This window comes from Virgibacillus carmonensis, from assembly GCF_057836705.1.
In genome coordinates, this window is record NZ_JBYQFJ010000004.1 from 1 (window position 1) to 57,671 (window position 57,671).

At 35.5% G+C, this 57,671-nt stretch carries 57 protein-coding genes, 1 rRNA gene and 1 other annotated feature; of the genes, 43 read left to right on the forward strand and 15 right to left on the reverse strand.

The features are described 5' to 3' along the window. The first annotated feature begins 85 nt into the window (after positions 1–85). Positions 86–201, forward strand: a 5S ribosomal RNA gene (gene rrf, locus AC3G7N_RS03985). A 336-nt stretch (positions 202–537) separates the two neighbouring features. Here the strand turns inward: rrf and AC3G7N_RS03990 are convergent. Together AC3G7N_RS03990 and AC3G7N_RS03995 are read right to left on the reverse strand one after the other, a co-directional pair. Then, the gene (locus AC3G7N_RS03990; protein WP_489420855.1) at positions 538–735 is read right to left on the reverse strand and encodes a hypothetical protein; all 198 of its coding nucleotides are present in this window, start codon (positions 733–735) and stop codon (positions 538–540) included. Positions 736–831: 96 nt separating this feature from the next. Beyond that, positions 832–2,097: a BaiN/RdsA family NAD(P)/FAD-dependent oxidoreductase gene (locus tag AC3G7N_RS03995; RefSeq protein WP_489420856.1), complete on the reverse strand. Its 1,266-nt coding sequence runs from the start codon at positions 2,095–2,097 to the stop codon at positions 832–834. Positions 2,098–2,275: 178 nt separating this feature from the next. On the opposite strand from AC3G7N_RS03995, the gene AC3G7N_RS04000 reads away from it, so the two are divergent. Together AC3G7N_RS04000 and AC3G7N_RS04005 are read left to right on the forward strand one after the other, a co-directional pair. Continuing rightward, entirely contained in the window at positions 2,276–3,907 is a 1,632-nt protein-coding gene (locus AC3G7N_RS04000) for a putative polysaccharide biosynthesis protein (protein ID WP_489420857.1), read from the forward strand. 14 nt (positions 3,908–3,921) lie between these two features. Next, positions 3,922–4,638 (forward strand): pseudouridine synthase, encoded by a 717-nt coding sequence (locus AC3G7N_RS04005; RefSeq protein WP_489420858.1) that lies wholly within the window; start codon positions 3,922–3,924, stop codon positions 4,636–4,638. Between the two features lie 29 nt (positions 4,639–4,667). On the opposite strand, the gene AC3G7N_RS04010 is transcribed toward AC3G7N_RS04005, so the two are convergent. Further along, the gene (locus tag AC3G7N_RS04010) at positions 4,668–4,883 is read right to left on the reverse strand and encodes a DeoR family transcriptional regulator (RefSeq protein ID WP_489420859.1); all 216 of its coding nucleotides are present in this window, start codon (positions 4,881–4,883) and stop codon (positions 4,668–4,670) included. Between the two features lie 168 nt (positions 4,884–5,051). Here AC3G7N_RS04010 and thpR point away from each other — a divergent pair, with 168 nt between their 5' ends. The 3 genes from thpR to AC3G7N_RS04025 all read left to right on the forward strand — a co-directional run bounded on the left by thpR (position 5,052) and on the right by AC3G7N_RS04025 (position 7,490). Continuing rightward, positions 5,052–5,621 carry an RNA 2',3'-cyclic phosphodiesterase gene (thpR, locus tag AC3G7N_RS04015; RefSeq protein ID WP_489420860.1) on the forward strand — a complete coding sequence of 190 codons (570 nt, stop codon included), beginning with the start codon at positions 5,052–5,054 and terminating at the stop codon, positions 5,619–5,621. Next, complete coding sequence (locus AC3G7N_RS04020; RefSeq protein ID WP_489420861.1) at positions 5,614–6,537, forward strand: NERD domain-containing protein; 924 nt, start codon at positions 5,614–5,616, stop codon at positions 6,535–6,537. The genes thpR and AC3G7N_RS04020 overlap by 8 nt, the downstream gene beginning before the upstream one ends. A 131-nt stretch (positions 6,538–6,668) precedes the next feature. Next, a complete protein-coding gene (locus tag AC3G7N_RS04025; RefSeq protein ID WP_489420862.1) occupies positions 6,669–7,490 on the forward strand; it encodes a phosphotransferase family protein in 822 nt (273 codons plus the stop codon). Here the strand turns inward: AC3G7N_RS04025 and AC3G7N_RS04030 are convergent. Continuing rightward, entirely contained in the window at positions 7,476–7,760 is a 285-nt protein-coding gene (locus AC3G7N_RS04030) for a YtzH-like family protein (protein WP_489420863.1), read from the reverse strand. The two genes, AC3G7N_RS04025 and AC3G7N_RS04030, sit on opposite strands and share 15 nt — an antisense overlap. 112 nt (positions 7,761–7,872) lie before the next feature. Between AC3G7N_RS04030 and trmB the strand changes: the two genes are divergently transcribed. From trmB to AC3G7N_RS04045, 3 genes are read left to right on the forward strand one after another with little or no spacing between them, the layout of a single operon-like run. Further along, the gene (gene trmB / locus AC3G7N_RS04035) at positions 7,873–8,511 is read left to right on the forward strand and encodes a tRNA (guanosine(46)-N7)-methyltransferase TrmB (RefSeq protein WP_489420864.1); all 639 of its coding nucleotides are present in this window, start codon (positions 7,873–7,875) and stop codon (positions 8,509–8,511) included. A gap of 15 nt (positions 8,512–8,526) precedes the next feature. Continuing rightward, the gene (locus AC3G7N_RS04040; RefSeq protein WP_489420865.1) at positions 8,527–8,922 is read left to right on the forward strand and encodes a DoxX family protein; all 396 of its coding nucleotides are present in this window, start codon (positions 8,527–8,529) and stop codon (positions 8,920–8,922) included. Between the two features lie 53 nt (positions 8,923–8,975). Next, on the forward strand, positions 8,976–9,833 hold the full coding sequence (locus AC3G7N_RS04045) for a YtnP family quorum-quenching lactonase (RefSeq protein ID WP_489420866.1): 858 nt from the start codon (positions 8,976–8,978) through the stop codon (positions 9,831–9,833). 211 nt (positions 9,834–10,044) lie between these two features. Here the strand turns inward: AC3G7N_RS04045 and ku are convergent, their stop codons facing one another. Beyond that, positions 10,045–10,890, reverse strand: coding sequence for a non-homologous end joining protein Ku (gene ku, locus AC3G7N_RS04050; protein ID WP_489420867.1), 846 nt, complete (start codon positions 10,888–10,890; stop codon positions 10,045–10,047). 106 nt (positions 10,891–10,996) lie between these two features. Between ku and AC3G7N_RS04055 the strand changes: the two genes are divergently transcribed. Next, a complete protein-coding gene (locus AC3G7N_RS04055; protein ID WP_489420868.1) occupies positions 10,997–12,814 on the forward strand; it encodes a DNA ligase D in 1,818 nt (605 codons plus the stop codon). Between the two features lie 42 nt (positions 12,815–12,856). Here AC3G7N_RS04055 and AC3G7N_RS04060 read toward each other — a convergent pair whose 3' ends face one another. After that, a complete protein-coding gene (locus AC3G7N_RS04060) occupies positions 12,857–13,171 on the reverse strand; it encodes a PepSY domain-containing protein (RefSeq protein WP_089531805.1) in 315 nt (104 codons plus the stop codon). Positions 13,172–13,353: 182 nt separating this feature from the next. Here AC3G7N_RS04060 and AC3G7N_RS04065 point away from each other — a divergent pair, with 182 nt between their 5' ends. Continuing rightward, the gene (locus tag AC3G7N_RS04065; RefSeq protein WP_489420869.1) at positions 13,354–14,421 is read left to right on the forward strand and encodes a M42 family metallopeptidase; all 1,068 of its coding nucleotides are present in this window, start codon (positions 13,354–13,356) and stop codon (positions 14,419–14,421) included. A 64-nt stretch (positions 14,422–14,485) separates the two neighbouring features. Then, positions 14,486–15,010, forward strand: coding sequence for a DUF84 family protein (locus AC3G7N_RS04070; RefSeq protein WP_489420870.1), 525 nt, complete (start codon positions 14,486–14,488; stop codon positions 15,008–15,010). Positions 15,011–15,499: 489 nt separating this feature from the next. On the opposite strand, the gene AC3G7N_RS04075 is transcribed toward AC3G7N_RS04070, so the two are convergent. Beyond that, entirely contained in the window at positions 15,500–15,940 is a 441-nt protein-coding gene (locus tag AC3G7N_RS04075) for a YtoQ family protein (protein ID WP_489420871.1), read from the reverse strand. A 204-nt stretch (positions 15,941–16,144) separates the two neighbouring features. On the opposite strand from AC3G7N_RS04075, the gene AC3G7N_RS04080 reads away from it, so the two are divergent. The 8 genes from AC3G7N_RS04080 to AC3G7N_RS04115 all read left to right on the forward strand — a co-directional run bounded on the left by AC3G7N_RS04080 (position 16,145) and on the right by AC3G7N_RS04115 (position 24,016). Further along, positions 16,145–16,462 (forward strand): thioredoxin family protein, encoded by a 318-nt coding sequence (locus AC3G7N_RS04080; protein WP_489421077.1) that lies wholly within the window; start codon positions 16,145–16,147, stop codon positions 16,460–16,462. Positions 16,463–16,483: 21 nt separating this feature from the next. After that, on the forward strand, positions 16,484–17,290 hold the full coding sequence (locus AC3G7N_RS04085; protein WP_489420872.1) for a DUF1444 domain-containing protein: 807 nt from the start codon (positions 16,484–16,486) through the stop codon (positions 17,288–17,290). Positions 17,291–17,305: 15 nt separating this feature from the next. After that, positions 17,306–17,908 (forward strand): YtpR family tRNA-binding protein, encoded by a 603-nt coding sequence (ytpR, locus tag AC3G7N_RS04090; protein ID WP_489421078.1) that lies wholly within the window; start codon positions 17,306–17,308, stop codon positions 17,906–17,908. A gap of 104 nt (positions 17,909–18,012) precedes the next feature. Then, a complete protein-coding gene (locus AC3G7N_RS04095) occupies positions 18,013–20,250 on the forward strand; it encodes a DNA translocase FtsK (RefSeq protein ID WP_489421079.1) in 2,238 nt (745 codons plus the stop codon). A 109-nt stretch (positions 20,251–20,359) separates the two neighbouring features. After that, the gene (locus AC3G7N_RS04100) at positions 20,360–21,466 is read left to right on the forward strand and encodes a nicotinate phosphoribosyltransferase (protein ID WP_489420873.1); all 1,107 of its coding nucleotides are present in this window, start codon (positions 20,360–20,362) and stop codon (positions 21,464–21,466) included. 138 nt (positions 21,467–21,604) lie between these two features. Next, positions 21,605–22,933, forward strand: coding sequence for a UDP-N-acetylmuramate--L-alanine ligase (gene murC, locus AC3G7N_RS04105; protein WP_489420874.1), 1,329 nt, complete (start codon positions 21,605–21,607; stop codon positions 22,931–22,933). A gap of 223 nt (positions 22,934–23,156) precedes the next feature. Beyond that, complete coding sequence (locus AC3G7N_RS04110; protein ID WP_489420875.1) at positions 23,157–23,564, forward strand: DUF948 domain-containing protein; 408 nt, start codon at positions 23,157–23,159, stop codon at positions 23,562–23,564. A gap of 20 nt (positions 23,565–23,584) precedes the next feature. Next, on the forward strand, positions 23,585–24,016 hold the full coding sequence (locus tag AC3G7N_RS04115) for a YtxH domain-containing protein (RefSeq protein WP_489420876.1): 432 nt from the start codon (positions 23,585–23,587) through the stop codon (positions 24,014–24,016). A gap of 19 nt (positions 24,017–24,035) precedes the next feature. On the opposite strand, the gene AC3G7N_RS04120 is transcribed toward AC3G7N_RS04115, so the two are convergent. Next, positions 24,036–26,183: a cell division protein FtsA gene (locus AC3G7N_RS04120; protein ID WP_489420877.1), complete on the reverse strand. Its 2,148-nt coding sequence runs from the start codon at positions 26,181–26,183 to the stop codon at positions 24,036–24,038. A 268-nt stretch (positions 26,184–26,451) separates the two neighbouring features. Between AC3G7N_RS04120 and ccpA the strand changes: the two genes are divergently transcribed. The 3 genes from ccpA (at position 26,452) to motS (ending at position 29,103) form a co-directional block, all read left to right on the forward strand. Next, positions 26,452–27,447 carry a catabolite control protein A gene (gene ccpA / locus AC3G7N_RS04125; RefSeq protein WP_489420878.1) on the forward strand — a complete coding sequence of 332 codons (996 nt, stop codon included), beginning with the start codon at positions 26,452–26,454 and terminating at the stop codon, positions 27,445–27,447. A gap of 62 nt (positions 27,448–27,509) precedes the next feature. Next, entirely contained in the window at positions 27,510–28,334 is an 825-nt protein-coding gene (motP, locus tag AC3G7N_RS04130; protein ID WP_489420879.1) for a flagellar motor protein MotP, read from the forward strand. Then, positions 28,324–29,103: a flagellar motor protein MotS gene (gene motS, locus AC3G7N_RS04135; protein ID WP_489420880.1), complete on the forward strand. Its 780-nt coding sequence runs from the start codon at positions 28,324–28,326 to the stop codon at positions 29,101–29,103. The genes motP and motS overlap by 11 nt, the downstream gene beginning before the upstream one ends. A 29-nt stretch (positions 29,104–29,132) precedes the next feature. Here motS and AC3G7N_RS04140 read toward each other — a convergent pair whose 3' ends face one another. The 4 genes from AC3G7N_RS04140 to AC3G7N_RS04155 all read right to left on the reverse strand — a co-directional run bounded on the left by AC3G7N_RS04140 (position 29,133) and on the right by AC3G7N_RS04155 (position 34,874). After that, positions 29,133–30,293: an acetoin utilization protein AcuC gene (locus AC3G7N_RS04140; protein ID WP_489420881.1), complete on the reverse strand. Its 1,161-nt coding sequence runs from the start codon at positions 30,291–30,293 to the stop codon at positions 29,133–29,135. Next, complete coding sequence (locus tag AC3G7N_RS04145) at positions 30,290–30,940, reverse strand: acetoin utilization AcuB family protein (protein ID WP_489420882.1); 651 nt, start codon at positions 30,938–30,940, stop codon at positions 30,290–30,292. Before AC3G7N_RS04145 ends, AC3G7N_RS04140 begins: the two co-directional genes overlap by 4 nt. Then, entirely contained in the window at positions 30,941–31,594 is a 654-nt protein-coding gene (locus AC3G7N_RS04150) for a GNAT family N-acetyltransferase (protein WP_489420883.1), read from the reverse strand. Between the two features lie 262 nt (positions 31,595–31,856). Then, positions 31,857–34,874 (reverse strand): transglycosylase domain-containing protein, encoded by a 3,018-nt coding sequence (locus AC3G7N_RS04155; protein ID WP_489420884.1) that lies wholly within the window; start codon positions 34,872–34,874, stop codon positions 31,857–31,859. A gap of 212 nt (positions 34,875–35,086) precedes the next feature. Beyond that, positions 35,087–35,290: a binding site (T-box leader), on the forward strand. Positions 35,291–35,353: 63 nt separating this feature from the next. On the opposite strand from AC3G7N_RS04155, the gene tyrS reads away from it, so the two are divergent. After that, positions 35,354–36,625, forward strand: a complete 1,272-nt coding sequence (gene tyrS, locus AC3G7N_RS04160; protein ID WP_489420885.1) for a tyrosine--tRNA ligase — start codon at positions 35,354–35,356, stop codon at positions 36,623–36,625. 420 nt (positions 36,626–37,045) lie between these two features. Here tyrS and rpsD read toward each other — a convergent pair whose 3' ends face one another. Continuing rightward, positions 37,046–37,648, reverse strand: coding sequence for a 30S ribosomal protein S4 (gene rpsD, locus AC3G7N_RS04165; RefSeq protein WP_489420886.1), 603 nt, complete (start codon positions 37,646–37,648; stop codon positions 37,046–37,048). A 374-nt stretch (positions 37,649–38,022) separates the two neighbouring features. On the opposite strand from rpsD, the gene AC3G7N_RS04170 reads away from it, so the two are divergent. Beyond that, complete coding sequence (locus AC3G7N_RS04170) at positions 38,023–39,909, forward strand: sensor domain-containing diguanylate cyclase (RefSeq protein WP_489420887.1); 1,887 nt, start codon at positions 38,023–38,025, stop codon at positions 39,907–39,909. 50 nt (positions 39,910–39,959) lie between these two features. Here AC3G7N_RS04170 and AC3G7N_RS04175 read toward each other — a convergent pair whose 3' ends face one another. After that, positions 39,960–40,442, reverse strand: coding sequence for a GAF domain-containing protein (locus AC3G7N_RS04175; RefSeq protein ID WP_489420888.1), 483 nt, complete (start codon positions 40,440–40,442; stop codon positions 39,960–39,962). Between the two features lie 116 nt (positions 40,443–40,558). Between AC3G7N_RS04175 and refZ the strand changes: the two genes are divergently transcribed. From refZ to AC3G7N_RS04210, 7 genes are all read left to right on the forward strand, one after another. Beyond that, the gene (gene refZ, locus AC3G7N_RS04180) at positions 40,559–41,185 is read left to right on the forward strand and encodes a forespore capture DNA-binding protein RefZ (protein ID WP_489420889.1); all 627 of its coding nucleotides are present in this window, start codon (positions 40,559–40,561) and stop codon (positions 41,183–41,185) included. A 275-nt stretch (positions 41,186–41,460) separates the two neighbouring features. Further along, a complete protein-coding gene (gene ezrA / locus AC3G7N_RS04185; protein WP_489420890.1) occupies positions 41,461–43,152 on the forward strand; it encodes a septation ring formation regulator EzrA in 1,692 nt (563 codons plus the stop codon). A 1-nt stretch (position 43,153) separates the two neighbouring features. After that, complete coding sequence (locus AC3G7N_RS04190) at positions 43,154–43,438, forward strand: hypothetical protein (RefSeq protein ID WP_489420891.1); 285 nt, start codon at positions 43,154–43,156, stop codon at positions 43,436–43,438. A 103-nt stretch (positions 43,439–43,541) separates the two neighbouring features. Next, positions 43,542–44,681, forward strand: a complete 1,140-nt coding sequence (locus tag AC3G7N_RS04195) for a cysteine desulfurase family protein (protein WP_489420892.1) — start codon at positions 43,542–43,544, stop codon at positions 44,679–44,681. A gap of 6 nt (positions 44,682–44,687) precedes the next feature. Continuing rightward, the gene (gene thiI / locus AC3G7N_RS04200; protein WP_489420893.1) at positions 44,688–45,887 is read left to right on the forward strand and encodes a tRNA uracil 4-sulfurtransferase ThiI; all 1,200 of its coding nucleotides are present in this window, start codon (positions 44,688–44,690) and stop codon (positions 45,885–45,887) included. A gap of 88 nt (positions 45,888–45,975) precedes the next feature. Further along, the gene (locus AC3G7N_RS04205; RefSeq protein WP_489420894.1) at positions 45,976–46,170 is read left to right on the forward strand and encodes an alpha/beta-type small acid-soluble spore protein; all 195 of its coding nucleotides are present in this window, start codon (positions 45,976–45,978) and stop codon (positions 46,168–46,170) included. A 145-nt stretch (positions 46,171–46,315) separates the two neighbouring features. Then, positions 46,316–47,917, forward strand: coding sequence for an amidohydrolase (locus tag AC3G7N_RS04210; protein ID WP_489420895.1), 1,602 nt, complete (start codon positions 46,316–46,318; stop codon positions 47,915–47,917). A 59-nt stretch (positions 47,918–47,976) separates the two neighbouring features. Here the strand turns inward: AC3G7N_RS04210 and AC3G7N_RS04215 are convergent, their stop codons facing one another. After that, on the reverse strand, positions 47,977–48,777 hold the full coding sequence (locus tag AC3G7N_RS04215; RefSeq protein ID WP_489420896.1) for an NAD kinase: 801 nt from the start codon (positions 48,775–48,777) through the stop codon (positions 47,977–47,979). Between the two features lie 143 nt (positions 48,778–48,920). Here AC3G7N_RS04215 and AC3G7N_RS04220 point away from each other — a divergent pair, with 143 nt between their 5' ends. From AC3G7N_RS04220 to AC3G7N_RS04270, 11 genes are all read left to right on the forward strand, one after another. Beyond that, complete coding sequence (locus AC3G7N_RS04220) at positions 48,921–49,523, forward strand: DUF2953 domain-containing protein (RefSeq protein WP_489420897.1); 603 nt, start codon at positions 48,921–48,923, stop codon at positions 49,521–49,523. Continuing rightward, positions 49,524–50,027, forward strand: a complete 504-nt coding sequence (gene ytfJ / locus AC3G7N_RS04225; RefSeq protein WP_489420898.1) for a GerW family sporulation protein — start codon at positions 49,524–49,526, stop codon at positions 50,025–50,027. Between the two features lie 85 nt (positions 50,028–50,112). Next, positions 50,113–50,613, forward strand: coding sequence for a thiol peroxidase (gene tpx / locus AC3G7N_RS04230; RefSeq protein WP_489420899.1), 501 nt, complete (start codon positions 50,113–50,115; stop codon positions 50,611–50,613). Between the two features lie 196 nt (positions 50,614–50,809). Next, the gene (locus AC3G7N_RS04235; protein WP_489420900.1) at positions 50,810–51,802 is read left to right on the forward strand and encodes a class I SAM-dependent methyltransferase; all 993 of its coding nucleotides are present in this window, start codon (positions 50,810–50,812) and stop codon (positions 51,800–51,802) included. Between the two features lie 18 nt (positions 51,803–51,820). Beyond that, positions 51,821–53,005 (forward strand): acetate kinase, encoded by a 1,185-nt coding sequence (locus AC3G7N_RS04240; protein ID WP_489420901.1) that lies wholly within the window; start codon positions 51,821–51,823, stop codon positions 53,003–53,005. Positions 53,006–53,131: 126 nt separating this feature from the next. Continuing rightward, on the forward strand, positions 53,132–54,157 hold the full coding sequence (locus AC3G7N_RS04245; protein WP_489420902.1) for a tyrosine-type recombinase/integrase: 1,026 nt from the start codon (positions 53,132–53,134) through the stop codon (positions 54,155–54,157). A gap of 894 nt (positions 54,158–55,051) precedes the next feature. Continuing rightward, the gene (locus AC3G7N_RS04250; RefSeq protein ID WP_489420903.1) at positions 55,052–55,186 is read left to right on the forward strand and encodes a hypothetical protein; all 135 of its coding nucleotides are present in this window, start codon (positions 55,052–55,054) and stop codon (positions 55,184–55,186) included. Positions 55,187–55,489: 303 nt separating this feature from the next. Next, entirely contained in the window at positions 55,490–56,119 is a 630-nt protein-coding gene (locus AC3G7N_RS04255; RefSeq protein ID WP_489420904.1) for a hypothetical protein, read from the forward strand. Positions 56,120–56,390: 271 nt separating this feature from the next. Continuing rightward, positions 56,391–56,582, forward strand: a complete 192-nt coding sequence (locus tag AC3G7N_RS04260) for an XRE family transcriptional regulator (RefSeq protein ID WP_489420905.1) — start codon at positions 56,391–56,393, stop codon at positions 56,580–56,582. 18 nt (positions 56,583–56,600) lie between these two features. After that, positions 56,601–57,299: a hypothetical protein gene (locus AC3G7N_RS04265; RefSeq protein ID WP_489420906.1), complete on the forward strand. Its 699-nt coding sequence runs from the start codon at positions 56,601–56,603 to the stop codon at positions 57,297–57,299. Between the two features lie 95 nt (positions 57,300–57,394). After that, positions 57,395–57,568, forward strand: coding sequence for a hypothetical protein (locus AC3G7N_RS04270; protein ID WP_489420907.1), 174 nt, complete (start codon positions 57,395–57,397; stop codon positions 57,566–57,568). Positions 57,569–57,671: the final 103 nt, after the last annotated feature.

The following is a 57,671-nucleotide window of genomic DNA, read 5'->3' on the forward strand; positions in this document are numbered from 1 at the left end:
ACTTAACTAACAAATTTTGATGTCACTATTGCGCTCTTATTTAGTTTTTAGGGTATAAATCATACCTTTTTCTTACATGAAATTGTCTGGTAGTAATAGCGGAGAAGTCACACCTGTTCCCATACCGAACACAGTAGTTAAGCTCTCCAGCGCCGATGGTAGTTGGGACTTTGTCCCTGCAAGAGTAGGACGCCGCCAGGCAACAATAAATAAGCGAAGATACGTTCAAGCGTATCTTCGCTTATTTAAATACAAGGCTGTTTTCTAAAAGTTTGTTGTTATTAAATGAAAAAGTGTTTCTTTATAGAAAGGTGAATACGCGTCAGCAGTGGAAATATGCGAGACTCCTGCGGGAAGAGTAAGCTACGCAAGGCCCCACAGGCGAGGTACGAGCCGAGGAGACTTGCGGCTTCCCCGCGGAAAGCGAGTATATTTCCACTGCGGCAGTAAACAACCTAAAAACAACAATCTTTACTAAAAGAGCCAAATACAAACAAAAGAGACGCTTTCGGCGTCTCTTTTGTGTTTAATAAAATGTTAACTCATTCCATAAGGTCCAAGCGTCTGTTTATCATTACTTCCGCTGTTTCCACTACTACCCATTTGTGAAACGAACGGAACCATTTGTTGCATGGTCTGACCAAGTGTTTGGTTATTTTTTGTCATGGTATAATATGTTGCTGCTCCGACGCCCACTGAAGCTAATAGAGGTATCAACATTGCATTTTTTTCCATAGCAAACCCCAACCCTTCTATAATGTCATGAGACTTTTATAGGATGATACAACGTGTAACCATTCATGCCCGGTAAGACATTCCAATAGGTTAAATTTATATAACGTATCCTGCTTCAAGCGCTGCATTTGATCCTGCTAGTCTGCCCGTTACTAGGGCAGAAGTGATATTGTAACCACCAGTATAGCCATGGATGTCTAAAATTTCCCCACAAAAATATAATCCATGCATCATTTTCGACTGCATTGTGTTTGGTACAATTTCTTTTATGGAAACACCACCGCCAGTAACAAAAGCCTTTTTAAGTGGCAAAGATCCATTTACAAGAAATGTGAAATGTTTAAAATCATGTACAATCATTCGAATTACTTCTTTCGAAATTGTTGCTGCCTTTTGATCTTCGTTGATAGTGTTCTTTACAAAAATGTAAGATAGGAAACGTTCTGGAACGATGCCTTTAAAGCTATTTTTGATTGACCTCTTCGGATTTAGCTGTAAAGTGTCCCATATTTCTTTTACAAGAACATCTTCATTTTGGGTAGGTAAAACATCTAACACCATGATAACTTCAGAACGATTCTTCATAAGCTCTTTAACGACAAATTGTGAGCAACGCAATACGGCAGGACCTGAAATTCCAAAGTGGGTGAATATCATATCCATTTGGTGCGTGATAATAGGCTTGTCTTTTTTATTGAGTACAGTGAGTGCAACATCTCTTAGTGATAATCCTTGAAGTTGTTTTTGTTTAATAAAGGGTTCGTCAGAGGTTAAAGCAACTTCTGTTGGATAAAGTTTGGTAACAGTATGTCCGGCTTTTTTAGCCCATGCATAACCATCACCTGTTGATCCAGTGTGCGGAACAGCCTTACCTCCTACAGCTAGTACGATTGATCTACATGTGATTTTCTCGTTATCGGATAATATCACCGTGTGCTCGTCTTCTTCATAGTTTACTGTTTTTACCTCTGTTTGCATCCGAATTTTTACGTTTAATTCATGCAATTTATTAATTAATGCATTCACGACTGTTTTTGCGGAATTAGTTACAGGAAACATCCGGCCATGATCTTCTTCTTTTAACTCTACACCCATTTCTTCAAAAAAGTCGATGATATCATAATTATTAAAAACTGAAAATGCACTATATAAAAACTTCCCATTCCCTGGAATGTGTTTGATTACTTCATCTTCAGGCAGTCGATTGGTAACATTACATCGTCCACCACCTGAAATCGCTAATTTTGTCCCTAGTTTGCTTCCTTTTTCAATTAAAAGGCATTTGGCACCACTTTCTGCTGCGGCAATAGAGGCCATTAATCCAGAGGGGCCTCCACCAATTATGATTACATCGTATTCCACTTTGCTTCATTCCTTTCGCTTGTATCGTACCATTAAATAGTAGTAATTCCTATATATTCACCGGTCTGTCATAAATTTGTTACGTTATTTTGGCTTATTTTTTTTAATCTTTATCGTACTTTGCAGTAGATGTGATAAAATGAATGTTATGTAATAAAAAATAGATGCAGGTGAATTTATGTCGAACATTGTCAAAGGTACCATGTTACTTACAGGTGCCACATTTTTGTCGAAATTTTTAGGGATGATTTACGTAATCCCATTTAATCTTCTAATTGACGAAAAGGGAATAACGTTATTTGCATATGGTTATACCCCATACAATATACTAATTACAATTTCTACCATTGGTGTACCACTCGCAGTTTCTAAATTTGTTTCAAAATATAACGCATTAGAGGACTACGAAACTGGATTGCGGATGTTCCGAATAGGAATTACTCTTATGGCTATAACAGGATTTCTGGCATTTTTAGCATTATTTTTTGGGGCAGAGTACATAGCCGAGATAACTAAAGAAAGTAACGATGGCAATTATTCAGCTGGAGATATATCAGTTGCTGAAATTAAGACTGTATTACAAATGGTTAGTTTTGCACTAATTATTATTCCGGCAATGAGTATTGTTCGTGGTTTTTTTCAAGGATATCAATCGATGGGACCTACAGCAGTATCCCAGGTTGTTGAACAAATTGTTCGGATTGTATTTTTATTAACAGCAGTATTTATTATTATGTTTATATTAGATGGAGAGGTTGCAACTGCAATAGGGTTCGCTACATTTGCAGCTTTTATTGGTGCACTGGCCTCATGTGTGGTTTTATATGTGTATTGGAGAAAACGAAAACCTTTTATTTATAAAAACATAGAGAAACAACAAAAACATTCTAATATTCCTACAAAGGATTTAGTAAAGGAACTTTTTCAGTATGCAGGTCCATTTGTATTAGTGGGTATTGCGACTCCATTATATCAGCTAATTGACCAATTTACATTTGATCATGCAATGTCGGCAATAGGTAAAGGTGATCTCGTTAATTTTGCTTATGGTGTAGTTAACTTTAATGCACATAAAGTAGTGATTATCCCAGTAGCATTAGCAACTGGTCTGTCTCTAGCAATATTACCAGCGCTCACAAAATCTTATAATGAAGGAAACAAAACACTTTTATTTAAACAAATCAACCAAGCACTTCAAATTGTTATCGTCTTAACTGTTCCGGCAGTTGTTGGGTTATCCATGTTATCAGATGTTACTTATGGATCATTATTTGGAATAGAACGTTTTGACCTAACTGGTTCATTACTTGGCTGGTATGCACCTGTTGGATTATTGTTTGGGTTGTTTTTAGTATCAGCTTCAATCCTCCAAGGTATTAATCAGCAGCGATTTGCGGTAATTAGCTTATCAGGTGGATTATTAATAAAAACTCTTTTCAACATACAGTTAATCCATATGTTTGGTGCGAAAGGTATGATTTTTGGTACTGCACTCGCAGTTGCAACAGCAGTATCATTAAATCTATGGCGTATTCATAAAGCGATTAACTTTTCGTATAAGCAGCTCTTTAAACGTACACTATTAGTTTGTATTTTTTCTATAATTATGATTGTCGTATTGTGGTTGGCTAAGTTATTGTTAGGAACATTGATACCATATGAGGAGTCTAGATGGGGCTCGGTAATCATGCTTATAGTAGGCGTCACGTCTGGTGGTAGTGTTTACTTATGGTTTGCCTATCATTCAACATTGCTCGAACGCGTATTGGGCAATAAAGTTCGTGTCTTGGATCGAATTTTTAAAAGGTAATGGAGGGTTTATTAATGCGTCTTGATAAACTATTGGCAAATATGGGGTATGGAAGTCGAAAAGATGTAAAAAATATGCTTAAGCTGAAAAAGGTTTCCGTAAATAAAACAATTATAAAAGACGGGAAAATGCATGTAGAACCATTAACTGATATTATTCAGGTAGGGGAAAATACGGTACATTATCAGAAGTATATTTACTTAATGATGAATAAGCCACCAGGATATGTATCTGCTACAGTCGATAAGGCAGAAAAAACGGTAATCGATTTGTTATCATCTGACTATCAGAACTTTGAACCTTTTCCAGTTGGGCGATTGGATAAAGATACAGAGGGATTACTCTTACTTACAAATGACGGTGAGCTCGGACATCAGCTAACTTCACCGAAGAAAAATATTACGAAAGTTTACTATGCAAAAATTGAAGGACATGTATCAACTGAAGATGTTAAAAGATTTTCTGAAGGTGTAACACTTGAGGATGGATATCAAACAAAACCAGCCAAACTTTGTATCCTCGTTGCTGGTGAACAATCTGAAATTGAAGTCAGTATTACAGAAGGTAAATATCATCAAGTCAAAAGAATGTTTGCAGCAGTGGGTAATAAGGTAACCTATCTAAAACGATTAAAAATGGGGACTCTTGAGCTTGACTCCACCTTGAAAATTGGACAATTTAGGGAACTAACAGAAGGTGAACTGATCTCAATTTCTCAAAAAAACAGCTGACGAATTATTCGTCAGCATTGTTTTATTTCTTAATTCGCTACTTTTTTATCTGTAATTTTCCACTTACCTCTTGTTGGGCTACTAACAAGACCATTGTAAGTCAACACATGTAGATCACGTTGAATTGTCCGCATAGTCGTATTAAATTCTTCCGCTAACTCAGGTGTTGAAACCATTCCACATTCTTTAATGTAGAAATAAATAGCTTTCATCCTCGTTAACATACGAGATGATGAATACTCCAAAAAACCACTCCTTAATGATGACATTAAACATGTGGTGCAAGGGAATTTACGATGTTATCTATATCTTATTACGAAACCAATCATTTTAAAAGTAAAATAGTTAAAATTGTGAAAAAACATTAAATAACTCTTCATTTTATACGATGATAAAGAGAGAGGTATAGACATATGACAGTGAATCCACATTATTTTATTGCGATACCTGTTCCTTCAGAAATAAAAGAAAAATTAGTTGAATGGCAGTCAGATCTAAAAAAAGAACTATCCTTCAAGCAATGGACACATGACGATGATCTTCACATCACATTGAAATTTTTAGGTTCCGTTCAAATGGACACAGTGAAGAGGTTAATAAATGAATTGCAGAAGCTTGAAAAATTATCATCATTAACGATAGATATAAAGGGAATTGGGACTTTTGGTAAACCCTCTTCTCCACGTGTTATGTATGCAAATGTTCATCAGACTCAAGCACTTAATCAACTTGTTGAAATGGTGGAATCCTGCGCAGAACTATGCGGTTTTGATAAGGAAACACGTAAGTTTAGAGCACATATTACACTTGCAAAGAAATGGAGGGATCAGTCATTGAAAGTGTCAATCGAAACATGTACAAGTAGCTATGCCAATGAATCCTATCCATTTGAAATAGATCACGTACATCTCTATCAGATTCACCCAGCTAAAAATCCGAAATATGAAGTAATTGAATCTTTTCCATTAAACGGAGGTGGTTGAAATCGCCCAACTTATTAAAATTCAGGATTATGTGTCTAGGTACGAGTGGAATGCTTACCGCTATCCGAGTCAATATATTCGTTTAAAACAGGAAAATTGGCAAAAACTTCATCACCTGTGGAATAATCCACGAGAGGAAACAGAAGAATTGGAATCAAATGAAACGTTATCTACTTTTGCAAAATGGAAGTCTTTTATTAAGAGGGACTCAATACATGAAGAGCATAATGAAAAGGATGATGATTTTCTTCCCAAGACAGAAGACGAATTAAAACAGTATTTTTTAGATAAACTGTTTCCTTTTCAATTAAAATGGGCGTCATCCACCGTAATGGATGTTTCGTTTATTGACAGGTCATATGAGGGTAATACTAAGTTAAAATACTTTTTACAACGCTTCCCTGATACTTATTTAATTATGTATTACCCTATATTTTCTATTAAAAATGCTCCCGTTGATGGTGAACTTATTTTGATTAGCCCTATTGGGTTGGAAATTATTTATTTAGTGGAAGAACCAGAAAACGTAAAAATACTTGCTGGAGATGACCGTACATGGGGACTGGAAACGAGTGAAAAAAAATCCAAAATACTCAGTCCACTAATTGCACTTAAGCGAACAGAGCAGATTATTAAACGTATTCTGGCAACACAACAGATTGATTTCCCAATTAAAAAAATAGTATTGTCTAGAACAAATCAAATTGTATTTCATACAGAACCATATAATACTAAAATTATCGGCAAATTTGAATATGAACAATGGTTTAACGAAAAAAGAAAACTGGTTTCCCCATTGAAAAGTAGACAATTAAAAGTGATTTCTACACTATTAAAGCACTGTCAGACAACATCCGTCAAAAGGCAGGAATGGGAAGAAGATGAATCGACGTTTACGATGAACGATGAATTATGATTCAATCGGAGAACAACCAACCTAGTTCAATTTCAGTGTCTAGGACAAAGTCAATAAGTAATTATTAGTTGTTTTTTTCTGTATTTAGCTTTAAAATACATGACTGGACTAAATTTTTTCAGATTTGAGGTATGAATGTGAATTGGCTTAAAGCGGTTTTAGGACAAGAGTGGGACATAAAATCAGCGGGAGGCCTTACTGGTGAGGCGTATATTGCAAAAAAGAATGATCGTAAGCTTTTTTTAAAGCGAAATTCTTCTCCTTTTTTAGCCGTGTTATCTGCGGAAGGAATTGTTCCAAAACTAGTTTGGACAAAACGTTTGGAAAATGGTGACGTTATTACAGCACAAGAATGGTTAGATGGACGTGAACTTAATGCGATAGAAATGCAACATCATGAAGTTGCATCTTTGCTACAAAAAATCCATCAGTCATCTGAACTATTACATATGCTCATGCGCTTAGGTAAAAAGCCATTCACACCTAGAGAAAGTTTGCATAATTTAAAACAACAAATTATGCAAAATAATTTAAATGAACTAGATGATGAAGTATCTTCTTCTTTAGTTTTTTTGGAGGAACTCTTACCTGTGACAGAAAATCAAAAACAGGTTGTTTGTCATGGTGATTTAAACCATAATAACATTTTGCTGACAAATGAGAGTCACTTGTATTTAATTGATTGGGATAATGCGATGATAGCAGATCCAATTATTGATGTTGGGTTTATCCTGAAATGGTATATTCCAAAAGAAGACTGGGATGAATGGTTGTTTCATTATGGAATTGCAAAGGATTGTAACTTACTTAAGCGAATGTACTGGTATCTATTACTGGACGCTCTTTATTATGTGAACTGGCACTCACAGCGAAAAGAGCTTGAAAAAAGGCAAGATAGACTAAAAGATATTCGTGAACTAAATTTACATGTTCGTCAACTACTCCAAACTTGATTGGTTTATATAGGTCGTCCATGTTTCAATATTGCTTTTATTTGTTGTTACATGCTCCTCTAAGTTTTGAGCTTGTTCACCTTGTATACCGTAATTATAAATTTCAGGAAGAAGCGATAACAATTCTTCATCCGTGATGCTTTCTTTAGCCATTAATGTTTGAACGATACGCTTAATTTGTTTGTATTCATTGATATCAGCGCAGCTTTCCTCGGATTGCTCGGTTAAAATATCGTGGAGTACCGTTAGTTGATCGTTAACTGTTAACATGTTTTCATTTCACCTCATTCATTAGCGTGTGCGAACTTTTATATACTATACTTGACATATAATGACAGTAATATGTGTTTTTATTTCGTAAAAATTGGAGGATTCGAGGATTATGAGACAACGTAATAAACCATGGGCAGATGATTTTTTAAATGAACATCGTGATCTTGTCATCGTAAACCCTAAAGAAAAAAAGGATAAATGGAAAGAAGTTTTTGGTAATACAAATCCAATACACTTGGAAATCGGAACTGGAAAAGGCCAATTTATTGTAGGGATGGCTAAACAATATCCCACTATCAATTTTATTGGTGTCGAAATGGCAAAAAGTATTATAGTGGATGCAGCTCAAAAGGTTAAGGAATCGGGCCAAGAAAACGTAATCCTACTAAACGAAAATGCAAATGATCTGGAAGAACTTTTTGCAGAGAATGAAATTTCAACAATCTATTTGAACTTTTCAGATCCATGGCCAAAAAGCCGCCATGAAAAGAGACGATTGAGCTATCATACATTTTTAGCAAAGTATGAAAGAATCTTGGTAAAACACAGTGATTTAATAATGAAGACAGATAATCGTTCATTATTTGAGTATTCACTCGTGAGCTTCTCAAACTATGGTTTGAAATTGGAAGAAGTTAGTCTAGATCTTCATCAATTAGACGATCCCATGAATGTCATGACGGAATATGAAGAGAAATTTTCAAGTAAAGGACAACCTATTTATCGTTGTCAGGCAAAATTTCAATAGTAGTATTGGGAGGATTTGATCTACATCAAACTCTTTAAGAATATAGGGTTATATATATTTATTATTGCTTTTATAGGTGCAGGAGTTAGCCATTTTATATTTGTCGATGGATTTGTAAATATGTTTCCAGAGTTTGTTCCTTTTAAAAAACCTATCGTCTTTGCGTCAGGCTTGGTTGAGTGGTTACTTGCTATTTTGTTAGTAATTCCTAAAACCAGGAATAGTGCTAGTAGGTTTACGGCTATTTATTTAGTAATTATTTTTCCAGCAAATATTTATGCGGCTATTTATGGAATCCCAGCGCCCTGGTCTGAACAAACAGACCAAATTGCTTTATGGATTCGGCTACTATTTCAACCTTTATTGATTTGGTGGGTACTAGCAGTATCGAGAGATAGTCAGACTTCCTAATTTGCAGACTTTTACATATTTCGCTACACTACTTAATAGAGGGGGCTATATCGTTGGAAACTTTACAAATTGGAAGAGCTAAACTGACTTGGTTGAATGGTGGAGTAAATTTTCTTGATGGTGGTGCCATGTTTGGTGTCGTACCAAAAGCATTATGGAGTAGAAAATACCCACATAATGATAAAAACCAAATCGAATTACGAACAGATCCAATATTGTTACAACTAGATGGTAAAAATTATGTCATTGATTCTGGTATGGGTAATGGAAAACTTACTAAGAAACAGCTACGGAACTTTGGTGTTCTTGAAGAATCGGCTATTGATCAATCGTTAGCAGGGCTCGGATTGACTACCACTGATATTGACGCTATGTTAATGACACATCTTCATTTTGATCATGCATGTGGGTTAACGAAACCTACAGAGGATAATAGTTATAAACCGGTATTTGAAAATGCTACGATTTACACATCCGATGTAGAATGGAACGAAATGCGCAACCCAAATATACGATCGATTAATACATATTGGGAAGAAAACTGGAAGCCAATTGAGGATCAGGTAAAGCCTTTTGAAAAAGAAATTCAGATTGCGGATGGATTAAAAATGATTCATACTAGCGGTCATAGTAACGGTCACTGCATCATTTTATTTGAGGACGGCGAAGATTCGTTTATTCATATGGCAGATATTATGCCTACACATGGTCATCAAAATAAACTGTGGGCTTTGGCATATGATGATTATCCTGTTACTTCTGTTCATCAAAAGGAAAAATGGATGGATTATGGCTATTCAAAAAAGGCTTGGTATACGTTCTATCATGATGCCTATTATCGTGCAATTCAGTTTGATGGAGAAGGAAAAAAGATTGGTGAAGTACAGCGGGAAAGGTACGACTATAACTAGAAGGAAAGCTATCCTGAATGAAGGATAGCTTTTGTTTTATTGACATAGACTGTACGTCGCTGAACAGTCGCCTACGCTTTTCTTGATCTAGCTGCGGCTTCTAGCGGTTAGCAAATAGAAAGACCTGATGAAATGTACGTAAAGTTCGACGTACTTTTCATCAGTTCTATCTATTTGTACAACACTGAACAGTCGCCTACGCTTTTCTTTTTTACTTAGCTACTTTTTTCTTTGACTTGGTGGTTTTTGGTTTGGCGGGCTTTGGTTTTGGTTTGTTTTTCTTTGCTTTGTCGAGTGAAGCCTCTAATGCATCCATCAAATTTGTAACATTATCATCTGTGTTAGATGATTTATTTTCCCCAATTACAACCTCTTCATTATTTTTCTTGGCTTCAATTAATTCCATTAGTGCAGTTCGGTATTCGTCATTATACTTTTCAGGTTCGAATGTAGTTGTAAGTTGTTCAATGAGCATTTTGGCTGTATCCAACTCTTTCTTTGCTGTATTTGACTCTTCAGGCACATTAGGAACGTCTTTAACTTGTCGAACTTCATCTGGGTAATGAATGGTTTCAACAATCAACGTATTCTCATAAACGCGTATAACTGCTAGCTGTTCTTTCGATCTAATGATCATTTTTGCAATTCCGATCTTTGATGTGTCTTTTAAGGCAGAACGTAATAATCCGTATGCTTTCCCGCCCCCCTCGTTAGGGGATAAAAAATAGCTTTTTTCAAAATAAATTGGATCAATTTCTTCTAATTTAACAAAGTCTACAATTTCAACCGCTTTGTCTGCTTGCTCTTTTTTCAACGCTTCTAAATCTTCTTCATCTAAGACGACAAACTTATCTTTTCCATATTCATAGGCCTTCACTATTTCATCATTTTTTACTTCGCGATCACAATGGGGGCATGTACGTTCATATTTTATAGGAGACTGACATTCTTTATGCAGCTGTCTTAGCTTGATATCTTTGTTTTCAGTTGCAGCGTGCATTTTTACAGGGATATTTACAAGTCCAAAACTGATAGTGCCTTTCCACATCGTATGCATGTACAAAAACTCCTTTTTCTTTTATTTTCCCGAGATTGTTTTATTTTATCCGTGGTTATTTTTCGTGAAATGAGCCACTTTAATTAGTAAAAGGGGGCACCATTTGATGAAATTAATGCATCCGATTGCGCGTACAAAAATACCTACTGAAAATGATTGGGCTTATGAAGTGAAGTATGATGGATTTCGTTGTCTTTTGCATTGGGAGAAAACAAAAATAAAGTTAGTAAGTAGAAATGATATAGATATGACAGATAAGTTTCCTGAAATCATTGAGTTTTGTTTGGCGAATCAAGACGCAATAACTAAACTCCTGCCATTAAAAATTGATGGTGAATTGGCAATTATTAACAACCCCTTTCAGGCAAACTTTTCAGAAATTCAAAAGCGTGGTCGTCTAACTAAAAAAGAAACCATTATTAAGGCTTCTGTGGTACGACCTGCGACGTTTTTAGCATTTGATTTATTGCAACAGGAAAATTCTTCGTTGATGAAGAAAGCATATACGGAACGGAAAAAGCTACTTCTTGCTTTTTTTGAATTTGCAAAGTTTAATCGTAGCATTACAAGATTGAATCGATTAAGTTTTATACCTTCCTTTGAGAACAGGGATGATTTATGGAGAAACGTTTTTGATTATAAAGGTGAAGGTGTAATAGCTAAACGAAAAAAAGGTTTTTATAATTTCGGAAAACACCATAATGATTGGTTTAAAATAAAAAACTGGCGAAGACTCGATGGGATTCTTACATCTTTAGATACAAAAAATGATTATTTCACTGTAAATGTTTATGAAGGGGACCATCTAGTTGAGGTGGGAAAGTGTAAGCATGGAGTTGACGATAACGAACTAACCACATTACTCGACCTATTTTCATCGAAAGGTCAGAAACAGGGGAGTAGTTTTACGCTTCCACCTGCAATTTGTGCTGAAATAAATACACTTGATTTTGCTAAGAATGAGCTTCGAGAGCCTTCAATAAATAAGTTATTAGTAAATAACTCTGCAGCAGACTGTACGCATGATAAAATGAATCTTGATATGGCAATGATCCCGGCAAGTATTGAAACTAGCAATACAAATAAAATCTTTTGGCCTGCAAAAGGACAAACCAAAGGGGATTTACTTATCTATTTACGAGAGATAGCACCGTATATGCTTCCTTTGTTACGTGACCGGATACTAACTGTAATCCGTAGCCCGGATGGAGTGAGAGAGCAATTTTTCTTTCAAAAACATCTTCCAGACTACGCACCATCGTTTATAAAAAGCTTACCAATTGATGATGAAATTTTTTTCATTTGTGATCAACTGGAATCGCTTCTATGGTTCGCAAACCATGGCGCAATCGAATATCATACACCATTTCAAACAGTTGGCAATCCGAACCCTATTGAAATTGTATTTGACTTAGATCCACCTGATCGCGATCGATTTTCGCTTGCTATTCAAGCAGCAAATATACTCAAACATTTACTTGATAATTTAAGTCTAGTTTCCTTTGTCAAAACATCAGGAAATAAAGGGATACAGGTTCACATTCCGATCCCCAAAAATAGTTTAACCTATGAAGAGACTGGAATTTTTACTGAGGCTATTGCAATGACTATCGAAAAAGAATACCCGGCATTGTTCACCACAGAAAGATTAAAGAAAAATCGGAATGGAAGGATGTACATCGATTATATTCAGCATGCTAAGGATAAAACAATCATTGCCGCCTATTCCCCAAGAAAAACAGAAGAGGCCACGGTTGCGACACCATTGTATTGGGAGGAAGTGCGTGCTGGTCTAAGACCAGAGATGTTTACCATAAATAATGCTGTAGAACGCGTACAAACAATTGGGTGTCCATTTACTGGATACTTCAACACAGGCGAGTCCCAAAAGATGGAAAATGTACGAAGTCTATTGAAACAATAAAAAATAGTGCAAGCCAGTGATGGATTGCACTATCCTTATCTTTTATGCAGTTTGTACAGATCCAATAACTGCTCCAGTCTCTACATCAACATAAAACTCATACTGTTTGTTTTCGCCATCAATACTACGTGTTACACCGCCGCGATAAGCATGATAGAGAAGACCGTTTTTCTCAACCTCTTCAGGTTTCATATAGATCCATGAGCCACTAATAGGACCTTGTTTTTTAAATGTTTCTTTTGCTTGCTTCAATGCTTTTTCAGGTGTGATTTTCTGATATTGTTCAATTTGCTGTTTAGCCAAATAGCCCACTGCTACACCTAATCCAGCTGCCAATGCTGCTTTTTTTACACTCACTTTATAATCACCTCATACATTAGTTTGATTACGAATACAATTTGTTGACTATCTTTACGTTAGTATAACGCAAAAGCTTATAAATAGAAAATAATACAACATAAGTGTTGCATGGTGGAAACTGAACAAAGTTTTCCGTTATACTGTATGTAGTACATAGTATATAGAATGGGGGATTTTATATGAAGCAAGATACATTGGATTTATTTAAAACGCTTACAGAACTACAAGGAGCACCAGGTAATGAACATTTGGTACGCAAATTTATGAAAGGTGAACTAGAAAAGTATTCAGATGAGATTATTCAGGATAATCTTGGTGGTGTATTTGGTGTGAAAAATGGCGAAGGTCCTAAGGTCATGGTTGCTGGTCATATGGATGAAGTTGGTTTTATGATAACTCAAATTACGGAAAATGGTATGCTCAGGTTTCAAACATTGGGTGGCTGGTGGAACCAGGTCATGCTTGCACAACGTGTACAAATTATGACAGACAATGGACCAGTTATTGGAGTGATTGGCTCTATCCCACCCCACAATTTAACACCAGAACAACGTAAAAAACCAATGGAAATGAAAAACATGTTAATCGATATTGGTGCTGATGATAAAGAAGATGCGCAGAAGATCGGAGTTAAACCAGGACAAGCTGCTGTTCCAATATGTCCGTTTACTCCAATGGCTAACAACAAAAAGATTCTTGCCAAAGCATGGGACAATCGCTATGGTTGTGGTCTTGCAGTAGAACTTTTAAAGGAACTTAAAGACGAAACATTGCCTAACCAACTATATTCTGGTGCTACCGTTCAAGAAGAGGTCGGATTGCGTGGAGCGCAAGTTGCAGCGAGTATGATTCAACCGGATATTTTCTATGCACTTGATGCATCACCCGCAAATGATATGTCAGGAGACAAAAAAGAATTTGGTCAGCTGGGAAAAGGTGCTTTATTACGTATTTTTGACCGCACAATGATTACACACCGCGGAATTAAAGATTTCATCTTAGATACTGCTGAGTCTAATAACATTCCGTATCAATATTTTATCTCACAAGGTGGTACTGACGCTGGACGTGTGCACCTTTCAAATGATGGAGTACCATCTGCAGTTGTCGGAATCTGTTCCCGCTACATTCATACATCTTCATCCATAATTCATGTAGATGATTATGCTTCAGCCAAAGAGTTACTTGTTAAATTAGTAAAGACAACAGATAAAAACACAGTTGAACAAATTCGTAAAAATAGTTAAAAATAAAATTGCCACTTCCTATTTGTGTTGTGGCAATTTAACTTTTAAGAAACGGGTTGATATCATGAAAATAATTATCGGTTCCATGAACAAAACAAAAACCGAAGCAGTTAAAGAAGTATTTCCATCTGATCAAGTATTAAGCTATTCGGCTGAGTCTTCTGTTTCTGCACAGCCATTTTCAGATGAAGAAACAAGGACAGGAGCCATTAACCGTGCAAAAGATTGTATAACAATGAATCCTGATGCAATGGGAATTGGACTTGAAGGCGGTGTAATGGATATAGATGGTCAGTTATTTTTATGTAACTGGGGGGCAATGATTGACTTAAAACAACAGGTACATACCGCTAGTGGTGCTCGAATTTTATTACCAAAAGAAATAAGTGAACCTTTAAGAGATGGAATAGAACTGGGGGACGTCATGGATTCTTATGCACAAAAACAAGGTGTTCGTCATAATGAAGGCGCAATTGGTATCTTCACCAATAACCTGGTTTCCAGAAAAGACATGTTTTTACATGTAGTCACATTGCTGCGTGGTCAATGGGAATATTGGCATGATAGTAATCTAAAAAGCAGCGAATAGTTATAACGGTTTCCGTTTCCTATCACAAACATTAAAAATGTAAGGTAATTTGTACTCCAATTTGTTAGATAACTAAAGCCAATTCACATTTAGCCCAACAATTTCGTATGCAAATTGGCATTCATAAAGGAATATCTAAAATTATTTTCGCGGACATCAGATTCTTTATTTATAGAAAACAAACAATATTAATGTGTTAACGGACACCAGGTTCCTTATTTGCGAAGAACACCCCTATTTTACTTTGATATATGTTAAATAAGGGATTGTATGTCCGCCAGTTAAAGCTAACGAGGTGTTTGGAAAGCAATTAAAATAATACGGAAACAGCCTGGTTCATATTGATCGGACTATTTTTTTTAGATAACAAAAAGCACCGCAATTTGCGATGCAATTAGACATACATTTCCACTATCATTTTTAAGTGTATATTAGGTTTTTTCGCTAGGAAACGGAACCAGTTAGATTAGTCATCCGCTGCTTTTTAAATTACTCATATAGATAACTTAAGACTTTAAGTGCCTGATCGACTGTTTCTACCGTAACAGTTGCCCTGTTGGATAGTTCCTTTAATGGATGGATTAAAGAACTTGGCCTAACGATAATAGTAGGTTTATTTTGCGCCAGTGCTGTACTTGCATCCATTGCTGTGTTCCATTGTTTATATTGTTCGCCAAACAATGCGATCACAACATCTGACTTTTGCAATAAAACCTCTGTACGAAAATTATTAATGCTAGAAGCGGCGTCATCTTTATAAACATTTCCTGGTTGTTCTCCTAGAATATCTTCACCTACATTATCGGAACGGTCATGGTTTGTTTGTGGACCGACAAATGTAAGGGGAAGGTTTTTTTCTATAGCTTTCTTTTTAAGTTCTCCACGCCAATCATCATGAATTTGTCCTGCAAGATATACCGTTATATCCATAGATATCCCTCCAATTTATTTATAGTTTCATCTATATAGTAAGGGATTTCTCTGACAAAAAGAAATAGTTTGTTTTTAAACATTAGGAATTATTTGGAATATATCCGCCAATTGGAAATTTTAAGTCTTGAGTTTTTCAACAAACCATCATATTTGAAACGATAGGGAAACAAAGCTATGATAGTAGCGGAGGCTGATAGTATGATGGAAACATTAGAAACAGAAAAGCAACTTACTAATTGGATAAAAAGTGAAAATGTCATAGCATTATTTTCTGCGGATTGGTGTCCAGATTGTCGAGTGATTGAGCCAATCTTGCCTGAAATCGAAAAAGCCTATCCGACATATAAATTTGTTTTAATTGATCGCGATCAATTTATAGAATTATGTCAAGCGTATGACGTTTTTGGAATTCCAAGCTTTATTGCATTTATAAATGGTCAAGAAGCTGGCAGGTTTGTAAGCAAGGATCGTAAAACCCAAGAAGAAATTATTGAATTTATAGAAGGTTTACCAGCATAATACCTTCGAGGAGGCACCAACATGAAAATGACAAGTCTGAAGATGAAAAAAATATTAGAGGAACGTTTATCGAATTCGGAATATAACACCTCATATAATCGTGATAAAGATATGTTTCGTGTGGAATGGAAAACGACAAAAAAAGGTATGTCTATTACGATTCCAAATGTGGTCGCAAAGTATAATGAACGTGGCGATGAGGCTATTAAAGAGTTAACTGAACATGTAACAGAAGCATTGCGGATTATGAATGAGGATCATCAATTAATTGGAATGGAAAAACACATTTATCCAGTAATTCGTGCTACATCTTTTCCGACTGAAACAAAAGCTGGAAACAAGTTAATTTGTAAGGATCATACAGCAGAGACACGCATTTATTATGCATTAGACCTTGGCAAGTCGTATCGTTTGATTGATCAGCCTTTACTAGAAAAAGAGAATTTTACACCGGAACGATTACATGAAATCGCATCGTTTAATCTTCGTTCCCTAAAAATAGATATGAAACAAGATCGTGTTGCAGATAACGATTTTTATTTTGTTGCACACCAGGATGGCTATGATGCTAGTCGTATTTTAAATGAAGCTTTCTTAGAAGAGATGAAGGCAAATTGTAAAGGGGAATTAGCGGTAGCTGTTCCGCATCAAGATGTTTTAATTTTTGCTGACATACAGAACAAAACGGGTTATGATATATTAGCACAAATGACAATGAAATTTTTTGCTGAAGGTAGAATACCGATTACATCATTATCGTTTATCTATGATGATAAAACACTAGATCCTGTATTTATTCTTGCAAAAAATCGACCAGAAAAAAAGTAAGGAAGGGTGAACGTGATGGATGTTTTTTATAATCCAAAGGGAATTGGCGATGTACTGCTTATTCCATTTGAAGATGGAGATAGATACAAGATAAGCCACGCGGCATTTGGTGATATTACGAAAATAACAGATGAACATGGAACCATTCTTGGCTACAATATTTTTCAAGCCTCTAAACATTTTAGTATTGAAAGCACCGGGAAGGTTACGCTTACTGAGGAAATGCATGATAAGATCAAAAATCTTTTTGAGGAAAATAATTTACATGATGCAGTAGATTGGGATTTGAGCCCAACCTTTGTAATAGGTTATGTAAAAGAAAAGATACCACATGAAGATGCAGATAAATTAAATGTTTGTCAGGTAGATATTGGCAAAAATTCCTTGCAGATTGTATGTGGTGCACCGAATGTTGATGTGAATCAAAAGGTAGTAGTAGCCAAGGTTGGGGCTGTTATGCCAAGTGGACTTAAGATTCGACCGACAAAATTACGTGGGGTACCATCGAACGGTATGATATGCTCACAAAAAGAATTAGGACTTCCAGATGCGCCAGCTGAAAAAGGTATCTATGTACTTGATGATAGTTACACAATTGGAGAAGCATTTAATTTTTAATAGGAGCAACCTAAGTCACTTTTGATGACATAGGTTGTTTTTATTTTCAAGAAATACTGCTAAAATAGAGATGACAATGATTTTTATAGAAATGAGTGAAAGATATGTGGGGCCAATGGAAAGATAAACTAATGGACCTTTTTTATACGGAAGTTGAAGAAGAAGAAGAAGTAGTAGATAAACAGAAACATTCGAAACATAGTATCCAAAACAAGGATAAGTTAGAAACGAAAGTAATGTACCAATATCCAGAAAATAAAGCATTTCGTTTCCCTGTAATACCGGATAAAGGGGAACAATCAAAACCGGTGGATATTCCCGCTTTTCAACGAAGAAGTAGTGATGATTACAGACGAGAGCAAAGGATCCAGAAGAAACATGGGTCAACGAATGAGCAGAAAGATAAATCTAATTATGAGCAGAAACAACGTGGTGAGCAAGATCGGGGACCATTTCAACCTACCCAGGTTGCCTCGCCTATCCATGGCTATCAGCAACAAAAAAAGGATAAAGAGGTTGAAAATGTACCAGCATTCATCCGTAAACAGTACGAGGAAGAAATAAAAAAAGACACTACTATGGAAAAACCAGAAGCTATCGAGTCAAAAGAGTCAAACGTTACTGAAATTGCTCCAGAGAAAACTTATGAATCGCTGAATGATGAACAAGTCAAGACGGAAGAAGTTATTCAAAATAAGCCTTCCCAAGTGGAAAAGGCTACCCAATCAACAGAAACAAAAAAGCGAATGAAGGATAAGAAAAAACGAAATCCGATTACAAATAATGGAAAACAACAGGGAAGTTTACCATTTAATGTCATGATGTCATCAAATGATAAACGAAAGCATGATATCCGTGAAAAGTTCAGTTCTATGGGGCCTGTAAAACCTGTAGAGTCAGTAAAATATGAAAAGCCTGAACAACCTATACGGGCATTTGATGTCCCAAATTATTTGTTGAACGACCCCACTTATAGAGATAATCAAGACCAGATTTGGGTAAGAGATCAACAAGAGCTTTTAGAAAAAACGTTAAAACACTTTAATGTCCGGGCAAAGGTTGTAAATGCAACCCAAGGGCCTGCTGTTACACGTTTTGAGGTACAACCAGAGATTGGTGTGAAGGTAAGTAAGGTGAAAAATCTTAGTGATGATTTAAAATTGAATATGGCCGCACGTGATATACGAATTGAAGCACCAATACCTGGAAAGAACACAATTGGCATTGAAATCCCAAATCAAACACCACAAACGGTAGGGCTACAGGAAATTTTTGAAACAAATGCTTTTCAAGACAGTAGCTCACCTTTAACAGTTGGATTAGGACTAAATATTGAAGGTACACCAATGGTAACCAATATCCAAAAGATGCCTCACGGTCTTATTGCAGGGGCAACAGGGTCTGGAAAAAGCGTCTGCATCAATACAATCTTAATTAGTTTATTGTATAAAGCTAGCCATGAGGATGTTAAATTCTTATTAATCGATCCAAAGATGGTTGAACTAGCGCCATTTAACGAAATTCCACATCTCGTTTCTCCTGTCATTACAGATGTAAAGGCTGCAACCATTGCTTTGAAGTGGGCAGTAAACGAAATGGAAGAGCGTTATGAGAAGTTTGTACATGAAGGGGTTAGAGATATTGAACGATTCAATCAAAAAGTAATAAAACAAGGACGTTCAGAAGAAAAAATGCCATTTCTTGTCATTGTCATTGATGAGTTAGCTGATTTGATGATGGCTGCACCACAGGATGTTGAAGATTCCATTTGCCGTATTGCACAAAAAGCCCGTGCATGTGGAATGCACTTGTTAGTCGCGACACAACGACCTTCTGTTGATGTCATAACAGGTCTGATTAAAGCAAATATCCCAACAAGGATTGCGTTTAGTGTTTCGTCACAAGTAGATTCAAGAACGATTATTGATACAAATGGCGCTGAAAAATTACTTGGTAAGGGTGATATGTTATTTGTTGAGAATGGATCTGGAAAAAGTGTTCGGTTACAAGGAGCTTTTGTATCTGATGAAGAAATCGAACGAGTAACGAGACATATTCGGTCAATTGCTCCACCAAACTATTTGTTTGAACAAGAACAACTGCTTGAACAAGTCATGGTTGATGAAGAGGAAGCAGATGGTTTATTATCAGATGCAATCACGTTTGTAATGAAACAGAATGGGGCGAGTACCTCATTATTACAGCGCCATTTTAAGATAGGCTACAATCGAGCAGCGAGGCTAATGGACACAATGGAAACGCGTGGTATAATTTCTGAGCAAAACGGCAGTAAACCAAGAGAAGTATTACTTTCGTCACAACAATTGGATGCTACGAAGTAAAAAATAGAAGCAAGCAAAAATGTTCGTCTATGCGTTTTTGCTTGTAGATTGTGAATTTGTTTAATATGATAGGGTATAAATGATCTTATCTATAAGGAGAAACAATGACATGAAGGAAATTGAACAAAAATTAAATGGCAAAATTAAACGATTAACAAATAAAACATTTAAATTTGATGACCGGATTAGTGAAGGCTGGTTTTCTGCTGTTTATTTCTTGAAAACAAAAGAAATTGCCGAGAAAAAATTACCGCACAATTATATAACCATGCAATTCTTTCAAAAAGAAGAAGCAGTATTGTGCGGAAGTGATGAAGCAATAGCGCTAATACATACATTTGCCAATAATCCTGAAAAGCTAGAAATTCATTCCTTAAAAGATGGAGATAAGATTAGCCCATATGAAACGGTGCTAACCGTCTCAGGGCCTTATCAAGACTTTGGTTTTTTAGAAGGAATAGTTGATGGAATTCTAGCCAGAAGAACATCAGTAGCAACGAATGTATATAATGTCGTAAAAGCAGCGCGAACATCAGGAAAACAAAAGCCAGTTATTTTCATGGGGGATCGTGATGATCACTTTACCCAACAAGCAGGAGACGGTTATGCTGCTTTTATTGGTGGATCAACAGCTCAAGCTACACATGCAATGAATGAATGGTGGGGAAAGATGGGTATGGGAACAATGCCACATGCTATGATCCAAATGTTCCGTGGCGATGTAGTAGCGGCTTCACATGCTTATCATGAAGTATATCCTGAAGATGATCTTGTTGCACTAGTTGATTATAATAATGATGTGATAACGGATGCATTAAAAGTGGCGAGGGTTTTTGGGGAAGATTTAAAAGGAGTTCGTGTTGACACGTCACGGACACTAGTAGATAAGTATTTCCTTAGAAACCATCATTTAATGGGAACCTTTGATCCTAGAGGGGTAAGTCCTGAGCTTATTTTCGCACTACGAAAAGCTTTAGATGAAGATGGATATCCACATGTTAATATAATGGTTAGTGGTGGCTTTAAAGAAAAACGTATAACGTATTTTGAAAAACTAGGTGTGCCAGTAGACATGTACGGGGTTGGTGCCAGCTTACTCAAAATTACAATTGGCTTTACTGGAGATAATGTTTTACTAAACGGTACTCCTTCTGCAAAGGAAGGAAGAAGATATCGCCCAAATCCACGTTTAGAGCAAGTAGAATACTGTAAATAGGTTAGCAGGAACCATAAAATATTGGCATGACATAAACATTCTATTTTACTAATGGTCATGTTTTGCTATAATAATGGAATATCAAATTTTTGTAAGCTAAGCGGATTTTTTTATATATTTATTTGGAGGTTCTTTTTTATGACAACTTACCATTTTGTTGGTATTAAAGGAACGGGAATGAGTGCACTCGCACAAATTCTAAGCGATTCGGGAGAAAATGTGCAAGGTTCTGATGTTGATAAACGTTTCTATACTCAAGATGCATTAGAAGAAAAAAACATTCCGATACTTCCTTTTTCAGAAGATAACATCAAAGATGAGTTTACGATTATTGCTGGGAATGCCTTTTCTGATGATCATCCTGAAATCAAAAAGGCTAAGGAACGTGGTCTAACTTTTTTTAGATACCATGAATTCTTAGGAGAATGGTTAAAGCAGTATACGAGTATTGCAATTGCAGGTGCTCATGGCAAAACCTCAACAACCGGGCTATTAGCTCATGTATTAGGAGAGACGTATCCAATTTCTTATTTAATTGGGGATGGAACGGGTAAAGGACATGTAGATAGTGAGTATTTCGTGTTTGAAGCATGTGAATACAGACGACATTTCTTGGAATATGAACCAGATTATGCAGTAATGACAAATATTGACTTTGATCATCCTGATTATTTTACGAGTATTGAAGATGTCTTTGACGCTTTTCAATCAATGTCTGATCGTGTAAAAAAAGGAATAATTGCATGTGGCGATGATGAACAATTACAAGAAATTCAGGCAAAAGTACCAGTTGTTTATTATGGATTATCAGAAACAAATGATTTTCAAGCACAGAATATGGTTGAGACGGAGTCTGGGACCGAATTTGATGTGTTTGTTCGTAATACCTACTATGATACGTTTACGATACCAATGCATGGGGATCACAATATATTAAATGCACTTTCTGTAATTGCCATTTGTCATTATGAAGGAATGCAAGCAGAGAACATAAAGGCTTTAAGCACATTTAAAGGTGTAAAGCGTCGTTTTACTGAAAAGAAGGTAGCAAATCAAGTTTTAGTAGATGATTATGCACATCATCCTCGTGAAATCACAGCTACCATTGATGCAGCTAGAAAGAAATATCCAACTAAATCAGTTGTAGCTATTTTTCAGCCACATACGTTTACGCGAACTAAAACATTTTTACAAGAATTTGCGGATAGCTTAAATTTAGCAGATTATGTTTATTTATGTGATATTTTTGGTTCAGCGCGTGAGGATTCTGGAAAGCTTACGATTAATGATTTGCAAAAATTAATTGAAAATAGTACAACACTTGATATAGGTAAGACAGGTATTTTAGCAGAACACGATGATAGTGTTTTATTATTTATGGGTGCTGGAGATATACAAAAATTCCAACAAGCCTATGAGGAATATATAAATTCTGCTGATCCTGTAGTTAAAAGAAAAAATGCCTAATATTATAAGAGAGTCTACAAAGTGTAGGCTCTTTTTTGCATTTGTCGAAAAAGTGGACAAGATTATATACTAATTCTAGAAGAACTACTTTTTTCATGATATAATTGGGATAATGTGGTTATGTTTATGTATACAAAAGAGGGGTATTACTAATAATAGTAACTCTATAAACAAAACTTGAGTCAAAATACAAATTACATAAAGTAAGGAGTTGAACTAGTATATGGAAAATTTGTTGTATATTGCGGCTATTATTGTTGCTATAGCATTTGCCGTACTTGTAATTTATCTAGCAAGGACCTTAAAAGCAACACAACGCACATTAAACAATGTTGCTGATACTGTAGAGGATTTAGAAAAGCAATTACAGGGAATTACGACAGAAACTACAGCATTATTAAATAAAACGAATCGTTTGGCTGATGATGTCAATCAAAAGTCATCCAAATTAAGTGGACTTTTTGAAGGTGTAAAAGGTATTGGGGAAACTGTTAAAGACTTTAATCAGTCGTTGAAAAGAATTTCAACAAAAGTTGCTGTTACAGCAGAACAAAATCAAGAAAAAGCTTCAGAAGCAGTAAAATGGGGATCAGCTATGGTGGACTTGTGGAAAAAGAAAAAAAATAAATAATAAAAACAGGAGGAATTTAAATGGGAAATCAGGAGAATCAGAACCAGAACATTAATAGTAAGGATTTTATGATAGGAACATTAATTGGTGGAATCGTTGGTGCAGCAGTTGCACTTTTATTTGCTCCAAAATCTGGTAAGGATCTTCGCGGCAATTTAAATCAGGGTGCAAGTGATGTAAGAGGACGTGCTAGTGAGTGGAAAAACGTAGCATATGAAAAAGGCTCCGATTTAAAAGATAAAGCATATGTAAAAGGATCAGAGTTAAAAAGTAAAGCAGTAGATTCAACTTCCCAAATGACAAAGAATTTTTCAGAGAAGACGCAAGATCTAACTAAAACGGTTCAAAATAAAATTCAAGACAAAAGAAATAAAGAAGACGAGGCTGAAGAAGCGGCTGAAGAAGTGGCAGAAGCTATCGAGGAAGCAGCAGAAGAGTTAGAGAAAAAATAAAAACAAAAAGGGTAAGAGCTTATTCAAAGCTCTTACCCTTTTTTGAATCAATTTGCAATCGATCTCCAACCTCAATTATTTCATCGAATGATGTAATTTTATCATTTTTATAAAGTTGAAAATCGCTCTCTATCTTTGTTAAGTCAATATCCACATAGCGGAATATATCTTGAAAAATAAAAGGTTCTATCGTTTGTTTCTTTAATTCAATTTGATCACCTGATTTTAACGGAATATCCTCATTTAATTCTTGATTATCCCTAACAATACGTAGCCTTTTTTGTTGCATTAAAATAGGAGTACCATTAAAGGTGATTTGAATAGATACCATCATTTGTTCGTTTCGTTGTGCTAACATATCCCTAACTGTTGGTTCGCTAGCACTTAGCACAGTTAACAAGTCACCATTCTTAAGTTGTTGATTCAAACCAGCTTTTTTATTATTCAAATGTAACTGGGATTCACCAGCATCGATGGTAAAATCCTTGTTGTTTAGGTATACAGTGAATGGTTGTACCATTTGAAGTTTTTCTGAACTTGCATCTGTAAGAAAATCTTGTATGGTTCTTATGTGTGTAATCCGTAGTTTATCATTATCCTTAAGAACATAATTTTTCGATTCCTTGTGATTATTAACATGAAATACAGGATTGATTGTTATTGTTTGCTTATTAAATTGAATGGTCATTGTTGGGATGTCGCTGATTACCTGTTCAATTGTTACATGAGGTGTAACACCGTCGTCACCTTTTTCTATTAAAATATGATCTTGATTTTGTATTTCAGTATGTACACTAGCCTCTTTATTATTTAAATAGATTCTAGGGGCTTCTCCATATCCGCCTGGCAATGTAATCTGTTTTCCATCTACTGTAATAATGGACGCAATACCGGGTTTGCCATAGTATTTATTGATTTCAACTCCTGCCTGAACCAAACAATCACCAATTGATAACTTTTTCATTTCGAACATCCGAATAATGCGATTGTTTACTGTTACACTACTATAATGGACAGGATTTTCTTCCGCTGCAATCGCGATTCCAATAGAAGTAATATAATCTGGGCCAGATGGTAGAATGCTAGCGTTTGTTACATTTTGAATTGCATCCATTCCTCTTACAGCTACTCGGTTTTGAGATAGCTGCAGTTTGTTCGCTAGCAAGGTAGTAATTTCAGGTGTTAAACTACCACCACCGATAAGCATAACGGCCTTTGTAGGTCTAGAATTAAGATGAATAATTTCATTAGCTATCGATTGAGCGAGCTTATCGATTGTATCTTCAATATCCTTAGTTAAGGTTTCATATGTAACGGTTGACTCAAATCCTAGTATATCTTTAACTATTGCCTCACCATTTGTTACGATATCTCGTTTTGTTTGTTCGGCAACAGGGAAATCTAGTAAATAGGTTTCGCTGATAGATTCAGTGATTTCGTCTCCAGCAATAGGTACCATTCCATATGCGGCAACAGTTCCTTGATCTGTAATAGCAATATCACTTGTACCTGCACCAATATCGACTAGTGCAATATTTAGTTTACGCATGGATTCCGGTATCAAAACATGGATGGCAGAAATAGGTTCAAGTGTTAATGCATTCATTTCTAAACTAGCACGCGACAATGCGGCTAATAATGATTCAACAACTACTTTTGGTAGAAAGGTTGCAATAATTTCAACACTAGCTTCTTCACCATTCTGGTCGATTAGCGACCCAATTAATTCGCTATCTAGCTTATAGTGGAGGACAGAATATCCAACACAATAATAGTTCGTGTCATGGTCACTTTTTCTTTCACTTATCAGTTTTTGTTGAGCTAATTGTACTGCACTTAGTTCTAAGTGTTTAATTGTTTGTTTATCTAAAATAGGCTGCTGGTTGATTTGCACTTTGGCTTCAGTCTGGGTTGTTTTAAGTGAACGTCCTGCTGCTGCAACACTAACAGATGTTAGTTTACCATGTTGCTCTTCTAAATGTTCTTTTACTTGCTGGATTACCTTTGATACAGCGATAACGTTATGGATTTGTCCATCATGCATCGATCGTTCTTTATGTTCAATGGTATAATAGTCAATGATAGTAAATGTAGATTCGTTCTGTTGTAACAAAATACCTGTTACTGATCTTGTTCCGATATCAAGTGCAAATAGTTTTTCATTCATAAAAGGTTCCTCCAGGTTCGTCCCAAATACTGGAAAAAATTAGGCTATCGTATTAAACTAAAGATGTTTAATGAAAAAGTTCGTTTAATTACTAAAGAATGTACCACACTTTCTGATAATTAGAAACCATATAAAGAGGTACAGGTAATTTGTGAATTCTAGAAGTTATGACTGGTTACATATGTGATCAGTCATAATTATTTTTGTGTTTTACTTACTGGTAGAGTATTATAGATGAAAAGATGACGATACATAGGAGGTAATAAATATGAACATTACGATATATGACGTAGCTAGAGAAGCAAACGTGTCTATGGCAACTGTATCACGAGTAGTAAATGGAAATCCGAATGTAAAACCTACAACAAGAAAAAAGGTTCTGACAACGATAGAAAGTTTGGGATACCGTCCGAATGCTGTTGCGCGTGGATTAGCAAGTAAAAAAACGACAACAGTAGGGGCTATTATCCCAGATATTTCAAGTATCTTTTTTGCTGAACTTGCAAGAGGTATTGAAGATATAGCGACGATGTATAAATATAATATTATCTTAAGTAACTCAGATCAGAATAAGGACAAAGAGCTTCAACTAATAAATACGATGTATGAAAAACAGGTAGATGGTATTTTATTTATGGGTGGAACGATTACAGATGAACATGTTGAGCAATTTAAAAGTTCATCTGTCCCAGTAGTTTTAGCGGCAACCTATGATGAAACAAATACGATTCCTTCTGTAAACATTGACTACGAACAAGCTGCATTCGAAGCAACTAAGTTCTTACTTGATAAAGGAAATAGAGCAATCGCATTTATTGCGGCACAAGATGAAACCATTATCAATAAACAAAAATATGTAGGATATCAACGTGCGCATAAAGATGCTGGTGTTTCTCTAAATGACGAATATATGATAAAAGGTGACTATACGTATGATTCAGGTATTGAGGCAGTTGAGCAACTGTTGACATTAGACAATAAGCCGACAGCAATATTTGTTTCATCAGATGAAATGGCTCTTGGTGTAATTCATGGTGCACAGGATAGAGGATTGAACGTACCTGAAGATTTAGAGGTTTTTGGTTTTGACAATACAAGACTTGCATCAATGGTTCGTCCAACACTTTCAACTATTGTTCAACCAATGTATGATATCGGTGCTGTTGCAATGCGTTTATTAACCAAATATATGAACAAAGAGGAGATATCTGAAAAGAAAGTTGTTCTTCCTCATAGAATTGTCGAGAGAAACTCAACAAAATAAAACTTATGCCGATATAAGTAGTAAATCTATTTTGATTTACTTAGCACGTTAGGAGAGAGTACATGAGAAAAAGAGATATCTTAACTCCAATCGGCATAACATTAGGATTTATCATGATTATGATGGCTATCTTAACAAGTGGTGGGACTGAGGGATTTATTTCGTTCCTTGATGTAGCTTCCATCTTCATTGTAATTGGTGGGCTTATTGCATCTCTGTTGATTAATTTTAAGATGGAACAAATTAAATTAACGATAAAAGTTATGAAAGAAGCATTTCACCAAAATGATCAGCGGCTTCCAGAACTTATTCAATTATTTATAAAGTTATCAGAGCGCGCTAGGAGAGAAGGTATTCTAGCGCTTGAGAATGAGTTAGATGAAGTTGATGAACCTTTTATTAAAAAAGGTATATTACTAGCTGTTGACGGAATTGAACCTGAAGTAATTAGTGATATCATGAATGCCGAAATTACGGCAATGGAAGATAGGCATTATAAAGGGCGTACAATTATAGAAAAATCAGGTGAATATGCACCAGCGTGGGGAATGATTGGAACGCTAATAGGTTTAGTACTCATGCTGAATAGTTTACAAGATCCTAGTACACTTGGCCCCAGTATGGCAGTAGCATTACTAACAACGTTATATGGTACAGTTTTAGCTAATCTAGTGTTTATTCCAATGACAAATAAGTTGGAAATAAAAACAGAAGAAGAAGTATTTATAAAACAGATTATTATTGAAGGCGTTATTGGAGTTCAATCTGGTCAAAATCCTCGTATACTTGAGGAAAAGTTAAGTGCTTTCTTATCGAAAGAAATTAAAAAAAGTGATGAAAATAACGAAGAATCCACATTAGTGGAGGAAAGCGTAAATGAAGCGTAGGCCACTGAAGCGTAACAAGTCAACGGGTGCCCCCAAATGGATGGTTACATATTCGGACATGATAACGCTGATTCTTGTTTTTTTCATTCTACTTTTTTCTATGTCACAAATTAACTTAGTAAAGTTTGATGCTATATCAGAATCATTTAAAAATCGCATGATATTTGATTTTTATCCTTCTCCAGTTCCAATGGAAAACCCGACAGAGAATACAAGTGATTTGGAAAGTGGAAAAAATTCGAATGAATTTGAGAATCCTGCACAGTTACCAAATATCACAGATCGAGACAATGAAAATGTCGAAAAAGAAGATACACTGAATAAGCTAATGGCGGACGTAGACGAATATTTAAATAAAAATGATTTAAATAGCGTTATCTCTGCTAGCAGGAATGAACGTGGTGTTGTTTTGGTACTGCAGGAACTTATTCTATTTGATTCTGGTAAAGCTGAGGTCCTTACATCTGGTGAACCTTTTTTAACTAAGATTGGATCACTATTAACGAAAATACCAAACGAGATAAAAGTAGAAGGTCACACGGATAGTAAACCAATGTCCAGTTTTCGATATCCTTCTAACTGGGAATTATCGGGTGCAAGGGCAAGTAGTGTTGTTCGTTATTTAGTGGAGGCAAATGACTTTGATCAATCACGATTTTCAATTGTTGGTTATAGTGATACAAAACCACTAGTCTCAAATGATAGCCCAGAAGGTATGAGCAAGAATAGACGTGTTGAAATCGTTATTTTAGAAAACGACCAGGACTAGCAGCTAATTCATAAAACGAGAAGGTGATATCACCTTCTCGTTTTTTTTGTATATTTTAATGCGCTAAGCAGCATTTTATAGTTTTTCTCATTAATTTCTTCCCTACGCGGAATTGTGGGAACGATGTTTTTGCTATCTTGCCAACTTATAGGTAGTTCAACAGGAGATTCTGGTTGCCACTTGGTGATCCATTCTTTTGGTAGATCACCGATTAAATGGTCGCCATTACGCATCACATTCCAAACCTGAGCCCAAGCACGTGGAACGACGCGCCATGTATCATAGCCGCCTCCACCTAATGCGATCCACTTACCACCAGAATATTGGTGTGCCAATTCATGGGCAAGTGCCGGTATTTTCTCGTAAATGTCCATCGTTCCGCATAAATGGGTTAATGGGTCATAGCAGTGTGCATCTGCCCCATTTTGTGTAATGATAATATCAGGCTGGAAGTAATCTGCAATTTCTCTAAAAGCGGTTTCATATAACTGTGTGAATGATTCATCTTCAGTGAAGGCATCAACCGGCAGATTAAACGAATAACCATGTCCCTTTTTGATGCCTCGTTCATTTATATTACCTGTTCCAGGGAAAAGGTATCGGCCGGTTTCATGGATGGAAAAGGTGCATACATTAGGATCCTCATAGAAAGCCCATTGAACACCGTCTCCATGATGTGCATCCGTATCAACATACAGTACCTTTAGATTATACTTTTCTCGAATGTATTTTATCGCAACTGCACCATCATTATAAATGCAGAATCCTGCAGCCCTGCGTTTAAATCCATGATGTAAACCACCACCAAGATTTAGTGCATGATCAACCTTGCCTTCTAATACGGCATCAACAGCTGTTAATGTACCGCCAACTAAATAACTTGATGCATCATGCATGTTTTTAAAAATAGGGGTATCTTCCGTGCCAATTCCGAATTCCAGTCCTTCGTCTCCCTTGAGCAGTCCGGTACTGGCTTTTTGTATAGCCTGTATGTATGCCGGGTCATGGAACAATGCCAGTTCTTCCTCCGTAGCTTTTCGCGGTGCAAGGATTTCGTCATCACGTAATGTATTTGATGCGACCAGTAAATCTTTGGTAAGGATGACACGTTTTTGGTTAAAAGGGTGTTCTGCGTGAAAATGATACTGTAACATAGCATCTGAAAAAACAAATGACGCATCGCAAGTCATGACTTTGGCCCCGTAATGTTATTTGGCCACATCAATTCAAAGCCAGCTTTTCGTAAATCTTCAATTACAGGCATAGGATTCATGGTTTGTATACGAAAGACAAGCACTTTATAATTCGGATCGTTTTTATACGGATAGACCAAAACAGATGTAATATTTGCTTTTCGCTTCCCGAAAACAGATGCTACCTCAGGTAAAATTCCAGGCTTGTGTGGAACTTTCACTTCTATGTGTGAACTCTGCACATTTGTACCAGTTATGTGTATGAGCGTATATAACATATCTTTTTCTGTTACCATACCAACCAATTTGTTATCACGTACTACTGGTACACAAGCAAATTCTTCATCATAAAAGATACCAGCGACTTCCTCAACAAAGTCAAGAGGATGTACCGTAACAACTGGATGACTCATAATTGTTTGAATTTCATTTTGTAGAATCGTCTCTTTAGATTTTTGGTAAAAGATAGATGGACTAGCATCCCGAACATCTCGATCCGAAACAATTCCAATTACGTGTGTTTCACCATCAATAATTGGAATGTGTCTAATTCTTTCTTCTTGTAACACTTTAGCAGCCTTAGCAATTGTTGCAGTAGGTGGTAAGGTGATCACATTTGTATTCATTATTTCTTCAACCAGCACCTATAACCCCTCCCTCATTTTTCTATAGTGATGACGCTGTAAAAATCGGAGTTTATCAAATTGCTTAATCGATTCTTCTGTAACATTCTCACCAATTTTCACCATTAAACAATTGGCGGGGTGAGAGATAATTTCAGGATCATCTGTTGGTGCAGGAAGGAGACCTCCAGCAGCCATCATTTTTTCCATAACTTTTCGATAATCCCATATACTTAGTTTTGTCCCGTCTAGGTCCCAATGCCAATAATACTCGGTTGAAATCACGATGTAATTTTGCATAAAGTCATCCATCATAGACACTTTTAATAGACCAGAAGCAACCTTTGAACCACGGTATTTTGGTATAACTTCAATCGCACCAAGCTCAATTAAATCCTCCATGTTAAATTCTGACCACCGCTCAAGCGGATCAGGATGTAAATAGGTGACATAGCCAACAATTGTTTCTTGTGTGCGAGCAATGATAATTCGACCTTCCGGAAAATCTGCAATGTTAAGAACAGCCTTGAATTGTTTGGGCGCTGTACGAAACGCAGTTAATTGTTCATGGAAGTGATATTTTTCGAGTTCTGATGAAGGTAGTGGACCTTCGAGTGTTAGTTGTTCATAGATAGTGTCGTGTGTTAATGATTGATGGGATTTAACATGATTCATATTGTCACCGCCTACTCATTAGAAAAACTCGGCATTCACCCCATATAGCTGAATGGCGAAGTTTTGCTTATACTTTAAACCTTTGAAAACTATCCACTTTCTTTAGGTGAAAAATTATGTTAGCTTTCATTATTTTCTATTATACAGGATAAGAGCATGTATTTTTAGTAATAAACTGAAAAATCCTGTATGGGATGTTGATACCCAAGTTAAAAAACCAGCCTGTAGGGAGATTACCCCGAACAGGCTGGTTAAAAAATATTTATTCTTCCTTAGGTTTATTATCAGTTCCAGCTTCAGTTTCAGGCTCGCCATCATCTTGCGCTGGCGGTTCCACTGGTGGTGTAACTGGTCCATTACCACCATCCTCTGGATCTACAGGTGGGTCTTCTTCATCTTTAGGTTTTTTGGGTTCTTTTGGATCTTTAGGTTTTTCCGGCTTTGGATCTTTAGGCTTAGGTTTCGGTTCAGGTTTTGGCTCTGGTTTTGGTTTTGAAAAATCTCCTACCACAACTTCTTTAGAGGCCTTTGATTCCATTCCAAAGTAATCTACTGCTTTTATGCGATATACTGCTCTGCCATCGCTTACGCCAAAACTAGTTGATGTTGTATTTCCGATTAATGAAAATGTGCCATCTGGTTTTGATGCGCGAAAGATCCTGTAACCAACCACATCTTTACTACTTGAATCATTCCAAGTTAGATTGCCACCAGACTTTTTAATGGAGGACGGAGTTGCAGGTGCTTTACCGTCATCCTCGATAGTGGAACCAACTTCACCACTTGGTACACCAATTTTTTCCCACTTCGCGCGATCTCTTGCTGGAAATAGCTTCGTTAAATCATTTAGTCTGTCATAATTATTTTTCTTTAAGAATTCAGGATTAAATGTTAAACCATTACCGTTTACGAATTCTTGTGGTGTTTTAGATCCAGCAATAACAGCTTTACCATCTACAATCACATATGAACCAGTAATCAAACTATCATCCGTTTCAGTTGGTACATATTTAGCATTGAATAAATCACTGTAAACCAATCCTGCTTTACTACAAAGGTCCGATGGAAGCTTTCCAGATATCGCACAATAGCTTCTCTCAACAATTCCATCTGGACGTTCAAAATTAGCTTCAGGAGCCATTAATTCAGGGTTAATTTCTGTTGCTTTGTTCACTAGTTTTGCCCAAAGCTTCATGTTTCGCTCGTTGTATGGTGCACAGTTATCACATTCGTCTAGGCTATATGGTGTGTCATAACCAATCCAAGTTCCCATCGTTACATTTGGATTGGTTCCAATAAACCAGTAATCATGCCAATTCTCTGAGGTACCAGATTTTCCAGCCCAATCAACAGATGATGCGGTGTTCAACTGTGACTGTAAATAGGTAGCAGTACCATAATCCAGTACATCACGCAATACATCCAACGTTAAATACGCTGTTTGCGGTGAGAACACTTTTACTGGCTTTGCTTTATGCTCATAAATTACTTTACCGTCATTCGTGGTTATTTTATCAATCATATAGGCATCGACAAATTCTCCACCATTGGCAAATGTATTATAGGCATTTACGTTCTCTTCAATAGTAACTCCGCGTGTTGTAGCGCCGATACCTAATACAAGATTGCTATATTCTGCATCTTGTATTGTTGAAATGCCCATTTTTTCCAAGTATTCTTGACCAATTCCCTTGTTCATTAGTTTACTATATACCGCTATAGCAGGTACGTTAAACGATTCTGCAAGAGCTTTTCGTGCAGAAACAATACCATTGAAGTTACCAGAATAGTTATCTGGTGAGTAGTCACCATAATATGTTCTTACGTCTGCTAAAGCGGTCCCAGGCTGTACTATCCCTGTTTCAAAAGCAGGCCCGTAATCAAGCAACGGCTTCATTGTACTACCATTCGAACGTTCTGCATTAGTCGCATAGTTGAAGGTGTTTTCAGGTGAATAGCCACGGCCACCGACGAAACTAATAATTCTCCCGGTATTGTTATCAATTAACATTCCAGCTGTTTGAACTGGTTCCACTACTTCTACTTCTTCTCCAGTTTCCTCATCTATGACTGTATATGTTCTATCAGGCCCATAATTTTTATAGTTTTTAACGATTTTCTGAAACGCAACATAAGTTTCCTTATCGATAGTTGTGTGAACCTCATAACCATTTTTACGTAACGCTCGATCTGCACGAATTAAATATTCTTCATTTAGCTTTTCATCATTTTGTAAATCTTCTAATGTATATCCATCTTCTGAAGCAATTTGTTCAGCAAGTATGTTCACTGCTCGTTTTTCTGCTTCGTACATAAGATATTGATAGTTATCCATTGGAGTTTTCGATTCAAGCGTAAAATCAGCTACAATATCATAATTCAAAGCTTTTTCATACGCTTCTTTTGTAATTTGTTCAGCTTCATACATGCGATTTAATACTGTTTTCATCCGGTCTATTCCGGGCTCTAGCGCTCCTGCTTCTTTTAATCCACCACTATTTTTAAATGGTGTGTAATAGGATGGACTTTGCGGAAGCCCAGCTAAATAGGCAGCTTGAGGAAGGTTTACATCTTTAGCATCTATACCAAAAATTCCTTGTGCTGCAGTCTGAATACCTGCAATATTTCTTCCAGATGCTTCTCTACCATAAGGTACAATATTAAGATATGCTTCCAAAATTTCATCTTTATCAAAAAAGCGTTCTAATCGTAATGCCAGTAAAATTTCTTTTGCTTTACGCTCAAATGAAACCTCATTTGTTAAGATTTGATTTTTAATCAATTGCTGTGTTAATGTGCTACCACCTGTTTTTACAGTTGCATTTGTTGCTTCTTGAACGACTGCACGTAAAATCGCTTTAGGTACAACACCTTCATGTTGATTAAAATTACGATCCTCAGTTGCTATAACTGCTTGAATCAGTGTATCTGAAACATTTTCAAGTTTCACCTCTTCACGCATAATTTCAGATCTTACGTCACCAAAGTATTTTTCTTCTGCAAAATATAACGTCGATGTTTCTTCATAGTTGTAAATATCCGTTTCCATACTCTCAAAGCTCCGTATTGGTTCATCTTTTACTAAGGAAGCAAAATATCCAGCTCCAACACCGCCTGCAAAAAAGAATCCCACAACACCTATAATGATGAAAAATAATATGATATTCCATGCGACATCATAGGTCACCCTGGAAGAGCGTTGAATTTTCCCTTCATTCCATAAGGTTTTTATTTTTTGATACGATTCATGTATTAGTTTTTTGAATTTGTCCATATTCATATTTAGCCCTCCTAAATATTCACACCATATTATACCATACTAGCTATCTAGTAAAAATAATAATTCTTCTAAAATAATTTGATTTATGGTAACTTTATTTCATAAGATGAATCATATTGTTCAAGTCAACTAAAACAAAAGTTGATTTTAAGGATTATATTGCAATTTTTTGTTTAATATGGTTACAATAAATAATAATACTAATTATATACGTAAATGCAACGAAGGATCGAAGTAGTTTTGCAAATCCCTTTTAAAGAGAGTTAGCGGAGGTGGAAGCTAACATACATTTGCAGGCGAAATACTATCTGGAGCTTTTTCTACTTATTAGAAACGGTGAAACCCCCATCGTTAAAAAACCCAAAGTGGCATTTCTATGCAACAAGGGTGGTACCGCGAATAAACTCGTCCCTTCTAACTGAAGGGGGGAGTTTTTTATATGTTAAACTTTAAGAAAGAATAACAGGAGAGTGAAGAAAATGACTGTATTACAAGATCTAGAAAAACGCGGTTTGATTCATCAGATTACTGATAATGAAGGACTAGCAAAACATTTAGAAAAAAACCAAGTAACGTTATACTGTGGGTTTGATCCAACTGCCGATAGTTTACATATTGGTCATCTTTTACCGATTTATATGTTAAAAAGGTTTCAAAAAGCAGGGCACCGTCCGATAGCATTAGTGGGTGGTGGAACTGGTATGATTGGTGATCCCAGCGGACGCTCATCTGAACGTTCATTAAATGAGGACGAGGTTGTAAAAGGTTATAGTGAAAAAATTAAGCAGCAATTAGCTAATTTGCTGGATTTTGACAATGGAGAAAATGCTGCAGTGGCCAGAAACAATCATGATTGGCTATCAAGTATGACGGTGATCGATTTCTTGCGAGATGCCGGGAAGCACTTTGGTATTAATTACATGCTTGCAAAAGAATCCGTTTCAGCTCGAATAGAGCAAGGAATTTCATTTACTGAATTTAGTTACATGATTTTACAATCGCTTGATTACCTAAAACTTTATGAACAAGAGAACTGTACATTACAAATTGGTGGAAGTGATCAGTGGGGAAATATTACGGCTGGAATGGAATTGATTCGTCGTTCGCGTGAGAATTTAGATGAAGAAACAAAAGTATTTGGATTGACTGTCCCTTTGATTACAAAAGCTGATGGCACCAAATTTGGAAAAACTGCTGGTGGAGCTATTTGGCTGGATCCTGAGAAAACGACACCATATGAATTTTATCAATTTTGGGTTAACGCTGACGATCGGGATGTCATTAAATTCATTCAATACTTCACATTTTTAAAGCAAGAAGAAGTGGACTCATTAGTTCATGCAGTACAAAATAAACCGGAAGAGCGTTTAGCGCAAAAACGATTAGCCGAAGAAATTACAAGAGTTGTTCATGGCCAATCAGCTGTTGATCAAGCACAAAAAATATCTGCATCCTTATTTAGTGGGGATTTAAAATCTTTGTCAAAACAGGAAATCGAACAGGGCTTCAAAGATGTACCAACATATAACACGAATAAAGAGGATATTGGTTTAATTGATTTACTTGTTGAAGCGAAAATATCATCATCAAAAAGACAGGCCAGAGAAGACATTGGTAATGGTGCTATTTACATCAATGGGGAAAGAAACCAGGATCTTAAACATTTGGTAAAGCAAGAGGATCGCATTGAAGATACATTTACGATTATACGTAGGGGAAAGAAAAAGTATTATTTAATCAGTTATAAATAAAGGCTGTTTTCTAAAAGATAGTTGTTTTTGACACAAAGTCTATATACTGCGACGTAAGTACTTTGTTTGGTGGTTGGACAACCGTTCCGGAAATCCACTTCGCTTTCCGCGGGCGAGTGTCGAGCCTCCTCGGACTGCCGTCCTGCGGGGGCTCGCCGATCTCTTGCTTCCCGCAGGAGTCTCCGTGGATTTCCTTCACTAGGGTTCTGCTTAACAATTTCAATTTACTTGGTTGCTTATATCATACAGACTGCCCGCAGCGGAAATCACGTTGCTGTTACATCGCAGTTTATTTCCGTAACGGTAAATTACGTCGCATTTTATATCGACTTCGGTGGTATGAGCAACAAACTATACGAAAACAGCCAAAATAAAAAAGCAAGGTCCATGTTGTAATGGACCTTGCTTTTTAAGTGCTTCTTAACGAGAGTAGAACTCAACGATAAGTGCTTCATTAATTTCAGCTGGAAGTTCAGTACGCTCTGGGTAACGCGTGTAACTTCCTTCCATTTTATCTGCATCAAATGATAGATAATCAGGAACAAAGTTATTAACTTCGATTGCCTCTCGAACAATGTCAAGCTTTTGTGACTTTTCACGTAAACCAAATACTTGACTTGGTTTTAGGCGGTATGACGGAATATCAACACGTCGGCCATCTACAGTTACATGGCCGTGGTTTACAAGCTGACGTGCTTGGCTGCGTGTGCGCGCAAGACCTGCACGGTATACAAGGTTATCTAAACGTGATTCAAGAAGAATCATGAAGTTTTCACCATGAATACCTTTTTGTTTACCTGCTTGGCCAAACAAATTACGGAATTGACGTTCGTTCAAACCGTACATGAAGCGTAGTTTTTGCTTCTCTTGTTGTTGCAAGCCGTACTCAGAGATTTTCTTTCTTTGGTTTGGTCCATGTTGACCGGGAGCGTAAGGACGTTTGTCTAATTCCTTACCAGTTCCAGTTAATGAAATGCCAAGACGACGTGATTTTTTCCAGATTGATCCAGTATAACGTGACATAGGACATTTCCTCCTTCATTATTTTATTTGCATAAAATAAGCGACCGTGTTCCTATCCGCATGCTCATTTTGTTTTCATGTACCATCGCTCCAGCAGCAGAGAGTTACACGATACACCTCATTTGAGGAACAAGATGATAACAAGCGTTGGTTCACAAAGGCTACCTTTTTATTTTACACAAAGAATAGTATATAAGTTTCTAATATAGAAGTCAATCATTTTTACATATACGTTTGTAAAAAAGAATAAGTATTTACATACGTAAATATAGGAAAAAAATCCTATTTACTATATAATAAGTATATAATAGTTGAAAAGTTCACTTAATAAAAAAACGAAATTTAAAAATTAATTTGATAATAGGTGATCACATATGATAAATCAAAATCAGCTAAAAGAAGGTATGAGAAATATCTTTTTTCAACTTATTTCAGATATAGAAACCACTTCTTACGTTCAGTTATTGGACAAGGTTTCCATCCAACTGCAAGTTCTATTAGATGTTTCATATGCTGCCATTTATTCTTATAATCACTGGGACCAAACATATAACCGCGTAACAGGCGATGAGCATAATGAATTAAAAAGACAACCATTTGAAGGTATCAATATAGATAACAATTTTAATCAAAAAAAGCGTGATCACAATGCGGACATGATATTTAAAAGAAAGCGTGAATTAAAAACACGCATTCTTTTCTTGCAATCTAAAACTGAACCAAATGCTTTCCTGTTCTTAGCGTACTCACAAAACGGTAACCGATTTATTACTGAAACATTAGATATAATCAGAAAAGAATTAGTAAATCTGCTAAATATAGTTAATCACCATAAAATGAGTAAGGAAAATGAAGGAAGAAATGCATTTTTGTTTGATATTACGACTAAGTTTTACTCAGTTTTCTCCAAAAAAAACATTCTGACAGAAATTACAAAAGGAATGGATAAATTATATCCTAACTTTGATTATCATATTTTGCTATCGCAAGACTTTGAGGAAGAATCAACCTTACCTATTAAAATGATAGAGTATAGTGATGATGCAACAAAGAGAGTTAGTACACAAGCTTTTATAACGGGAGAAGTTCAATTAGAAGATCGTTTGAAAGATAAAAAGACTTGTCTGTACGCACCATTAAGAGGAAAGCAAGGAGTCTATGGTGTTTTACAAATCATTACACCAAATTCGGTAGATTTTCCGCAAAAGGAAATTGAGTTTCTTGCACAGCTTGCGACTGTGGCCGGAAGAGCAATTGAAAGTGCTACACTATATCAGAATTCCAAGCATTTGGTTGAGGATTTAAAACTAATAAATGATGCAACGCACGCCTTGAATTCAAACTTGAAAATTGCCCAGATAACTACTATCGTTCGTGAAAAAATAATAGAAGCTTGTGGCGCAACACAGGTTGGATTTATCTATACAGGAGAGACGAAACATCATATGATAAATGTTTTATCTGGAAGTACAAATTACTTTTTTACAAGCGCGGGTGAAGAGAACGCAGACTTTATTTTCAATCAAGTAATGAAGACAAAGGAACCCATAATTAGTGGAAACTATACTACAGATGATACAAAATTCCCTTTTTCTTCTATGATGGCCATTCCCATGTTGCATGCTGGAACTATTCATGGAGTAATCATTATTATTCATCAAAATAAATATGCTTTCTCTTTTGATAACTTTAAACTGATGCAATCACTAGTCCAACATTTCACGTTGGCATTGACAAACTCTATATTAAATGAAAAATTGAAAGCAGTAGCAATAACGGATTATTTGACACAACTATATTCGCGTAATCATTTAGAAGAAGAAATTCAAAAACATTTAAAAACGGATGAGAAGGGTACACTTATCATTGTTGATATTGATGACTTTAAAGGAATAAATGATACGTTTGGTCATCATATTGGGGATGAAGTGATTATTCAAATTGCTTCTATTATACGTGCACATACAGGTGACAATGATGTTCCAGCACGTTGGGGAGGAGAAGAGCTTGCAATTTATTTATCCAATGCAACGATTGATGAAGGAGTTTATATCGCTACCCAAATAAGAAAGCAGACTGAAAGTTTTACAGATCCTAAGGTGACATTATCCAGCGGGGTTGCTACCTGGAATTCCACAACAAAAGTAGATGCGAAAGAATTGTTTATACGTGCAGACAAAGCATTATATGAAGCTAAGAAAACTGGCAAGAATTGTGTAGTAAAAGAAGTAATTGAAACACGTAATTCGAAATTAGTGTAATTAAAAAAGAATGCTTTCCAAAACATTGGATTGTTTTGGAAAGCATTCTATTAATTTAAGAAGGATTGTACAATTGCAGCGAACTTCTCAATATATTTTTTATCTGTTTCGTCAAATCGATTGGTACTAGGACTGTCGATATCTAATACACCATAGATTTCATCGTTCACAACTAAAGGTACGACAATTTCTGATTGGCTGGCACTATCACATGCAATATGCCCAGGAAATGTGTTAACATCAGCAACTACTTGGGTTTCTTTTGTTTCAACAGCAGTCCCACACACACCTTTACCATTTGGAATTCGAATACAGGCAGGAAGTCCTTGGAATGGACCTAAAACCAATTCGTTATCTTTATATATATAAAATCCTACCCAATTCACATTTTCTAGAAATTGATTTAAAAGTGCTGAAGCATTCGATAAATTTGCGATGTGATCAGGTTCACCATCTAATAATGCTTTTGTCTGCTGTATCAGTAATTCGTAATCCTTTACACGATCTCCGGAGTAACTACTTGTTTGAAACATATACATCTTCCTTTCATTTGATAAGATTCGACTTGCCCCCTGCGTTAATTGTCGAGAAGAAATTGCAGGATTAAAGCTTACTCTGTCGTAAAATAACTATAAGGAGTTGAAATTCGATGAAAAAGAATCCAACCAAGCAAAAAGTGATAGATGCTGCGTCAGCTTTATTTTTCCAAAAGGGCTTCCATGGTACTTCAGTTAGGGATATAGCAGATAAGGCCTCTGTAAATGTGTCACTAATTAGCTATTACTTTAAAGGTAAACAAGGCTTATTAGAACATGCCGTGACGAACTATTATGAAACATACCTAACCAAAATGGAAGAAACACTTACAGAAGCGGAAACGGAAATACCTTTAGTTAAACTGAAATTATTAATAGATACTATTATACAATATAAACAAAATAATCATCAATTTTCTTGTTTTATCCATCGAGAGCTGTCGATCGACTCCATATTTGTACGGGAGATGGCCGTAACGTACTTGGCTAAAGAAAATTACTTTATAAACAATACGTTTTTTGAAAGTTTACCTAAAAATTATAAAGGTAATACGGAAAACCAATTTTTGCTCATGCAATTAAAAGGAATGTTGATTACGCCTTATGTTTTACAAAATGAGTGGAAAAATCAGGTGGCTGGCAAAACATCACATGATTTATTTGCGCAGAACTACACAAAAGTTATTCATAAATGGTTAGATTTTATCACTTCAGAAACAGTTCATTACGTAAATCAGTGAAAAATATGTATAAACGCCAATTTATTTGTAATTTTTTAGCCAAAAATGCTATTTACATGGTATCATTAGTATAATAATCTCAGAATTAGCTTTATATTTTAAACTTAGACGGTACCTGTTCTTGGAGAGAATCTTAGGAAATCTTGGCCTAACGTCAAGAACTAATGGCGAAAGCCTTAGATTTTTTTATACTTTATTCCAATAAAAGCTTCTATTTTTTTAAAAGTGTAAAAAAGAACATCCTCTTATACAGGAATATAGTTAGGAGGCATTAAATGGCATATATCATTGGAATCGTACTCATTGTTATTGCATTAATTATAGTCGGACTTATTTTACGCAAAAAGATATATGATGTTGTTGATCGGCAAGAAAGCTGGAAAATGGACATTATGAATCGTAATATCGCATTACAGCTCGCACAAATTAAAAAGTTAAATCTGTCAGGTGAAACACAAGAAAAATTTGAGTCATGGAAAGAACACTGGGAGTACATTGTGACGAAGCAACTTCCTGATATAGAAGAATATTTGTTTGATGCAGAAGAAGCCGCAGATCGCTATCGTTTTCCTGCAGCAAAGAAAACGTTACGAAAAGTTGAACAAACCTTACAATCAATAGAGAAAGATATTGAAAAAATGTTACTTGAGTTGGATGAACTGATAACGTCTGAAGAAACAAGCAGAAAAGAAATAAAAGGGTTAGAACCTGAAATTAAAGGGTTAAGAAAGAACTTGTCACAAACACGTTATCAATACGGTAAAGCGGAAGCACGCTTTGACGTAGAACTTGATGAAATAGAAGAAAATCTTCGAAAGTATCGTGAATTAACTGAATCGGGAGATTACCTTGAAGCACAGCAACTTGTGGATCATTTAAAGCTCCAAATAGAAAATCTGCAAGTTGAAATGGATGAGTTTCCAGATTTATATAAAGCCTGTAAGGATACACTTCCCAATCAATTAGATGATTTAATTTCCGGAATAAAAGATATGAAAAATAGCGGTTACCGTGTTGAACACCTGGGACTTGAAAAGGAAATTCGAAACTATCAAGGACGTTTGTTGGATTGTGTCAGTGCCGTTGAAAAAGGGAAGGTAATTACTGCCAAAGAAACAATTTCGGAAATTGATGAACGAATAAAAGATATGTATCAATTACTAGAAAATGAAGCAATAGCTAAAAGTTACATAGAAACCAAAATACCAATGTATCGTCAAAAACTGGATGATATAGATACAAAATTTTTCGATACTAAAGCGGAAGTAGATATGTTGAAACAAACGTATTACTTTGAAGATAGTGATATGGAGAAATACTTAATACTAGAAAAAACAATTACACTCCTAAAAAAACAATTGGTTGAACTGTCAGAAGACTTAGAGGATCAGGATGTATCACATTTGCAGATACGCGATAAGCTAGATGCTAATTTACAGCAAATAGAATCCTTGACGCAACAACATGAAGATTTTATAAAGTTTATCCATAATCTGCGAAAAGATGAATTAGAAGCAAAAGAAAAATTAAAAGAAATGAAAAACCAGGTATACACCATGATTCGTAAGTTGAAGAAAAGTAATGTACCTGGTGTACCAATTTTTATATGGAATTTGCTGGAAGCTACTAGTGAAAAAAATGACCTTGTTTTAAAAGCACTAGAATCAAAGCCACTTGATATGGCTACAGTGCAACATGCTATAGCTGAAGCAAATAAAAGTGTTGATCATGCCACAGAGCAAACAGATTTCATTTTGGAACAGGCACATTTAACAGAACAGGTTATCCAATATGCAAACAGGTATCGTAGTAGATATCCTCTTTTAGCTGCAAAACTTGCGGAATCTGAACGGCTATTTAGATCATATGAATACGAGTTATCATTAGAGCATGCCGCAAAAGCAGTTGAAGAAGTGGAACCAGGATCACTAAAACGTATTGAGGAATATCAAGAGGTTTCTAGTTAGTATGAGCATCATTAAAAAGGCTACACTGACACTGTTAGTCTTCATTTCCATTGGAATATGGGGAATTGCGATTTTTCTTTTATTCACCAATGAAAATTCTGTTCCGGTAACTATGCATGCATTACATCAAATAGAACAAGTTGACAAAGAGCAGATTATATATAAAAATAAACAAGATACTGTACAGGCTCAAGAAATAGTTAACGTGAATGACTTGAAAATGGATTGGAAGCATAATCGAGTTTCGATTGATGAATTATTAGCAGCAATAACACAAGAAAAATAACAAAGGCTGTCTTATGAAACGGGGAATTGTCCTTGTTCTTAAGTCAGCCTTCATTAGTGTTTAATGCGTATAGAAGTATAAGAAACAGATGGGAGATGGACATATGATTTATTTAGATAATAGTGCAACAACCAAGCCCCATCCATCCGTTCTACAAAGTTACAAACAGGTTTCAGAAAAGTTTTTTGCTAACCCATCATCTATCCATCAATTAGGCGGGGAAGCTGAAAAACTGCTGCTAAAGGCGAAAGAACAAGCAGCGCAAATCTTCCATGTAGCAAAGGATGAGATAATATTTACTTCTGGTGGAACAGAAGGAAATAATATGGCTATTAAAGGGATAGCAATACAGCATAGGCAACGCGGAAAACATATTATTACTTCGCGGATTGAACACCCTTCTGTTTATGACACATGTCGAACACTGGAGGCTATGGGATACGAAATTACCTATGTACCAGTTAATGGTGAAGGAGTAGTATCTGTAGACGATGTATCGAATGCGATTAGACAAGATACAATACTAATAAGTATTATGCACGTTAATAATGAAATTGGCTCTATTCAGCCTATCCAGGAAATTGGAGAGCTTGCAAAAAAACATCCTAAATTATTTTTTCATGTTGATCATGTACAAGGTTTAGGTAAAGTTCCTTTAAATTTAGCTAACAGTGGAATTGACTTATGTACCATGTCAGGTCACAAAATACATGGCCTTAATGGGACAGGTATCCTCTATATATCAAATCGCACAAAGTTATTTCCACTTTTTCATGGAGGGAGTCAGGAAAGATCAATCCGGTCTGGAACTGAGAACTTAGCAGGTGCGGTTGCAATGGTTAAAGCTATAAGATTGATCGATGAACGCAAAATGCAACATAAAGGTGCTTTATTGGAATTACGTGATTATACGATGCGACGGTTAACTGAAATAGATGGTCTCGTAATCAATACTTCTAAGCTAGCTGCACCACATATCATTAATTTTTCTGTTATAGGACTTAAACCAGAAGTCTTGATTCATGCACTTGGAGAAAAGGAAATTTTTATTTCCACAAAATCAGCATGCTCTTCAAAGCTAAATGAAGAAAGTAGAGTATTGGCAGCATTAGGATTAGACGATGAACGCACGATATCTGGACTTAGAGCCAGCATGTCCTATGATACAACAAAGGAAGAATTGGATACATTTATCATCGAACTGGAAAAAGCAATAAAGCAATTGAAAAAAGTAGTGGGGTAGATAAACATGGAATTTGATCATATATTAATTCGCTATGGTGAAATGGCTTTAAAGGGTAAAAATAGAAAGAAGTTTTATAGTAAGCTGCAGGATAATTTGCGAAACATACTAACAGATTTTCCACAAGTTAAGGTGAAACGTACTCAGGGACGGATGTTTGTCCACTTAAATGGACAAAATCCAACACCGGTAATGGACAAATGCAAAGAGGTATTTGGAATTCAGAGTTTAAGCTTAGCCGTAAAAGTCCCAAATGAGGAACAACAGATAAAAGATGCAGCATTGTATGCGTTAAATAACAGTATCGGAACAAAAACGTTTAAAATTAGTGTGAAACGAATAGATAAAACCTTTCCTATTCGATCACAGGAATTTAATAAAGAAGTTGGAGCTCACCTACTAATAAATTCAAATGAGCATACAGTAAATGTTCATCACCCAGATTTAGACTTGAAAATAGAAATTCGAACAGAGGCTACTTATATTACTTGTGACGTAATAAAAGGTGCTGGTGGCTTTCCTGTTGGAACTTCCGGTAAGTCATTGTTACTATTGTCTGGCGGTATTGATAGTCCGGTTGCAGGCTACTTAGCTATGAAACGCGGCGTTGCTATTGAAGCGGTTCATTTTCATTCCCCGCCTTTTACAAGTGAACGCGCAAAGCAAAAAGTAGTGGACTTAGCATCCGAACTAACAAATTACGGTTCGTCCATCAGATTGCATATTGTACCCTTTACAAAACTGCAGCAATTAGTGTTCCAAAAAATGCCTGATCGGTATTCAATGACAATTATGCGAAGAATGATGCTGCGCATAAGTGAAGCGATTTGTCAGAAGGAATCCATACTTTCTATGACAACAGGCGAAAGCCTTGGGCAAGTAGCAAGTCAAACAATGGACAGTATGAACTGTATAAACGAAGTGACAAACTATCCAGTCATCAGACCGCTAATCACTATGGATAAGCTGGATATAATTGATATTTCAAGGAAAATAAACACTTATGACATTTCGATTCGTCCATTTGAGGATTGTTGTACCATATTTGTTCCAACAGCACCTAAAACAAAACCAAAGCGGGAAAAAGTAAGCTATTTTGAATCAACAATCAATTTTAATGCGTTAATTCAAGAAGCGGTTGAAGAAACAGAGGTTATTAAAATAACGAAGAAAAGTAATAAAGAAGAGTACCAGGATTTATTTTAATTTTTATTACAACATCTACCAGATTTTTTCATGAATGATTTATCTTCTTATGACGCACTATAAAGTTATATCAAGGAGGTGAATTGACATGGCTAGCAACAATTCAAACCAATTAGTAGTACCTGGTGTACAACAAGCTCTTGATCAAATGAAATATGAAATCGCTCAAGAATTTGGAGTAAGCCTTGGTGCTGATACAACTTCTCGTTCAAACGGTTCAGTTGGAGGAGAAATCACAAAACGCCTTGTACAAATGGCTGAGCAACAATTTGGTGGAAAGTAATTAAACAATATAATAATTAATGGCTAAACGAGCTACCTCATATCCATGAGGTAGCTTATATTATTTTCTTTTATTTAGTACGATAACGTGATAAATTATTAACTAAATACGTAAAGGTAAACATATAAGAAACGGGGGATGTTTAGTGGGAGACTTATGGTTCGGTGGTCAAATCTATACGATGCAACATGAAGGAGACGCGGTTGAGGCAGTCTATACAGAAAATGACAAAATCGTCGCAGTTGGTACATACGAAAAATTGTATCATGCTTATTTTACTAGCATCGAAAACGAAATTAACCTGCAGGGTAAAACGATGCTACCTGGATTCATTGATAGCCATTTACATATATTAATGCACGGAGAAAAGCTTCTAAGGCTTGATTTATCACAGTTGAAATCTGCGGAAGAAGTAAAGGAAACATTAAGGAATCGAACTGCAAATTTATCAGATGGTGAATGGTTAATTGGTGAGGGATGGAATGAAAACCAATGGAAGGACCCTGTTATTATACATAGGTCTGAGTTGGATGAAATTTGCCCTAGTAATCCACTTATGCTCACACGTGTGTGCCGTCATGCCCTTTTAGCTAATTCGCAGGCAATTGAATTATCCAATGTTCAAAAAGATACACCTGATCCACAGGGTGGAATAATAGTCCGAGATGATAATGCTAATATAACTGGCTACTTTTTAGATACAGCTCAAGAATTGATCAAAAAGTCATTACCTAGTGTTTCCAAAGATTATTTACAAAAAGTAATTGAGATCGCTGTAGACGACTTGGTATCAAAGGGGTTAGTTGGCGGGCATAGTGAGGATTTAAGTTATTATGGTAGCTTCGATAAAACGTATCAAGCCTTCATTGATGGAATAGATGGTGTCAATAAAAAGTTTAAAGCACACTTATTGGTTCATCATGAAGTTCTCCAAGATATGTTTGATCAAAAACTCGGTTGGTTAGACGGTACGGAATACGTGGAATTAGGAGCAGTTAAAGTTTTTGCTGATGGTGCTATCGGAGGACGGACTGCATGGTTAACAGAAGATTACAGCGATGATCCTGGTAACAAAGGTGTGGCAATTCTAAGTATAGAAAACCTGGAAAAAGTAATCAAGAAAGCACGAAGTCATAGTCTACCTGTAGCGGTTCATGCGATAGGTGACCGTGCTGCAGAGGAAGTACTAACAATTCTGAATCGAAATCCACTAACGAATGGTCGGCGAGATCGACTAATTCATGGCCAAATTCTAAATGAACGGGCACTGGAACTATTAAAAATGTTACCTGTCGCGGTCGATATACAACCTCAATTTGTAACCTCAGATTTCCCTTGGGCGATTGATCGATTAGGGAAGGACAGATTAGGGCTTGCTTATGCATGGAAAACGATGATTGATCAGAATGTTCACTGTGCTGGAAGCTCTGATGCACCAATAGAAGAAGTAAGTCCTTTGCTTGGGATTCAGGCAGCCATTTTACGTAAGGCTTCTTTTGACGGCAAGGTTTATTACCCTGAAGAATCGTTATCTGTCTATGAAGCAATTCGTATCTATACACATGGTAGTGCCTATGCAATAAACCAAGAAGATTCTCGTGGGCGATTAAAGGAAGGATATGATGCAGATTTCACAATCTTAGAAGAAGATATCTTTCAAGTTGATCCTGAACATATTCATGCAATTGACATAGCAATGACGGTTATCAATGGCGAAATTGTTTATGAAAAAAATCCTTACTATTAAATTAGTAAGGATTTTTTGCTTCTTATTCGTGTCTTTCAAGGTGCCCTGAGCTATTCTTCCTATAAAAACGTTCTTTTTACTCGATCCCAATAGGAATTGTTTTTTAATTTAACTGTTTTGATTACTTTGTCACTCAGTGTCACTGTAATCCTTTTCACTTGGCGAACTGGATATGCTTCATTATCCATACCAATAAGAGGGTAATTATTTCCATCTTGAATAATATCCAGCGTGAGTTTACGATCTTTATCCAAAACAAAGGATGATCCAAGTGTTCGATAACGATTATTGTTTAACGATGCCAGTTCTGAAACCTGAAAACATGGAATTCGTGGATCAACCACTGATCCACTTGTTGATTTATTGTAACCTGTACTACCTGTTGGTGTTGCTACGATCAGTCCGTCACCACGAAAAGTTTCAAAATGTTTCGTATCAATTTTCACATCTATTACGATTGTTTTGATGATTGTAGATCTGATACTCATCTCATTCAAACAATTAAATCCAGTTTCACCATTAATATCTACATCAATAACAGGGAAGCGGCGTACTTCCATTTCCTCATGAATCATTGAATAAAGCATTTCATCAAAGTTATCTAAGTTAAAATCACAATATAACCCAGCCTCATTAGATCGAGTTATACCTGTGTATAAGCAATCCTGACGAAAGCCTGTTTTTCGTACTGATTGTAAAAAGGCCCCATCCCCGCCAATACTTACGATAATGTTGGCATTTTCAGGATCCTCTACAATAGTAAAGTCATTTTTTTTTGCTAAGTCGAACAATGGCTGTAATTTATAACTTAATTCTTCTTCATTGGGATAATAAAAATATATATTTCTACGATGTGTCATGCTAAGTTAGCCTCCTCTTCTGTATTTCCTATATTCATTTTATCATTTCCAAATTCTGAATCCCATCCATAGTTGTTTGTATAAAATTCAAAAGTAGTAAAATACTAGATTAAATAGTCATTTGACTTGGGGTGTTATCGCAAATGGTTTGGCTAATAAGTATTTTTGTACTAATTATTGTGTTGTTGTTTTCAAAAATATATGTAACCGCTAATTTTTCCTATGTAAATGATAATAAACAACATGGTTCTATACATATTTACTTTTTAAAGATTCCTTTATATAGAAAAAACATGGAGTCTGATGAGGACAAAGAACATTCTATACTTGAATTAATAAAAAGCAACAATAGACTATCAGATCTAGTACAAGAGGGGAAATCCTTTTTAAAAATGTTGAGAGAATCAATTCCAAGTATTTTTTGGATGTTAAAAAAAATATCTATACACAAATTCTATTGGCATACAAATGTAGGAGCTGGAGAAGCTAGTAGTACAGGAATGGTATCTGGAGGCGTATGGTCTGTTAAAGGATTTATGTTAGCTTTCATTAGAGAAACTAGTCATGTTGTCTGTCCATTACATGTAACTGTTAGACCTTGTTTTCAGCAATCTATATTAAATACCCAAATGAACATGAAAATTTCAATTCGACTTGGTCAAGCAATCTTAGGCGGATTAAAAGTTTTTCGTTCAATTTCAAAACTGGAAAAAAATAAGATTAATTTAGGTGAAAGGAAGATTTAAATGAGTGAACATCCAATTCAAGGATTAATGACAACAGCGATGGAAAATATAAAAGATATGATTGAAGTCAATACAATTATTGGTGATCCAGTTGAATCACCAGATGGAAGTATCATTATTCCGGTTTCCAAGGTAGGGTTTGGATTTGCAGCAGGTGGAAGTGAGTTCCAGCCAAAATCGTCTGGGGGTCAAAGTGATTCAGAAGTTGAATTACCTTTTGGTGGAGGTAGTGGTGGTGGAGTTTCAATCACCCCGGTGGCTTTTTTAATTGTAAGTGGACAAGGTATTAAAATGGTTCATTTAGATGAAAACACACATATTTTTGAAAAAATGATCGATTTCGCTCCACAAGTAGTTGATAAGATTCAGCAGATGCTAAAGGAATCATCACAAGGTAATAAGAATAAAAACAACCAAGACCGCCAAAACAACCAAAACAATGAGCAACATAATCAAAATAACCAACAACAAAATCAACAATCAAATAAAAATTATTCTATATAAAAAATATTGGTTTGTAAAATTTTCCCTGTTATAATAGATAGTATTGATAGAAAAAATGAAGCGGAAAGATAGGAGGAATGAAATAATGGCAAATGTTACATTCCAACAAAACCCTGTAACCCTTTTAGGATCAGAAATTAAAGTAGGGGACAAGGCACCAAATTTCACTGTTTTGTCTAACGATTTAGAGGATATTACATTAAATAATTATAAAGGGAAAGTAAAATTAATAAGTGTAGTACCATCAATTGACACTGGCGTATGTTCTAAGCAAACAAATCGTTTTAATCAAGAGGCTGACGAAATTGCAAATGCACATGTACTAACGATTAGTATGGATCTACCTTTTGCACAAAAACGCTGGCGCGCTGAAAATGGTGTGGAAAACTTGGACATTCTATCTGATCATCGTACTGCAGATTTCGGTGAAAAGTATGGTGTGCTTATTCAAGAGTTAAGGTTACTTGCTAGGGCAATATTTGTCGTTGATTCAGGCAATACAGTCAGGTATGTTGAATATGTACAAGAAGTTAGTAACCATCCCGATTATGAGAAGGCAATTGGAGCAGTACAAGAAGCTAAATAACAATATAATTAACATACCTCTTGCTCGTAACGAGTGAGGGGTTTTTTGTTGAATATCATATTTTTGTACATACGGGCTTTCTGTTTGATACAATAGATACGCTTATTAGCTTGCACTGAAGGAAAGTATAAAACTTTGCCATTCGCTATTAAAGACGAGACGAATGGTGAGTTTTTCTAAAAACGGAGGAAATACAATGAGTAAAACTACTACTGAACTATTTTTTGAATGGATTGACAAAACTACTGATATGATTCAGCAACATAAAGATGAGCCTTATCTTGATTGTTTAGCGATAACATTAGAGAGCTTATTGGAACAGGACTTTCTTGATGATTCAGACTCGTTATTAACAACGAACATACAAGATCAACTAAAGCAAATTGATTTATCTTCTTATCCATCAGATGAAATTCGAAAAGCGACGCAGCTTGCAATACTAAAAGGTATGAAAGGATCCACACAGCAGCAACATGTCATGACTCCAGACACTATTGCGCTTTTGGTAGGTTATCTTGCTGGTAAGGTGATGCGTTCTACCGATAAAGTGCGAGTTTTTGATCCAGCAAGTGGAACTGGTAATTTAGTAGCAACGGTCATTCGTCACTTGGGAAAAGAAACGACAGGATATGGAAGTGAGATTGATCAAACGTTAATAAAATTATCCGTTTTAACTGCAAATCTACAACAGCTGTCAATTGACTTTTTCCATCAAGATAGCTTGCGTCCATTTTTACTAGATCCTGTAGATGTTGTTGTGTCGGATTTACCTGTCGGTTATTATCCAGATGACGTAAACGCAAATCAATTTGAATTGCAAGCAGACGAAGGTCATTCTTATTCACATCACTTGTTTATTGAACAGGGCCTCAACTATGTGCAAGAGAATGGATATTTAATTTTCATTGTCCCAGAGTTCCTATTCGAAAGTGACCAAGCGGACAAACTACGGGCATTTCTACATGAGCACGCGCACATTGTAGGTGTTTTACATTTACCAGAAAGTACATTTAAATCGAAAAACAATGCGAAAAGTATCTTAATACTTCAAAAGAAGGGTGAACATTCGGAAGCACCTAAACAGCCATTGCTAGTAAAACTACCTTCTCTTAAGAATACAAAAGCAATGGAAGATATTTTAGGGCAAATGAATACCTGGTTTGCTTCTTATTTAAGCAATGAGAAATAAGGAAGGGAGTTGTGAATGATGCAAACAATATTAGCAATTAATGCTGGAAGTTCTTCATTAAAATTTCAATTGATTCAAATGCCAGATGAAAAAGTGCTGACAAAAGGGTTGGTTGAACGAATAGGTATTGCTAATTCAATAGTTACAATTGAATTAGATGGTAAAAAAGATAAAATAGTTGTCGATATTCCAGACCATGAAGATGCAGTCAGACGGCTAACAGAAAAATTAACCTCGTTGGGTATTATACAATCATTGGATGATATCCAAGCAATTGGTCATCGCGTTGTTCATGGCGGGGAACGTTTTACTGATTCCGTAGTGATAACAGAAGAAGTGATGAAGGAAATTAATGACGTATCGGAGCTGGCGCCATTACACAATCCGGCAAACTTAACAGGAATTCGTGCATTTCAGGAATTTTTGCCACAAGTTCCTATGGTGGCTGTTTTTGATACAGCTTTCCATCAAACAATGGAAGAGAAATCATACTTATATAGTTTGCCATATGAGTATTATGAAAAATATGGAATACGTAAATATGGATTTCACGGAGCTTCACATAAATATGTGTCTGAACGCGCATCAGAAATGCTTGGTATTCCACTTAAGCAACTACGACTTATTTCCTGTCACTTAGGTAACGGGGCAAGTATTGCTGCCATCCAGCATGGGAAATCAATTGATACATCAATGGGATTCACTCCACTAGCTGGTGTTACAATGGGAACTAGATCTGGAAATATCGATCCTGCATTGATTCCGTACATTATGAATAAAACTGGCCAAACTGCTGTAGAGGTTCTGAACGTATTGAATAATAAAAGTGGAATGCTCGCATTATCAGGATTTTCAAGTGATTTACGAGATATTGAGCAGCAAGCAGAATCAAATGATCGTGCTGAGCTTGCTTTGGAAGTTTTTGCATCAAGAATCCATAAATATTTAGGTTCTTATGCAGCCCGAATGTCTGGTGTAGATGCAATTATTTTCACAGCAGGTGTTGGCGAAAATAGTGATGTCATCCGAGAAAAGGTCTTAACAGGACTGGAATTTATGGGTGTTTATTGGGATCCTTCACTGAACAGAATCCGCGGCAAAGAAACATTTATTAACTATCCACATTCTCCAGTAAAGGTAATTGTGATTCCGACCAACGAGGAAGTCATGATTGCTAGAGATACGGTACGATTAACACAGTAAACACCGTCATATCAATGTTTATGAGGTGATGGATGAAACTGGAAACATGCTAATTTTGACGATTTTTCCGTGGTGTAACCAAGAGTTCTTTCTATGTAAAATATCATGGAAAGAGGGTCACTTTTAATGGAAAGACCACAAAATAGGAAAATGAAAAAATATAGTAGTCCAAGAAAGAAAAAAACGTACACAATTGACGATGCCAGAAATTTAGTCATCAAATTGAAGAAATTGGAAGGCTTGTCGAAAAGCTCCATTGAGAATTACGAAAAGTTTTTTAATGACATGGATAGATTTTTTGATGAGAAGATGGATATTTCTACCTTAACAGTTGAAGATGCACGGGATTTCGTCTATTGGCAGTTAAACGAAAAAACACCTTTCCTTAAAAATCCACATCGTAGAAATCATATGAAAAATAAAGGTGTATCTATATCTAGTGTAAATACGTATATCACTTATGCTAAGGCAACATTTAGAGTATTAGAAGAGGAAGGAATAACTGATAATATCTTTGCATCAATTAAGAAGATGAAATTTCAACAAAAGAAGATTGAAACATTAACTGTAAATGATATCAGTAAACTATTTAAATCGATGAAGAAAGACATTTATACAGAATTTAGGGATTATGTTGCTTGCCATACGATGCTTGACAGTTTTGGGAGAATTAATGAGGTTTTAAGTTTGAAAAAATCAGATATTGATTATGAACATAGTACCGTAACCTTTCAACAGACAAAAAATAAGCGTATTCGAGAAATCCCATTGTCGAAACAATCTATGAAGTTAATTGAAGAATTAATTGAGGAAACAGAAGAATTTGAATCGGAATATCTGTTTTTAAGTGTATTTGGGACAAGATTAACACCTGGAACATTTAGAAAACACTTGCGTGAAATGGTTGAACGGTCAGGTGTTGAAACGAGGGTTCATCCTCATATATTCCGACATTCAGCATCAAAAATGTTTCTTGAACAAAATGGTTCATTACGTGTATTGCAATTAATTCTTGATCACGCAGACAGTTCAACTACAATAAGATACGCCCATGTACTGGATGATACAATAAAAAGTCAACATGAACAATATACACCAATTAATTTATTAGAAAAGAAAACTAAAACAAGGACGAACAGGAAAAGAAAATAGTGTTCCTAATACCCATGTCTAATTTGGAATGTCCTAATTGGCTAAAACCCATGTTATCACTGTTGTCCTATCAAATTTATAAAAGTGCAAACTTTATTTAAATAAACTCAGAGGATGATGAAATGTGTAAAACATTTTTTGATTCTATGAAAGGAGAGATTTAAGTGAAAATAATCCATAACCAAAAAATATGGGATGATTTTAAAGAGGAGTTTCTTGAAAAGTTTCCTGAAGAACTTATTATAAAATGGGCTAAGGCAATCCATAAAAGATATTCATAGGACAGATGAAACACAACAAAATCAACCCCAAAACCTTAACTGGTATGGGGTTTTTTACTATTTAATACTACTCCAAACACTATCCCTACCCCAAAATTAAAACACCTCAAACACGCTCTAAATGACTCCTAGGACTAGTTAAATTTTCATGTAAAAGTGGTCTATATAATTGTTGCACTTATGTAAATGAGTGCGTAAATAATTATCTACACACCTAGACCCCTCCACAATCCTTGATATGTCTATTGTCCTATCTACCCAAAATCTGCGGAGTATATTGCATATACTTAAGAATTTAATACATGAAGATGTCTAAATGGGTGTCTTTATAATTATTAAGTATACCTCGACTGTCTGCAATCTATGGTGTGCCTGTTGTCCCGTCATTCTAAAATCTGCGGACTGTATTTATATATAGAAAGATCAGGATAACACCCAGCTTGCTTGGGTGTATGGGCTATCATACTGTCAAAAAAAATACCGATAAATTTTCTAATCTCGACTAGGACGTCTGGAAATGATCCCCATTCCTTCCATAAATCGACTAGTGAACCCTCGTATAGTTAACTTAACCTAAGGCAAAATAATAAAAAATTCTGTTGAGGGGGTTAATATGAAGATGAATAAGAGAAGAAAGCAACGTATGACTGACCTTGCTACAGTTACAGTTTTAGGTGCTATTATTTCAGTTGCTAACACCTATGTATTAAGATCATCGTTAATTAAAAATATAAAAAACAAAGAATAGAAAAACCTAGAAATTTTACAAGGGGTAGGATTATGGAATTTTTATATAGCTATTACATTGTTTTTATTCTTGGTTTTAGTTGTATAACATTATTGATGCTTATATGGTTACTTGGTAAATTCGATAAAGATTAACTTAATTCCCGCAAATGAGATTAAGCCAGCTAAATAATAAAAATATAATTTCACCCACCCCCACCTAGGACAAAATGTTTAGGTGTTTTTTCCTATTTTCTTAACAACTATTAGGCAATTGTGGCATATATCATAAAATGTGATTCTTTTCAAAAGGGGATGAGAATGGTTGAGCATGAAAAATGTGGCTATAGTATTATGCTTATTTTTAGTTTTGGTTGGCTGTAACGATAAGGAAGCATCTTCATCTAAGGATAAAGATACAAATTCACAGGACAAAGCTGAAGTTTCAGAAGAGGAAGTGGCTGTTGATGAGCAAGAGGATGAGGTCGTTGAACCAGATAAAGAGGTAGAAAGTGATCAAAGTATAGCAGAAAGTAAAGAGTTAGAGTATATAATGCAGGTAGATGAATACTATACTTTGCTTATTAATAATTTGAATGAAGTCGAAGCGATTTTACAAAAGAAGGATGAGTTAAGTTTTGAAGAGAGGTATGATTTAGTTTTACCAAAACTTAATGAAATTAGTGACTCCTTTTATAGTTTTGTAGACATATTAGACCTTGAGAAGGAGTTTGAAAGCGTTCCTGAAGAGTTTAAAAAGAACCATTCTGATTTAATTACAAATGTAATGTTGGTAGGAAGGGGAACAACAACCATCATAGATGGACTAAAACAGAAAGATGAAAGCATGGTTGGTGAAGGTAGGTTATGGGTAATACAAACTCTTCCTGAAACGGAAAAAGTCAGAAATGCTTTTGTTGAAAAGGTTAATAATAAATATAATATTAAGCAATAAACACCATCCCAAAACCTAGAAAAATACTCTAGGTTTTTTATTTTGTTTAAATAATTTAAGGCATTTTATACAAAAGCGCACAAAACCTATGGAGATAAGCACTAATTCTGTGAGAGGACTAAACAAAAAAATCTTCATTAACATAAAATAGTAAATAATGCAAGATGTTTTTTAACTAATTAACAAATACATGATATAATAGTGTTATAGGTTGACAGATTCATATTTTTTTGATATGCACTTAATTTTTTTAAATGGGAGGTGAGTTGAAATGAAAGATGAAAATGGAACCACTGAATTTGAAGAATTATTATTTCAAAGACGTGGAAAAGGTATCAGACTTAGAGAAATTGCTGAATACATTGAATGTACAGTAGCTTTGCTATCACAATATGAAAATAATAAGTGTGAATTGAGTCCAGAGAAAAAGAAAATGTATAAGCAGTACATAAAAAATAATTAATTAAGGGGAAAGAATTAGATGGAAGAGAAAAACATAGTTGAACAATTACTAAAATTAGAAGAAGAAATTAGGCTTATAAATAAAGAAATTAATGGATACGAACAATCAATTAAGACAGGTGAATTTTGTATTAAAAACTATAGTCATGAAGCAGATGAACAAGTTATAGAAATATGGAAAAGTCAGATAAAGGAGGGCAAGGAGAAGTTAGAAAAACTAAACAAGAAACTCCAACCATTTTTAGATGAAAGGAAAGAATATGCTAATGAAAAAATTGATATTTACAAGGCAATCAAAAAAGGATGGAAAGTAAATATCGGTACAGAAGCCAATCGATTGTGCAGGGAATATGTCTTCTCTAATGGTTGGGATAATGTAGAAGATGATGAGGTTATCGATGAATTAGCAGTGCAATTAAATTATAATTTTTTTGTGCAAAGAGCAAAAAATCTAACTGTTAATTATGAATCCATTGAAGAGTTTAAAGCGCTACTACATAAAAAAATTGTTGATGGGTTTTCCAAATTTGCCAATCAAAAACCAACAGGAAACCAAGTTTATTATTATACATCATTATGTGAAGAGTCGGGAGAAGAGGTACAAAGGTTTCAAAAAAACAAACCATTACATATTGAAATTGACAGGCTAAGTAAAACTAAAAAAGTAAATAGTGAAATTGATATTGAAAATGAAATTCTTAGGGAAATAGCAGAATAAAGTACACTACCCTAGTCCATGAGAGGACAAAAAATAGCTTCATATGGACTAGGGTAGTATCAAAAAGGATAAGCGAATTTAAAGGGGTAAGCATAATGAGTAAAAAAGACTTTTTCTTTTGCTACGATAAAAGTTTATCATATTTTCTATACAAAAACGGATTAAGATTTATCACTACAGCAATTGATCCAAAAACAGGTAGGAAATTTTCTTTATATGAAAATAGTGATGAATTAACAAAATTAATTAATGAGTATGCGTGGAATTAAGTGTATCAAATTCATACAGATAGTTCTTAAAACTGGAATTAAGTGTATCAAATTCATACAGTTAATTCCTTGATTATGGAACTAAGTGTATCAGATTGATACA

Bases quoted from the DNA above. Each gene is read 5' to 3' on its own strand.
- AC3G7N_RS03990 (WP_489420855.1), bottom strand. From the start codon at position 735: ATGGAAAAAAATGCAATGTTGATACCTCTATTAGCTTCAGTGGGCGTC.
- AC3G7N_RS04000 (WP_489420857.1), top strand. From the start codon at position 2,276: ATGTCGAACATTGTCAAAGGTACCATGTTACTTACAGGTGCCACATTT.
- AC3G7N_RS04005 (WP_489420858.1), top strand. From the start codon at position 3,922: ATGCGTCTTGATAAACTATTGGCAAATATGGGGTATGGAAGTCGAAAA.
- thpR (WP_489420860.1), top strand. From the start codon at position 5,052: ATGACAGTGAATCCACATTATTTTATTGCGATACCTGTTCCTTCAGAA.
- AC3G7N_RS04025 (WP_489420862.1), top strand. From the start codon at position 6,669: ATGAATGTGAATTGGCTTAAAGCGGTTTTAGGACAAGAGTGGGACATA.
- AC3G7N_RS04030 (WP_489420863.1), bottom strand. From the start codon at position 7,760: ATGTTAACAGTTAACGATCAACTAACGGTACTCCACGATATTTTAACC.
- trmB (WP_489420864.1), top strand. From the start codon at position 7,873: ATGAGACAACGTAATAAACCATGGGCAGATGATTTTTTAAATGAACAT.
- ku (WP_489420867.1), bottom strand. From the start codon at position 10,890: ATGCATACGATGTGGAAAGGCACTATCAGTTTTGGACTTGTAAATATC.
- AC3G7N_RS04055 (WP_489420868.1), top strand. From the start codon at position 10,997: ATGAAATTAATGCATCCGATTGCGCGTACAAAAATACCTACTGAAAAT.
- AC3G7N_RS04065 (WP_489420869.1), top strand. From the start codon at position 13,354: ATGAAGCAAGATACATTGGATTTATTTAAAACGCTTACAGAACTACAA.
- AC3G7N_RS04070 (WP_489420870.1), top strand. From the start codon at position 14,486: ATGAAAATAATTATCGGTTCCATGAACAAAACAAAAACCGAAGCAGTT.
- AC3G7N_RS04075 (WP_489420871.1), bottom strand. From the start codon at position 15,940: ATGGATATAACGGTATATCTTGCAGGACAAATTCATGATGATTGGCGT.
- AC3G7N_RS04080 (WP_489421077.1), top strand. From the start codon at position 16,145: ATGGAAACATTAGAAACAGAAAAGCAACTTACTAATTGGATAAAAAGT.
- AC3G7N_RS04085 (WP_489420872.1), top strand. From the start codon at position 16,484: ATGAAAATGACAAGTCTGAAGATGAAAAAAATATTAGAGGAACGTTTA.
- ytpR (WP_489421078.1), top strand. From the start codon at position 17,306: ATGGATGTTTTTTATAATCCAAAGGGAATTGGCGATGTACTGCTTATT.
- AC3G7N_RS04095 (WP_489421079.1), top strand. From the start codon at position 18,013: ATGTGGGGCCAATGGAAAGATAAACTAATGGACCTTTTTTATACGGAA.
- AC3G7N_RS04100 (WP_489420873.1), top strand. From the start codon at position 20,360: ATGAAGGAAATTGAACAAAAATTAAATGGCAAAATTAAACGATTAACA.
- murC (WP_489420874.1), top strand. From the start codon at position 21,605: ATGACAACTTACCATTTTGTTGGTATTAAAGGAACGGGAATGAGTGCA.
- AC3G7N_RS04110 (WP_489420875.1), top strand. From the start codon at position 23,157: ATGGAAAATTTGTTGTATATTGCGGCTATTATTGTTGCTATAGCATTT.
- AC3G7N_RS04115 (WP_489420876.1), top strand. From the start codon at position 23,585: ATGGGAAATCAGGAGAATCAGAACCAGAACATTAATAGTAAGGATTTT.
- AC3G7N_RS04120 (WP_489420877.1), bottom strand. From the start codon at position 26,183: ATGAATGAAAAACTATTTGCACTTGATATCGGAACAAGATCAGTAACA.
- ccpA (WP_489420878.1), top strand. From the start codon at position 26,452: ATGAACATTACGATATATGACGTAGCTAGAGAAGCAAACGTGTCTATG.
- motP (WP_489420879.1), top strand. From the start codon at position 27,510: ATGAGAAAAAGAGATATCTTAACTCCAATCGGCATAACATTAGGATTT.
- motS (WP_489420880.1), top strand. From the start codon at position 28,324: ATGAAGCGTAGGCCACTGAAGCGTAACAAGTCAACGGGTGCCCCCAAA.
- AC3G7N_RS04140 (WP_489420881.1), bottom strand. From the start codon at position 30,293: ATGACTTGCGATGCGTCATTTGTTTTTTCAGATGCTATGTTACAGTAT.
- AC3G7N_RS04150 (WP_489420883.1), bottom strand. From the start codon at position 31,594: ATGAATCATGTTAAATCCCATCAATCATTAACACACGACACTATCTAT.
- AC3G7N_RS04155 (WP_489420884.1), bottom strand. From the start codon at position 34,874: ATGAATATGGACAAATTCAAAAAACTAATACATGAATCGTATCAAAAA.
- tyrS (WP_489420885.1), top strand. From the start codon at position 35,354: ATGACTGTATTACAAGATCTAGAAAAACGCGGTTTGATTCATCAGATT.
- rpsD (WP_489420886.1), bottom strand. From the start codon at position 37,648: ATGTCACGTTATACTGGATCAATCTGGAAAAAATCACGTCGTCTTGGC.
- AC3G7N_RS04170 (WP_489420887.1), top strand. From the start codon at position 38,023: ATGATAAATCAAAATCAGCTAAAAGAAGGTATGAGAAATATCTTTTTT.
- AC3G7N_RS04175 (WP_489420888.1), bottom strand. From the start codon at position 40,442: ATGTTTCAAACAAGTAGTTACTCCGGAGATCGTGTAAAGGATTACGAA.
- refZ (WP_489420889.1), top strand. From the start codon at position 40,559: ATGAAAAAGAATCCAACCAAGCAAAAAGTGATAGATGCTGCGTCAGCT.
- ezrA (WP_489420890.1), top strand. From the start codon at position 41,461: ATGGCATATATCATTGGAATCGTACTCATTGTTATTGCATTAATTATA.
- AC3G7N_RS04190 (WP_489420891.1), top strand. From the start codon at position 43,154: ATGAGCATCATTAAAAAGGCTACACTGACACTGTTAGTCTTCATTTCC.
- AC3G7N_RS04195 (WP_489420892.1), top strand. From the start codon at position 43,542: ATGATTTATTTAGATAATAGTGCAACAACCAAGCCCCATCCATCCGTT.
- thiI (WP_489420893.1), top strand. From the start codon at position 44,688: ATGGAATTTGATCATATATTAATTCGCTATGGTGAAATGGCTTTAAAG.
- AC3G7N_RS04205 (WP_489420894.1), top strand. From the start codon at position 45,976: ATGGCTAGCAACAATTCAAACCAATTAGTAGTACCTGGTGTACAACAA.
- AC3G7N_RS04215 (WP_489420896.1), bottom strand. From the start codon at position 48,777: ATGACACATCGTAGAAATATATATTTTTATTATCCCAATGAAGAAGAA.
- AC3G7N_RS04220 (WP_489420897.1), top strand. From the start codon at position 48,921: ATGGTTTGGCTAATAAGTATTTTTGTACTAATTATTGTGTTGTTGTTT.
- ytfJ (WP_489420898.1), top strand. From the start codon at position 49,524: ATGAGTGAACATCCAATTCAAGGATTAATGACAACAGCGATGGAAAAT.
- tpx (WP_489420899.1), top strand. From the start codon at position 50,113: ATGGCAAATGTTACATTCCAACAAAACCCTGTAACCCTTTTAGGATCA.
- AC3G7N_RS04235 (WP_489420900.1), top strand. From the start codon at position 50,810: ATGAGTAAAACTACTACTGAACTATTTTTTGAATGGATTGACAAAACT.
- AC3G7N_RS04240 (WP_489420901.1), top strand. From the start codon at position 51,821: ATGCAAACAATATTAGCAATTAATGCTGGAAGTTCTTCATTAAAATTT.
- AC3G7N_RS04245 (WP_489420902.1), top strand. From the start codon at position 53,132: ATGGAAAGACCACAAAATAGGAAAATGAAAAAATATAGTAGTCCAAGA.
- AC3G7N_RS04250 (WP_489420903.1), top strand. From the start codon at position 55,052: ATGAAGATGAATAAGAGAAGAAAGCAACGTATGACTGACCTTGCTACA.
- AC3G7N_RS04260 (WP_489420905.1), top strand. From the start codon at position 56,391: ATGAAAGATGAAAATGGAACCACTGAATTTGAAGAATTATTATTTCAA.
- AC3G7N_RS04265 (WP_489420906.1), top strand. From the start codon at position 56,601: ATGGAAGAGAAAAACATAGTTGAACAATTACTAAAATTAGAAGAAGAA.
- AC3G7N_RS04270 (WP_489420907.1), top strand. From the start codon at position 57,395: ATGAGTAAAAAAGACTTTTTCTTTTGCTACGATAAAAGTTTATCATAT.